This is a genomic window from Streptomyces sp. MB09-01 (assembly GCF_033794505.1).
GTDB lineage: Bacteria > Actinomycetota > Actinomycetes > Streptomycetales > Streptomycetaceae > Streptomyces.
Genome location: NZ_JARAYQ010000024.1, coordinates 1 through 56,449 on the forward strand (window position 1 = coordinate 1; position 56,449 = coordinate 56,449).

The 56,449-nt window shown below is 70.3% G+C and carries 55 protein-coding genes and 1 tRNA gene (1 of these 56 cut by a window edge); 20 read left to right on the forward strand and 36 right to left on the reverse strand.

Going from position 1 to position 56,449, the window contains the following annotated elements; translation table 11 throughout:
• On the reverse strand, positions 1-1,054 hold a 1,054-nt coding region (ssd, locus tag PV721_RS07865; RefSeq protein ID WP_319722114.1), incomplete at its 3' end, for a septum site-determining protein Ssd.
• A gap of 491 nt (positions 1,055-1,545) precedes the next feature.
• Between ssd and PV721_RS07870 the strand changes: the two genes are divergently transcribed.
• Positions 1,546-2,421 carry an HAD-IB family hydrolase gene (locus PV721_RS07870; RefSeq protein ID WP_319722115.1) on the forward strand — a complete coding sequence of 292 codons (876 nt, stop codon included), beginning with the start codon at positions 1,546-1,548 and terminating at the stop codon, positions 2,419-2,421.
• A gap of 404 nt (positions 2,422-2,825) precedes the next feature.
• Here the strand turns inward: PV721_RS07870 and PV721_RS07875 are convergent, their stop codons facing one another.
• Positions 2,826-3,647, reverse strand: coding sequence for an oxidoreductase (locus tag PV721_RS07875; protein WP_319722116.1), 822 nt, complete (start codon positions 3,645-3,647; stop codon positions 2,826-2,828).
• A 109-nt stretch (positions 3,648-3,756) separates the two neighbouring features.
• Here PV721_RS07875 and PV721_RS07880 point away from each other — a divergent pair, with 109 nt between their 5' ends.
• The gene (locus tag PV721_RS07880) at positions 3,757-4,797 is read left to right on the forward strand and encodes an ATP-binding protein (RefSeq protein ID WP_319722117.1); all 1,041 of its coding nucleotides are present in this window, start codon (positions 3,757-3,759) and stop codon (positions 4,795-4,797) included.
• On the opposite strand, the gene PV721_RS07885 is transcribed toward PV721_RS07880, so the two are convergent.
• Positions 4,751-6,055 (reverse strand): hypothetical protein, encoded by a 1,305-nt coding sequence (locus PV721_RS07885; protein ID WP_319722118.1) that lies wholly within the window; start codon positions 6,053-6,055, stop codon positions 4,751-4,753. The two genes, PV721_RS07880 and PV721_RS07885, sit on opposite strands and share 47 nt — an antisense overlap.
• 236 nt (positions 6,056-6,291) lie before the next feature.
• On the opposite strand from PV721_RS07885, the gene PV721_RS07890 reads away from it, so the two are divergent.
• From PV721_RS07890 to PV721_RS07915, 6 genes are all read left to right on the forward strand, one after another.
• Positions 6,292-8,748: a SulP family inorganic anion transporter gene (locus PV721_RS07890; RefSeq protein WP_319722119.1), complete on the forward strand. Its 2,457-nt coding sequence runs from the start codon at positions 6,292-6,294 to the stop codon at positions 8,746-8,748.
• A 266-nt stretch (positions 8,749-9,014) separates the two neighbouring features.
• The gene (acs, locus tag PV721_RS07895) at positions 9,015-11,012 is read left to right on the forward strand and encodes an acetate--CoA ligase (RefSeq protein WP_319722120.1); all 1,998 of its coding nucleotides are present in this window, start codon (positions 9,015-9,017) and stop codon (positions 11,010-11,012) included.
• Between the two features lie 165 nt (positions 11,013-11,177).
• On the forward strand, positions 11,178-12,656 hold the full coding sequence (gene nhaA, locus PV721_RS07900) for a Na+/H+ antiporter NhaA (protein WP_416371057.1): 1,479 nt from the start codon (positions 11,178-11,180) through the stop codon (positions 12,654-12,656).
• A 55-nt stretch (positions 12,657-12,711) separates the two neighbouring features.
• The gene (locus tag PV721_RS07905) at positions 12,712-13,170 is read left to right on the forward strand and encodes a phage holin family protein (protein WP_319722122.1); all 459 of its coding nucleotides are present in this window, start codon (positions 12,712-12,714) and stop codon (positions 13,168-13,170) included.
• Complete coding sequence (locus PV721_RS07910; RefSeq protein ID WP_319722123.1) at positions 13,167-14,126, forward strand: alpha/beta fold hydrolase; 960 nt, start codon at positions 13,167-13,169, stop codon at positions 14,124-14,126. Before PV721_RS07905 ends, PV721_RS07910 begins: the two co-directional genes overlap by 4 nt.
• A 162-nt stretch (positions 14,127-14,288) precedes the next feature.
• On the forward strand, positions 14,289-14,462 hold the full coding sequence (locus tag PV721_RS07915) for a hypothetical protein (RefSeq protein WP_319722124.1): 174 nt from the start codon (positions 14,289-14,291) through the stop codon (positions 14,460-14,462).
• A 21-nt stretch (positions 14,463-14,483) separates the two neighbouring features.
• Here PV721_RS07915 and PV721_RS07920 read toward each other — a convergent pair whose 3' ends face one another.
• The 3 genes from PV721_RS07920 to nth all read right to left on the reverse strand — a co-directional run bounded on the left by PV721_RS07920 (position 14,484) and on the right by nth (position 17,394).
• A complete protein-coding gene (locus tag PV721_RS07920) occupies positions 14,484-15,686 on the reverse strand; it encodes a MarP family serine protease (protein ID WP_319722125.1) in 1,203 nt (400 codons plus the stop codon).
• Between the two features lie 13 nt (positions 15,687-15,699).
• Entirely contained in the window at positions 15,700-16,428 is a 729-nt protein-coding gene (locus tag PV721_RS07925; RefSeq protein WP_319722126.1) for a CoA pyrophosphatase, read from the reverse strand.
• A gap of 99 nt (positions 16,429-16,527) precedes the next feature.
• Positions 16,528-17,394: an endonuclease III gene (gene nth, locus PV721_RS07930; protein WP_319722127.1), complete on the reverse strand. Its 867-nt coding sequence runs from the start codon at positions 17,392-17,394 to the stop codon at positions 16,528-16,530.
• 251 nt (positions 17,395-17,645) lie between these two features.
• Here nth and PV721_RS07935 point away from each other — a divergent pair, with 251 nt between their 5' ends.
• Both PV721_RS07935 and PV721_RS07940 read left to right on the forward strand, forming a co-directional pair.
• Positions 17,646-18,320, forward strand: a complete 675-nt coding sequence (locus PV721_RS07935) for a Crp/Fnr family transcriptional regulator (RefSeq protein WP_003981529.1) — start codon at positions 17,646-17,648, stop codon at positions 18,318-18,320.
• A 120-nt stretch (positions 18,321-18,440) separates the two neighbouring features.
• Complete coding sequence (locus PV721_RS07940) at positions 18,441-19,262, forward strand: nucleotidyltransferase domain-containing protein (RefSeq protein ID WP_319722128.1); 822 nt, start codon at positions 18,441-18,443, stop codon at positions 19,260-19,262.
• On the opposite strand, the gene PV721_RS07945 is transcribed toward PV721_RS07940, so the two are convergent.
• The 5 genes from PV721_RS07945 to PV721_RS07965 all read right to left on the reverse strand — a co-directional run bounded on the left by PV721_RS07945 (position 19,259) and on the right by PV721_RS07965 (position 22,101).
• Positions 19,259-19,558, reverse strand: coding sequence for a hypothetical protein (locus tag PV721_RS07945; protein WP_319722129.1), 300 nt, complete (start codon positions 19,556-19,558; stop codon positions 19,259-19,261). The two genes, PV721_RS07940 and PV721_RS07945, sit on opposite strands and share 4 nt — an antisense overlap.
• Positions 19,555-20,400: an MBL fold metallo-hydrolase gene (locus PV721_RS07950; protein ID WP_319722130.1), complete on the reverse strand. Its 846-nt coding sequence runs from the start codon at positions 20,398-20,400 to the stop codon at positions 19,555-19,557. The genes PV721_RS07945 and PV721_RS07950 overlap by 4 nt, the downstream gene beginning before the upstream one ends.
• Positions 20,397-21,305, reverse strand: coding sequence for an NUDIX hydrolase (locus PV721_RS07955; protein ID WP_319722131.1), 909 nt, complete (start codon positions 21,303-21,305; stop codon positions 20,397-20,399). Before PV721_RS07955 ends, PV721_RS07950 begins: the two co-directional genes overlap by 4 nt.
• 164 nt (positions 21,306-21,469) lie before the next feature.
• Positions 21,470-21,943, reverse strand: a complete 474-nt coding sequence (locus tag PV721_RS07960) for a RidA family protein (RefSeq protein ID WP_319722132.1) — start codon at positions 21,941-21,943, stop codon at positions 21,470-21,472.
• Positions 21,940-22,101: a DUF4177 domain-containing protein gene (locus tag PV721_RS07965; protein ID WP_007264966.1), complete on the reverse strand. Its 162-nt coding sequence runs from the start codon at positions 22,099-22,101 to the stop codon at positions 21,940-21,942. The genes PV721_RS07960 and PV721_RS07965 overlap by 4 nt, the downstream gene beginning before the upstream one ends.
• A gap of 102 nt (positions 22,102-22,203) precedes the next feature.
• On the opposite strand from PV721_RS07965, the gene PV721_RS07970 reads away from it, so the two are divergent.
• Entirely contained in the window at positions 22,204-23,187 is a 984-nt protein-coding gene (locus tag PV721_RS07970; RefSeq protein WP_319722133.1) for an ArsA family ATPase, read from the forward strand.
• Positions 23,184-24,545: an ArsA family ATPase gene (locus PV721_RS07975; protein WP_319722134.1), complete on the forward strand. Its 1,362-nt coding sequence runs from the start codon at positions 23,184-23,186 to the stop codon at positions 24,543-24,545. Before PV721_RS07970 ends, PV721_RS07975 begins: the two co-directional genes overlap by 4 nt.
• A gap of 29 nt (positions 24,546-24,574) precedes the next feature.
• Here PV721_RS07975 and PV721_RS07980 read toward each other — a convergent pair whose 3' ends face one another.
• Positions 24,575-24,925, reverse strand: coding sequence for a WhiB family transcriptional regulator (locus PV721_RS07980; protein ID WP_319722166.1), 351 nt, complete (start codon positions 24,923-24,925; stop codon positions 24,575-24,577).
• A 385-nt stretch (positions 24,926-25,310) separates the two neighbouring features.
• Here PV721_RS07980 and PV721_RS07985 point away from each other — a divergent pair, with 385 nt between their 5' ends.
• Complete coding sequence (locus tag PV721_RS07985) at positions 25,311-27,596, forward strand: transglycosylase domain-containing protein (RefSeq protein WP_319722135.1); 2,286 nt, start codon at positions 25,311-25,313, stop codon at positions 27,594-27,596.
• A gap of 71 nt (positions 27,597-27,667) precedes the next feature.
• Here the strand turns inward: PV721_RS07985 and PV721_RS07990 are convergent, their stop codons facing one another.
• On the reverse strand, positions 27,668-28,129 hold the full coding sequence (locus tag PV721_RS07990; RefSeq protein ID WP_319722136.1) for a GatB/YqeY domain-containing protein: 462 nt from the start codon (positions 28,127-28,129) through the stop codon (positions 27,668-27,670).
• A 68-nt stretch (positions 28,130-28,197) separates the two neighbouring features.
• Here PV721_RS07990 and PV721_RS07995 point away from each other — a divergent pair, with 68 nt between their 5' ends.
• Both PV721_RS07995 and PV721_RS08000 read left to right on the forward strand, forming a co-directional pair.
• Positions 28,198-29,136, forward strand: a complete 939-nt coding sequence (locus PV721_RS07995) for a metallophosphoesterase (RefSeq protein WP_319722137.1) — start codon at positions 28,198-28,200, stop codon at positions 29,134-29,136.
• 101 nt (positions 29,137-29,237) lie between these two features.
• Positions 29,238-29,311, forward strand: a tRNA-Pro gene (locus PV721_RS08000).
• Between the two features lie 77 nt (positions 29,312-29,388).
• On the opposite strand, the gene PV721_RS08005 is transcribed toward PV721_RS08000, so the two are convergent.
• From PV721_RS08005 to PV721_RS08050, 10 genes are all read right to left on the reverse strand, one after another.
• A complete protein-coding gene (locus tag PV721_RS08005; protein ID WP_319722138.1) occupies positions 29,389-30,555 on the reverse strand; it encodes a site-specific integrase in 1,167 nt (388 codons plus the stop codon).
• Positions 30,552-30,764 (reverse strand): helix-turn-helix domain-containing protein, encoded by a 213-nt coding sequence (locus PV721_RS08010; RefSeq protein WP_319722139.1) that lies wholly within the window; start codon positions 30,762-30,764, stop codon positions 30,552-30,554. Before PV721_RS08010 ends, PV721_RS08005 begins: the two co-directional genes overlap by 4 nt.
• 506 nt (positions 30,765-31,270) lie before the next feature.
• Positions 31,271-32,746 (reverse strand): ATP-binding protein, encoded by a 1,476-nt coding sequence (locus PV721_RS08015; protein ID WP_319722140.1) that lies wholly within the window; start codon positions 32,744-32,746, stop codon positions 31,271-31,273.
• A 2-nt stretch (positions 32,747-32,748) separates the two neighbouring features.
• Positions 32,749-33,633 (reverse strand): DNA primase, encoded by an 885-nt coding sequence (locus tag PV721_RS08020; protein WP_319722141.1) that lies wholly within the window; start codon positions 33,631-33,633, stop codon positions 32,749-32,751.
• 291 nt (positions 33,634-33,924) lie between these two features.
• On the reverse strand, positions 33,925-36,045 hold the full coding sequence (locus tag PV721_RS08025) for an FtsK/SpoIIIE domain-containing protein (RefSeq protein WP_319722142.1): 2,121 nt from the start codon (positions 36,043-36,045) through the stop codon (positions 33,925-33,927).
• A gap of 93 nt (positions 36,046-36,138) precedes the next feature.
• On the reverse strand, positions 36,139-36,372 hold the full coding sequence (locus PV721_RS08030) for a DUF6257 family protein (protein WP_319722143.1): 234 nt from the start codon (positions 36,370-36,372) through the stop codon (positions 36,139-36,141).
• Between the two features lie 43 nt (positions 36,373-36,415).
• A complete protein-coding gene (locus PV721_RS08035) occupies positions 36,416-36,796 on the reverse strand; it encodes a DUF6251 family protein (RefSeq protein WP_319722144.1) in 381 nt (126 codons plus the stop codon).
• A 23-nt stretch (positions 36,797-36,819) separates the two neighbouring features.
• Entirely contained in the window at positions 36,820-37,620 is an 801-nt protein-coding gene (locus PV721_RS08040; protein WP_319722145.1) for a phosphoadenosine phosphosulfate reductase, read from the reverse strand.
• A 20-nt stretch (positions 37,621-37,640) separates the two neighbouring features.
• Positions 37,641-38,492, reverse strand: a complete 852-nt coding sequence (locus tag PV721_RS08045; RefSeq protein ID WP_319722146.1) for a DUF2637 domain-containing protein — start codon at positions 38,490-38,492, stop codon at positions 37,641-37,643.
• The gene (locus PV721_RS08050; RefSeq protein WP_319722147.1) at positions 38,489-38,758 is read right to left on the reverse strand and encodes a DUF6284 family protein; all 270 of its coding nucleotides are present in this window, start codon (positions 38,756-38,758) and stop codon (positions 38,489-38,491) included. The genes PV721_RS08045 and PV721_RS08050 overlap by 4 nt, the downstream gene beginning before the upstream one ends.
• Positions 38,759-39,208: 450 nt before the next feature.
• Between PV721_RS08050 and PV721_RS08055 the strand changes: the two genes are divergently transcribed.
• Positions 39,209-40,000: a GntR family transcriptional regulator gene (locus tag PV721_RS08055; RefSeq protein WP_319722148.1), complete on the forward strand. Its 792-nt coding sequence runs from the start codon at positions 39,209-39,211 to the stop codon at positions 39,998-40,000.
• A complete protein-coding gene (locus tag PV721_RS08060) occupies positions 39,997-40,656 on the forward strand; it encodes a YdcF family protein (protein WP_319722149.1) in 660 nt (219 codons plus the stop codon). The genes PV721_RS08055 and PV721_RS08060 overlap by 4 nt, the downstream gene beginning before the upstream one ends.
• Before the next feature lie 184 nt (positions 40,657-40,840).
• On the opposite strand, the gene PV721_RS08065 is transcribed toward PV721_RS08060, so the two are convergent.
• Both PV721_RS08065 and PV721_RS08070 read right to left on the reverse strand, forming a co-directional pair.
• Complete coding sequence (locus PV721_RS08065) at positions 40,841-41,458, reverse strand: hypothetical protein (protein WP_319722150.1); 618 nt, start codon at positions 41,456-41,458, stop codon at positions 40,841-40,843.
• Between the two features lie 77 nt (positions 41,459-41,535).
• Complete coding sequence (locus PV721_RS08070) at positions 41,536-41,991, reverse strand: HEAT repeat domain-containing protein (RefSeq protein ID WP_319722151.1); 456 nt, start codon at positions 41,989-41,991, stop codon at positions 41,536-41,538.
• Between the two features lie 1,528 nt (positions 41,992-43,519).
• Here PV721_RS08070 and PV721_RS08075 point away from each other — a divergent pair.
• Positions 43,520-45,034 carry a SulP family inorganic anion transporter gene (locus PV721_RS08075; RefSeq protein WP_319722152.1) on the forward strand — a complete coding sequence of 505 codons (1,515 nt, stop codon included), beginning with the start codon at positions 43,520-43,522 and terminating at the stop codon, positions 45,032-45,034.
• A gap of 78 nt (positions 45,035-45,112) precedes the next feature.
• On the opposite strand, the gene PV721_RS08080 is transcribed toward PV721_RS08075, so the two are convergent.
• The 5 genes from PV721_RS08080 to PV721_RS08100 form a co-directional block, all read right to left on the reverse strand.
• A complete protein-coding gene (locus PV721_RS08080) occupies positions 45,113-45,388 on the reverse strand; it encodes a hypothetical protein (RefSeq protein ID WP_319722153.1) in 276 nt (91 codons plus the stop codon).
• An 82-nt stretch (positions 45,389-45,470) separates the two neighbouring features.
• A complete protein-coding gene (locus tag PV721_RS08085) occupies positions 45,471-45,986 on the reverse strand; it encodes a DUF5956 family protein (protein WP_319722154.1) in 516 nt (171 codons plus the stop codon).
• A gap of 75 nt (positions 45,987-46,061) precedes the next feature.
• Positions 46,062-46,646 carry an HD domain-containing protein gene (locus PV721_RS08090; protein ID WP_319722155.1) on the reverse strand — a complete coding sequence of 195 codons (585 nt, stop codon included), beginning with the start codon at positions 46,644-46,646 and terminating at the stop codon, positions 46,062-46,064.
• 6 nt (positions 46,647-46,652) lie between these two features.
• The gene (gene codA / locus PV721_RS08095; RefSeq protein WP_319722156.1) at positions 46,653-47,954 is read right to left on the reverse strand and encodes a cytosine deaminase; all 1,302 of its coding nucleotides are present in this window, start codon (positions 47,952-47,954) and stop codon (positions 46,653-46,655) included.
• A gap of 45 nt (positions 47,955-47,999) precedes the next feature.
• On the reverse strand, positions 48,000-48,167 hold the full coding sequence (locus tag PV721_RS08100; protein WP_319722157.1) for a hypothetical protein: 168 nt from the start codon (positions 48,165-48,167) through the stop codon (positions 48,000-48,002).
• Between the two features lie 88 nt (positions 48,168-48,255).
• Between PV721_RS08100 and PV721_RS08105 the strand changes: the two genes are divergently transcribed.
• Positions 48,256-50,061, forward strand: coding sequence for a prolyl oligopeptidase family serine peptidase (locus PV721_RS08105; RefSeq protein ID WP_319722158.1), 1,806 nt, complete (start codon positions 48,256-48,258; stop codon positions 50,059-50,061).
• 34 nt (positions 50,062-50,095) lie between these two features.
• The gene (locus PV721_RS08110; protein WP_319722159.1) at positions 50,096-50,857 is read left to right on the forward strand and encodes an SURF1 family protein; all 762 of its coding nucleotides are present in this window, start codon (positions 50,096-50,098) and stop codon (positions 50,855-50,857) included.
• A gap of 126 nt (positions 50,858-50,983) precedes the next feature.
• Here PV721_RS08110 and PV721_RS08115 read toward each other — a convergent pair whose 3' ends face one another.
• The 6 genes from PV721_RS08115 to recR all read right to left on the reverse strand — a co-directional run.
• Positions 50,984-52,072, reverse strand: coding sequence for a hypothetical protein (locus tag PV721_RS08115; RefSeq protein WP_319722160.1), 1,089 nt, complete (start codon positions 52,070-52,072; stop codon positions 50,984-50,986).
• On the reverse strand, positions 52,069-52,839 hold the full coding sequence (locus tag PV721_RS08120; protein WP_416371058.1) for a SigE family RNA polymerase sigma factor: 771 nt from the start codon (positions 52,837-52,839) through the stop codon (positions 52,069-52,071). Before PV721_RS08120 ends, PV721_RS08115 begins: the two co-directional genes overlap by 4 nt.
• 171 nt (positions 52,840-53,010) lie before the next feature.
• On the reverse strand, positions 53,011-54,084 hold the full coding sequence (locus PV721_RS08125; RefSeq protein ID WP_319722161.1) for an aspartate-semialdehyde dehydrogenase: 1,074 nt from the start codon (positions 54,082-54,084) through the stop codon (positions 53,011-53,013).
• Positions 54,081-55,355, reverse strand: a complete 1,275-nt coding sequence (locus PV721_RS08130) for an aspartate kinase (protein WP_319722162.1) — start codon at positions 55,353-55,355, stop codon at positions 54,081-54,083. The genes PV721_RS08125 and PV721_RS08130 overlap by 4 nt, the downstream gene beginning before the upstream one ends.
• Before the next feature lie 120 nt (positions 55,356-55,475).
• On the reverse strand, positions 55,476-56,123 hold the full coding sequence (locus PV721_RS08135) for a DUF5063 domain-containing protein (protein WP_319722163.1): 648 nt from the start codon (positions 56,121-56,123) through the stop codon (positions 55,476-55,478).
• Positions 56,116-56,449 carry the 3' portion of a recombination mediator RecR gene (recR, locus tag PV721_RS08140; protein ID WP_030709293.1) on the reverse strand. The gene runs 266 nt beyond the window's last position, so 334 of the gene's 600 nt are visible here — the last part of the coding sequence; its start codon lies off the right edge, out of view — the gene reads right to left on this strand; the stop codon is at positions 56,116-56,118. The genes PV721_RS08135 and recR overlap by 8 nt, the downstream gene beginning before the upstream one ends.

The following is a 56,449-nucleotide window of genomic DNA, read 5'->3' on the forward strand; positions in this document are numbered from 1 at the left end:
GCTCCCCCTCGGCCACCCGCCCCGGCAAGCCCACCTCGACCGGCACCTCGCCGGCCAGCGGAGCCCCCAGCAGCCCCGCCACGGCCTCCGGATCCAGCCCGACGGGGCAGCGGCCCCGTACGACGACGCGCACGTCCCGGGCCACCATCCGCACCCCGGCCGCCACTCGGCCAGCTGCGGCCACCGACCGCAGTTCGCCCGGCACCACCATCAGCACCAGGTCGAGCTGGGCCAGCACCTCGGCCACGGCTTCGTCCACCCGCCGAGGGAGGTCGACGACCACGACCCCGCCCCGGCGGCGCGCGGCGGCCACCACCGACCGCATCGCGGCGGGCGGCACCACCACCCGGTCCCCGCGGTCCCAGCTGAGCACCCGCAGGGCGTGCAGCTCGGGCAGGGACTCCTCCAGCGCTCCGGCGCCGACCCGCCCCCGCGACGCCGCGAAGTCGGGCCAGCGCAGCCCTTCGGCGCTCTCGCCGCCGAGCAGCACGTCCATGCCCCCGCCCAGCGGATCGCCGTCGATGAGGATGGTCCGCTCCCCGGCGCGGGCGGCCCGGACCGCGAGCGCGCATGCGAGGGTGGACGCTCCGGCCCCGCCGGCGCCTCCGATCACCCCGACGGCGAGGGCGGGCCGCCCGGCCCCTTCCACGACGTCGGCGATGCGGTCGACGAGCAGACTCTCGGCATCGGGAAGGCGCAGCACCTCCTCGGCGCCGATCTCCACGGCGCGCTGCCACACGAGGGGGTCGTCCAGGTCCCGGCCGACGAGGAACACCCCGGTCCTGCGCGGGGCGCCGCGCACCCGCCCCGCGGCGTCGTCCCCGACGAGCACGAGCGGCGCGGAATCCCAGCCGACGCCCCCGGCACTTGCGTCGCTTGCGCCGGGCACACCGCCCGCGCCGCTCTGCTCGGGCACCGCGTGGTGCACATGCGGCTCGGCCCCCGCGGCGGCGCACAACCTCAGCAGATCGTCGAGGAGCACGGGATCCTCGGTGACGATCAGCGGCCGGCCGCCGCCGGGCGCGGCCCCGGCCCCCGCTCCCGTGCCCGCCACCACGGACTCCGGCGTTTCACACGACTTCGATCGAGCCACGATCTCCGCCCCCTTCTCACTGCAAATCCAGCACCGCGGACTTCGCGGCTGGAATCACCGTGCAGCGATCAGGAAAAACAAGTGGATCTTGCTCGATAACTGTGGACAACCCGTCGATTGTGAATAACCCGGTCACCCTCGCAGGTGAGTTCCGGAGCGCGGCGGAACCACTACGCACCGTCACGAGTCTGATGTGGTGAGGGGCCTTCGCCGCGTCGGCCCCGCACAAGAGCAGGGCCGGAGGGATGGTCACTTGGGGCCGAAAGCCGGGACGCGAACCGCGTCCGGACATGCGACGACCCCCGCCGGGGGGGAGAGCGGGGGTCGTCCCCACGGTCCGACTCGGGGGGGGAGGAGCCAGACCGGGTTAGCACGGTCGCGAACGATCCGTGACTTCCATGGTGTACCCGAGAGCCCTCTCAGGCAAACCCACGCGCCACACCTTACGCCGAATGGTGGGCGCATATGCTCGGGGCGTGGAAAATCAGCCCTTGCCGCACTCCTCGCCTCGCACCGCAGCCTTCTTCGACCTGGACAAGACGGTCATTGCGAAGTCGAGCACCCTGACGTTCAGCAAGTCCTTCTACCAAGGCGGCCTGATCAACCGGCGAGCCGTGTTGCGCACCGCGTACACGCAGTTCATCTTCCTGGCCGGCGGCGCCGACCACGATCAGATGGAACGGATGCGCGAGTACTTGTCCGGCCTCTGCAAGGGGTGGAACGTGCAGCAGGTGCGGGAGATCGTCGCGGAGACCCTGCACGACCTCATCGACCCGATCATCTACGACGAGGCCGCCTCGCTGATCGAGGCCCACCACACGGCCGGTCGCGACGTGGTGATCGTGTCGACCTCCGGCGCGGAAGTCGTCGAGCCCATCGGGGAGATGCTCGGCGCGGACCGGGTCGTCGCCACGCGCATGGTCGTGGGCGAGGACGGCTGCTTCACCGGTGAGATCGAGTACTACGCGTACGGACCCACCAAGGCGGAAGCGGTGCGCGAGCTCGCGGAGTCCGAGGGGTACGACCTCGCCCGGTGCTACGCCTACAGCGACTCGGCCACCGACATCCCGATGCTGGAGGCCGTGGGACACCCGCACGCGGTCAATCCCGACCGGGCGCTGCGGCGGGAAGCCGTGGCCCGCGAGTGGCCGGTCCTGGTGTTCAACCGGCCCGTGCGGCTCAAGCAGCGGCTTCCCGGGCTGTCGATGCCGACGCGCCCGGCCCTGGTTGCAGCGGCCGCCGTGGGTGCTGCAGCGGCCACGGCCGGGCTGGTCTGGTACGCGAGCCGCCGCCGGGCCAATGCGCTGGCCGCCGCCACGTCTGCCTGATTGTCCTGACCTGCGCGGATACGAGCTGTCCGGTTCACCCGAACTCGCCCCGGAAAGTAAAAAGTGGAGACAGGGGTTTCGCATGGCACCGAAGCGGAGTACAAATAAAGCAACGGCCCGCGAGACCAAAGAACATCCGAGAGGATCATCTTTAAAACGCAGTAAGGCCCACGGACCGAAGCATGAACGCCGAGCACCCACGCGACGTCGACCCGTCGATTACGGGCCAGCCGCACCAGGTAACGGGCAAAGTCCCCGACCTGATGGGCAACTATCGAGGACGCTTGGTAACTGGGCGTGAATGCCAGCGGCGACACCAAAGCAGTACGGTGTCGCCGCAACCCATGTCCGGGGACGATCCGCCCCCCGGCCACAGGCTTCCTCCCCCGCCTTCCGGCCCCGGGTCAGGCCGCGCCGCGCTGGAGGGCCTCGCAGACCGCCGTCGACTCGCGCACCCCGAGCTCGATCGCCCGCCCGCAGTGGGCGATCCAGGCGGACATCCCCTCCGCAGTGCCGGAGACATAGCCCTCGAAAGCGGCCAGGTACGCCTCGCGCCCCTGCTCCGCATGGCCGACCTCCGCCGGACAGATCGCCTTCGGGTCCAGACCGCTGTTGATCAGGACGATGCGCTCGGCCGCCCGCGCGACCAGCCCGTTGTACGAGGCGAAGGGGCGCAGGGCCAGCAGTTCGCCGTGCACCACCGCCGCCGTGACCAGGGCCGGGGCGGATCCGCCCGCGATGATCAGGCGGGACAGTCCGTCCAGCCGGCCGGCGACTTCCTCGGCGCTCGGCAGCGGGAGGTCCACCAGGGGCTCCACCACCTGCTCGCCCGCCAGGCGGGGGCGGCCGACCACGTCCCCCTCCGCTGTCGACCCCGACGCCACCAGGTGCAGCCGCGCGAGGACCCGTAGCGGCGACTGACGCCAGATGCTCAACAGCTGCCCGGCCTCCGCGGTGAGCCGCAGGGCCGCGCCCACCGTCAGCGCCTCCGGCTCCGACCCGAAGTCGGTGCGGCGGCGCACCTCCTCCAGCGCCCAGTCCGCACCGGACAGCGCCGCGCTCCCGCGGGCACCGCGCAGGGCGGCCTCCGAGGTGATCTCACCGCTTCGGCGGCGCATCACCCGGTGCCCGTAGACCCGGTCCACGGCCTTGCGTACGGAATCCACGGACTCGGGGACACCCGGGAGCCCCGTCAGGGCGACCAACGGGTCAGCAGCGCTACTCATAAGTAGGGAGCCTACGCACTGCGCACCCATAGCACCGACCCCTCCTTGGAGTGGTCTTCTTCACTCACCTCGACAACACCGTGCTACTGACCCACTACGCTTGGTGAACATGAAGATCGCTTTCGTGGGAAAGGGCGGCAGCGGCAAGACGACGCTGTCCTCCCTCTTCATCCGCCACCTCGCCGCCAATGAAGCCCCCGTCGTCGCGGTGGACGCCGACATCAACCAGCACCTGGGCGCCGCGCTCGGCCTCGGCGAGGACGAGGCCGCCGAACTGCCCGCCCTGGGCGCACACCTGCCCCTGATCAAGGAGTACCTGCGGGGCTCCAACCCGCGCATCGCGTCCGCCGACACGATGATCAAGACCACGCCGCCCGGCCGGGGCTCGCGCCTGCTGCGGGTCATCGAGGACAACCCGGTGTACGAGGCCTGCGCGCGCACGCTGCTGCTGGACGGGGAGCCCGTACGGCTCATGGCCACCGGGCCCTTCACCGAGGCCGACCTCGGCGTGGCCTGCTACCACTCCAAGGTCGGGGCGGTCGAGCTGTGCCTCAACCACCTGGTCGACGGCCCGGACGAGTACGTGGTCGTCGACATGACGGCCGGCTCCGACTCCTTCGCCTCGGGCATGTTCACCCGCTTCGACATGACCTTCCTGGTGGCCGAACCGACCCGCAAGGGGGTCTCCGTCTACCGCCAGTACAAGGAGTACGCGCGGGACTTCGGGATCGCGCTGAAGGTCATCGGCAACAAGGTGCAGGGCCCCGAGGACATCGAGTTCCTCCAGGACGAGGTGGGCGGGGACCTGCTGGTCACCGTCGGGCACTCCGACTGGGTACGGGCGATGGAGAAGGGCCGTCCGGCCGCCTTCGAGCTGCTGGAGGCGACCAACCGGTTCGCCCTCCAGGCGCTCCAGGACGCCGCCGACGACTCGTACGCGCACCGCGACTGGGACCGGTACACCGAGCAGATGGTGCGGTTCCACCTCAAGAACGCGGAGAGCTGGGGCAACGCCAAGACCGGGGTCGACCTGGCGGACCAGATCGACCCCGGCTTCACCCTGCGCGAGGGGGTCGCGAGCACCGCCGGAGGCGAGTCCTTCGTCAGCCCTCGTCCGCACTCTCATCAGCCGGCTCCGCAGCCGGCTTGACGCCCGCGGGGGCGGCCGGCGCCGCCGGCGGCCCCGCGGTCAGGAACTTCGCCCAGCCCTGCTTCGGCGCCTCGCCGACGTCGAGGGTGCGCATCCACTCCAGGGCCTTCGGATCCTGGGCGTCCAGCCAGTCCACCAGCTCGCGGAACGGCACGCAGCGGACCTCCGGCTTCGTGCACATGGTCTTGATGGACTCCTCGACGGCGCGCATGTAGGTGCCGCCGTTCCAGGACTCGAAGTGGTTGCCGATGATCAGCGGCGCACGGTTGCCCTGGTAGACGCGGTCGAACGCCTCCCGCAGGCCGTCGCGCATCTGGTCGCCCCAGTACGCGTGCTGCGAGGGATCTCCCTGCGAGGTCGTCCCGGACTGGTTGACCATGTAGTTGTAGTCCATGCTCAGGGTGTCGAAGGCGCGGCCCGGCATGGGCACCAGCTGGAGCGGGACGTCCCAGAGTCCGTCCGTCTTCTTGGGCCAGATCTGCTTGCTGATGCCGCTGGAGTCGTAGCGGAAGCCCATGTCCTTCGCCGCCAGCATGAAGTTCTTCTGGCCTTCGAGGCAGGGGGTGCGGGCGCCGATGAGCTCCTTGTCGTAGTCGAAGGGGAGCGCCTCCATGGTCTTCAGGCCGGCATTGGTCTTCCAGTTCTTGACGAAGGACTTCGCCTGGTTGATCTCGCTCTTCCACTCGTCCACGGACCAGGTGCCGACGCCGCCGTCCGGCCCGCAGAAGTGCCCGTTGAAGTGGGTGCCGATCTCGTTCCCCTCGAGCCAGGCGGCGCGGACCTGGGTGGCGGTGTCCTTGATGCCCTGGAGGTCGCCGAAGCCGATGTCGGAGCGGCCGGGCGCGTGCTGCGGCGCGGTGTAGAGGGAACGTTTCTCCTCGGGGAGCATGTAGACGCCGCTGAGGAAATAGGTCATGCGGGCGTTGTACTGCTTGCCGACCTCGCGGAAGTGCGAGAAGAGTTTCTGGCTGTCCTCGCCGGCCCCGTCCCAGGAGAACACCACGAACTGCGGCGGCTTTTCGCCGGGCTTGAGCTTCTGCGCCTTCTGCACGTTCGGCTGGGGGCCGGTGTACGCCGTCGAACCGTCGCCGATGGGCCGGTTGACGCTGCCGGGGGCCTCGGGGGCGTTGCCCTTCCGCGCGTTCGGGGCCCCCGGCCTCGGGGACTTGGCGGATTCCGAGGCACTGCACCCGGCAACTCCCAGGACCAGCGCCGTGGCGACCAGGCCGCCGGCGATCTTCTTCGTGGCGGCGATCATCCGCCCCACCTCTCCCTCGCAGTTCCATCGCAGGTCTTCCGTGCCGCAACGTCCCACGCGGGCAACTTTGAGGAAGGTATGACAAGCCGGACAAAATGCTTAATCACTCTTGAGTGCTAATTCATGCGCCATTTGCCCGTATTATCCACCACTTGCCTTTACTCTCCATTACCATCCATTTACCGAGTGTTGAGACTCCCGCCGCTTCATCCCTCCCCCAGAGGAGACGGGAACCTATGACAGCCAGCTCCCCCACACGCACGACCGACCAGATCCGCAAAGACCTACCCGCGGACCTCTCCGCCTCAATCGCCGTCTTCCTGATCGCCCTGCCCCTCTCGCTCGGCATCGCCCTGGCCACCGGCGCCCCCCTCCAGGCGGGGCTGGTCGCCGCGGCGGCCGGCGGGATCGTCGCCGGGCGGCTCGGCGGCGCACCGCTCCAGGTCAGCGGCCCCGCAGCCGGACTCACCGTGGTCACCGCCGAGTTGATCCAGCACTACGGGTGGCGCACCACATGTGCCATCACCGTGCTCGCAGGCCTCTGCCAGCTCGGCCTCGCCGCACTCCGCACCGCCCGCTCGGCGCTCATGGTCAGCCCGGCCATCGTGCACGGCATGCTCGCCGGCATCGGCGTGACCATCGCCCTGGCCCAGCTGCACATCGTGCTCGGCGGCACACCGCAGAGCTCCGCCGTGGCCAACGTCATGGGCCTGCCCGGCCAGTTGGCCGACCTGCACCCGGTCGCGCTCGGGGTCAGCGTGCTGACCCTGATCGTCCTGCTCGGCTGGCCGCGGCTGCCCGGGCGGGCGGGCGGTGCCCTGCGCAAGGTGCCGGCAGCGCTCGCCGCCGTCGCCACGGCCACCGTCTTCGCCACCCTGGCCGGGCTCAGCCTGCCCCGGGTGGACCTGCCGTCCTGGAGCAGCCACGCCCTGCCCGAGCTGCCCGAGGGGCCGGTCCTCGGAATCATCGCCGCCGTACTGACCATCACCCTGGTCGGCAGCGTCGAGTCCCTGCTCTCCGCGGTCGCGACCGACAAGCTGATCGCCTCCGAGCGACGTACGGGCAACCGGCCGCCGCGCGCCGACCTCAACCGGGAACTGCGGGGGCAGGGCGCGGCGAACATCGTCTCCGGAGCCCTGGGCGGACTGCCCATCACGGGCGTGGCCGTCCGCAGCGTGGCGAACGTCAAGTCCGGTGCGGTCAGCCGGAAATCGGCCATGATGCACGGACTCTGGGTGCTCCTCGCGGCCGGACTCCTGGTCCCGGTCCTCGACCTGATCCCGCTGGCCACACTGGCCGCGCTGGTGATGGCCGTGGGCGTGCAGATGGTCAGCATCACCCACCTGCGCAGTGTCACCCGTCACCGGGAGATCCTCGTCTACGGCACGACCATCGTGGCCGTGGTGCTCGGCGGGGTCCTGGAGGGCGTGGCCATCGGCATCGCGGTGGCCGTCGCCCTTGCCCTGCACCGGCTCGCCCGGACCCGGATCACCATGGAACGGCTGGACAGCGGGATCCACCGGGTACAGGCGCGCGGACAGTTGACCTTCCTCGCGGTACCGCGGCTGAGCCGGGTGCTGAACCAGATTCCGCACGACGCGCACGCGGTGATCGAGCTGGACGGCTCCTTCATGGACCACGCGGCCTACGAGACGCTGCACGACTGGCAGGAGTCCCACCTGGCGCACGGGGGCTCGCTGGAGGTCACCGGCCGCTCCGGCTCGGCGACGCTGACCTCGGGCGACGCCGACCCGGCCGAGGGCGCCGACGACACCGACGACGCAGGCGGCTCCGACGGGACCCCCGGGGCGACCGCGGACGGGATGCACGCGGCCCACGGCGCCGACCGCTCCCGGCGCGCGGCCCAGCGCGGGGTGCACCAGTGCTGCCGGCCCTGGACCCCTTGGCAGAACCACTGCGACCACCGCCCCACGGGGACCCGTACGCCGACGGCCGCGGCCATGGCAGCAGCTGCCGCCGGGGCCTCCGCGGCCGAAGCCCCCACGCCGGAGCCCCGGCGGCGGGGCGCCGGCCAACTGGCCAGCGGGATCAGCGCCTTCCAGCGGGACACCGCCCCCCACGTGCGGGACGAACTGGCCCGGCTCGCCCGCGAGGGGCAGCGACCCTCCCAGCTCTTCCTCACCTGCGCGGACTCCCGCCTGGTGACCAGCATGATCACGGCCAGCGGCCCGGGCGATCTGTTCACCGTCCGCAATGTCGGCAATCTGGTTCCGCTGCCCGGCGCGGAGTCCACGGACGACTCCGTGGCGGCGGCGATCGAGTACGCCGTGGACGTGCTGAAGGTGGACAGCATCACCGTGTGCGGGCACTCGGGCTGCGGGGCCATGCAGGCCCTGCTCAGCTCCGCGCCCGGCGTTCCGATGACCCCGCTGCGCCGCTGGCTGCGGCACGGGCTGCCCAGCCTGGAGCGGATGGCCAGCCGCCACCACGCCTGGGCCCGGATCTCGGGCCGGCTCCCGGCGGACGCGGTGGAGCAGCTGTGCCTGACCAACGTGGTCCAGCAGCTGGAGCACCTGCGGGCGCACGAATCCGTGGCCAGGCGGCTCGCCGAGGGCACCCTGGAGCTGCACGGGATGTACTTCCACGTGGGCGAGGCGCAGGCCTACCTGCTGTCCGAGGGCGAGGACTTCTTCGACTGCCGCGTCTTCGACACCGTGGGCCAGCACGCCTGAACCGCGCCACGCCTGCACCACGACGCCTGCACCACGACACCTGAATCACGACACCTGAACCACGGCACGCCTGCACCACGACACCCCTGAAGCCCAGCGCCCGTGAACCGATAGCCTCCCGTATCCGTGCAACCGTGCGGCCTCTTCCCGCCCCCCTGCAGCGAGAAGAGGCCTTCGCGCGTCGTTCTCGTGCGGGGCCGATCGTGATATAGGTCTAAACCAATTCTCGGCTACCCCTTGTCACCTGGGCCGCTGACTGATGAGCTATGCCCGGGGACACAACGGACACCCTGGGAAAGGGAGATGTCGTGAGCAATGAGAGCCTGGCCAATCTGCTCAAGGAGGAGCGGCGGTTCGCACCGCCTGCCGATCTGGCCGCCGCCGCCAATGTGACAGAGGCTGCGTACGCACAGGCCGACGCGGACCGGCTGGGCTTCTGGGCCGAGCAGGCCCGGCGGCTGACCTGGGCCACCGAGCCGACCGAGACGCTCGACTGGACGAATCCGCCCTTCGCGAAGTGGTTCGCGGACGGCAAGCTGAACGTTGCCTACAACTGCGTGGACCGCCACGTCGAGGCCGGCAACGGCGACCGCGTCGCCATCCACTTCGAGGGCGAGCCCGGCGACAGCCGCGCGATCACCTACGCCGAGCTCAAGGACGAGGTCTCCAAGGCCGCCAACGCCCTGACCGAGCTCGGTGTCGAGGCGGGCGACCGCGTCGCCGTCTACCTGCCGATGATCCCCGAGGCGGTCGTCGCGATGCTCGCGTGCGCCCGCGTCGGCGCCGCGCACTCCGTCGTCTTCGGCGGCTTCTCCGCCGACGCCGTCGCCTCCCGCATCCAGGACGCCGACGCCAAGCTGGTCATCACCGCCGACGGCGGCTACCGACGCGGCAAGCCCAGTGCCCTGAAGCCCGCCATCGACGAGGCCGTCGCCAAGTGCCCGCAGGTCGAGCACGTGCTCGTCGTGCGCCGCACCGGCCAGGACACCGCCTTCTCCGAGGGCCGTGACGTGTGGTGGCACGACGTGGTCGGCCGCCAGTCCGCCGAGCACACCCCGCAGCCCTTCGACGCCGAGCACCCGCTCTTCATCCTCTACACCTCGGGTACCACGGGTAAGCCGAAGGGCATCCTGCACACCTCCGGCGGCTACCTCACGCAGGCGGCGTACACCCACCACGCGGTCTTCGACCTGAAGCCGGAGACCGACGTCTACTGGTGCACCGCCGACATCGGCTGGGTGACCGGGCACTCCTACATCGTCTACGGGCCGCTCTCGAACGGCGCCACCCAGGTGATGTACGAGGGCACGCCGGACACCCCGCACCAGGGCCGCTTCTGGGAGGTCGTGCAGAAGTACGGCGTCACCATCCTCTACACGGCGCCCACGGCCATCCGTACGTTCATGAAGTGGGGCGACGACATCCCCGCGAAGTTCGACCTGTCGAGCCTGCGCGTGCTGGGTTCGGTCGGCGAGCCGATCAACCCCGAGGCCTGGATCTGGTACCGCAAGCACATCGGCGGCGACCGCTGCCCGATCGTGGACACCTGGTGGCAGACCGAGACCGGCGCGATGATGATCTCCCCGCTGCCGGGCGTCACGGCCACCAAGCCGGGCTCCGCACAGCGCGCCCTGCCCGGAATCTCCGCCACCGTCGTGGACGACGAGGCGCACGAGGTCCCGAACGGCGGAGGCGGCTACCTGGTCCTCACCGAGCCGTGGCCTTCGATGCTGCGCACCATCTGGGGCGACGACCAGCGGTTCATCGACACCTACTGGTCGCGCTTCGAGGGCAAGTACTTCGCCGGCGACGGTGCCAAGAAGGACGACGACGGGGACATCTGGCTGCTCGGCCGGGTGGACGACGTGATGCTGGTGTCCGGCCACAACATCTCGACCACCGAGGTCGAGTCGGCGCTCGTCTCGCACCCCTCGGTAGCCGAGGCGGCCGTGGTCGGCGCCAACGACGAGACCACCGGCCAGGCCATCGTGGCCTTCGTCATCCTGCGCGGCAGCGCGTCCGAGACCGAGAGCCTGGTCGCGGACCTGCGCAACCACGTGGGCACCACGCTCGGCCCGATCGCCAAGCCGAAGCGGATCCTGCCCGTCCAGGAGCTGCCGAAGACCCGCTCAGGCAAGATCATGCGCCGTCTGCTGCGGGACGTGGCGGAGAACCGTGCGGTCGGTGACGTCACCACGCTCGCCGATTCCTCGGTCATGGACCTGATCCAGAGCAAGCTCCCGGCCGCCGGCAGCGAGGACTGACGCCAAGGCACCGAGGCATACGGAAAGGGGCATCCGGCACGCGACGCGCCGGGTGTCCCTTTCGCGCATAAAGTGAAGATCACCGGATGCACCCTCGCGTACACCCTGTAAAATATTGAAAGCGTAAAGAAAGACCACAGGGTGCGCCGGGAAGTCTGGTCGGCAATGAGCTTCGCCATGCCGTCCAACCGACCCCGGAGGTGCCCCCTCGTGGCAGCGCACAACCCCACCGACCGCCAGAGCCGCAAACTGCTCGGCCGGCTCTCGCTGCCCGAGCGCCGCTTCATCGCCGATGCCCTGCGCACCGAGACGGTCGGCGGCGTACTCCTGCTCGCGGCCGCGGTCGCCGCCCTGATCTGGGCGAACACCCCACCCCTGACGGACAGCTACCAGGCGGTCCGGGACTTCCACCTCGGCCCGAGCTCCCTAGGCCTGGACCTCTCGATCCAGCACTGGGCGGCCGACGGGCTCCTCGCGATCTTCTTCTTCGTCGCCGGCATCGAGCTCAAGCGCGAGCTGGTCGCGGGCGATCTGCGCGATGCCAAGGCGGCCGCCCTCCCGGTGATCGCCGCCGTCTGCGGCATGGCCGTGCCCGCGCTGGTCTACGTACTGGTCAACGCGCTCGGCAACGGCGCGATGGACGGCTGGGCGGTCCCGACCGCCACCGACATCGCCTTCGCGCTCGCCGTCCTCGCCGTCCTCGGCACCTCCCTGCCGTCGGCCCTGCGGGCCTTCCTTCTGACGCTCGCGGTCGTCGACGACCTCTTCGCCATCATGATCATCGCGGTGTTCTTCACCAGCGAGATCGACTTCCTGGCGCTCGGCGGCGCACTCGTGGGCCTGGCCCTCTTCTGGTTCCTGCTGCGCCGGGGCGTCCGCGGCTGGTACGTCTACGTCCCGCTCGCGCTGGTCATCTGGGGCCTGATGTACAACAGCGGCGTCCACTCCACCATCGCCGGCGTCGCCATGGGCCTGATGCTTCGCTGCACCCGCAGGGAGGGCGAGGAGCATTCCCCCGGCGAGCACATCGAGCACCTGGTCCGGCCCATCTCGGCCGGTCTCGCCGTGCCCCTCTTCGCGCTGTTCTCCGCCGGGGTCTCGCTCTCCGACGAGGCCATCGCGCAGGTGTTCACCCGGCCCGAGACCCTCGGCGTGGTCCTCGGCCTCGTCGTCGGCAAGGCCGTGGGCATCTTCGGCGGCACCTGGCTGGCCGCCCGGTTCACCAAGGCCGAACTGAACGAGGACCTCGCCTGGCCCGACGTGCTCGCCGTGGCCTCGCTCGCCGGCATCGGCTTCACCGTCTCCCTCCTGATCGGCGAGCTCGCCTTCGCCGGTGACCCGGTCCTCACCGACGAGATCAAGGCCGCCGTGCTGATCGGCTCGCTCATCGCCGCCGTGATCGCGGGCATCATGCTCAAGCTCCGCAACCGCACCTACAGGGCGCTCACCGACGCCGAGGAACGGGACGAGGACCACGACGGCATCCCGGACATCTACGAGGAGCACAACCCCGAGTACCACCTGAGGATGGCCCGGATCTACGAGGACCGGGCCGCGGAACACCGCCGCAAGGCCGAGAGCGCGGCTGCCGCGGCGCTCCAAAGCGCGGCCGGGTCCACCACCGAGGGCGACCGTCCGGCATGATCTGACTGACGATGCAGGACAGCCGCACGGCAGCAGACGACAGAGGGAGAGAGCGATGAGCGCAGTGGACCAAGAGGCGCAGGGAGCCGAGCGCACACTCGGCCAACTGGTCGCCTCGGCCACCGCCGAGATGTCCGCCCTGGTGCACGACGAGATCGCCCTCGCCAAGGCGGAGATCCGCGAGGACGTCAAGCGCGTGGGCAGCGGCTCCGCCTCCCTCGGCGTCGCAGGTGTGTTCGCGGTCTTCTCGCTTCCGGTGCTGACCTTCGCCGCGGCGTACGGGATCCACAACCTCGGGCTCGGGCTCGCCTGGTCCTTCCTCATCGTCGGCGGTGCGTTCCTGCTCATCGCCGGCGTGCTCTCGCTGATCGCGGTGCGGAAGTTCAAGAAGATCAAGCCGCCGGAGAAGTCCATCGCCTCCGTCAAGCAGACCGCCGCACTGGTCGGGACCGTCAAGCCTCACCCGCGGCCGGTGAGTGACCAGGCTGTGGGTGTGGCACGCTCGTCCTCATGACAGCGCCCACGCCGGATTCCAGCATTCCCCCCACAGCTGCCACGGCGGTAAGGCTCGACCTCCCCGGCGGGCAGGCGGTGACGCACCGGGACGTCGCCGCGAACGGCGCCCGTTTCCACGTCGCCGAACTCGGCGACGGGCCGCTGGTGCTGCTGCTCCACGGCTTCCCGCAGTTCTGGTGGACCTGGCGGCACCAGCTGACCGCGCTCGCCGACGCCGGGTACCGGGCGGTCGCGATGGACCTGCGCGGGGTGGGCGGCAGCGACCGCACCCCGCGCGGCTACGACCCGGCCAATCTGGCCCTCGACATCACCGGGGTCGTACGGTCCCTCGGCGAGCCGGACGCCGCCCTCGTCGGGCACGACCTCGGCGGGTACCTCGCCTGGACGGCGGCCGTGATGCGGCCCAAGCTGGTGCGCCGGCTCGTCGTCTCCTCCATGCCGCACCCGCGCCGCTGGCGCTCGGCGATGCTGTCGGACTTCGGGCAGACGCGGGCCAGTTCGCACATCTGGGGCTTCCAGCGGCCGTTCGTCCCCGAGCGTCAACTCGTCGCAGACGGCGGGGCCCTCGTAGGGGACCTGATCCGGGACTGGTCGGGGCCGCGGCCGCCCGAGGAGGAGGACCTCGCCGTGTACCGGCGGGCCATGTGCATCCCGTCCACCGCGCACTGCTCGATCGAGCCGTACCGCTGGATGATGCGGTCGATGGCGCGGCCCGACGGGCTGCAGTTCAACCGGCGGATGAAGCGGCCGGTGCGGGTTCCGACGCTGCACCTGCACGGCTCGCTCGACCCGGTGATGCGGACGCGCAGTGCGGCCGGGTCCGGGGAGTACGTCGAAGCCCCTTACCGGTGGCGGCTGTTCGACGGGCTCGGGCACTTCCCGCACGAGGAGGACCCCGTGGCCTTCTCGACGGAGCTGGTGAACTGGCTGAAGGATCCCGAGCCGGACCGCTGAGCCGGACCGCCGCCCCGCCCTCCGGTCAAACCCGATCGTCCTGTGAAAGTCGGACAGTTCGCTCGTACGCTCGTCTTACGAGCATTCAATTGCCTGGCGCATAGGCCAATTGGCCGCCCCTGACGGGGTTACCGACCTTGGGGCACGGGCACAGCTCGGAGTATGAGCTGGACGCACGACTACGGTGACACCGCGCACGAACACCGCTCGGCGGCTACGCCGGGCACCCACGAGAGGGCCGGCCGCCACGGCCACGACCTCCGCCTCGGGATTCCGCGCATCCTGCGCCGCCGGGCCCGCTGGGTCTCGGCGCGCCTGCGCCATCCACGGACGTAGGGGCCCGGCGGGCGCGGTGCCTCAGAGGGCGCAGCCCTGGCTGTTGACCCGGCGGTCGGCGACCTTGCCGGTCTGGATGTCGTCGCGGATCTCGTCCACCGTCAGCGCGTAGCCGGTGTTCGGGTCGTCGAGGGACTTCGCGAAGACGACCCCGTACACCTTGCCGTCGGGGGTCAGCAGCGGGCCGCCGGAGTTGCCCTGGCGGACGGTCGCGTACAGCGAGTAGACGTCCCGTCGGACAGTACCGCGGTGGTAGATGTCCGGTCCGTTGGCATTGATCCGGCCGCGGACGCGGGCGGCGCGGACGTCGTACGCGCCGTTCTCCGGGAAGCCGGCGACGATCGCGTCGCTGCCGCTCGTCGCGTCCTTCTCGGTGAACTCCAGCGCCGGCGCCTTCAGCTTGGGCACGTCCAGTACGGCGATGTCGCGCTCCCAGTCGTAGAGCACGACCTTGCCGTCGTAGAGCTTGCCCTCGCCGCCGATCTGGACGGTCGGCTCGCCGACCCCGCCGACGACGTGCGCGTTGGTCATCACCTTGCCGGGCGCGAAGACGAAGCCCGTGCCCTCCAGCACCTTGCTGCAGCTGGGCGCGGTGCCGACGACCTTCACGATCGAGCGCTTGGCCTGCTCGGCCACGGGGCTGATCGCGAGCGCCGGATCGGGCGCCCTGACCTCGGTGATCGGCTCGTTGGAGAACGGGGTGAACACCTGCGGGAAGCCGTTGCGCGCGAGGGTGGAGCTGAAGTCCAGGAACCAGGAGTTCGCCTGGTCGGGCAGCACCCGCGACACGCCGAGGAGCACCTTGGAGTTGCGGACCTCCTTGCCCAGGGTGGGCAGTGAGGTCCCGGCGAGCAGCAGTCCGATGAGCCAGGCCACCAGCAGCATGGCGACCACGTTGACCAGGGCGCCGCCGGTCGCGTCGAGGGCGCGCGCCGGTGACCAGGTGATCTGGCGGCGCACCCGGTTGCCGAGGTGGGTGGTCAGGGCCTGGCCGATCGAGGCACAGACGATGATCACGACGACGGCGATGACGACGACGGTGGTGGACACCTGGGTGCCGTTGTCCGTCACCCGGTCCCAGACCAGAGGGATCAAGGACACGGCGATGAGGCCACCGCCGAGGAATCCGATCACCGACAGGATGCCGACGACGAACCCCTGGCGGTAGCCGACGATCGCGAACCACACGGCGGCGAGCAGCAACAGGATGTCCAGCACGTTCACGTGGGCCACCGTCTCATGCGCGCCAGTCGAGCGGGACCTGGCGCGTGCGGTCCCAGGGGCGCTCCCAGCCCGCGAAGTGCAGGATCCGGTCGATCACTCCGGCGGTGAAACCCCAGACCAGAGCCGATTCGACGGTGAATCCCGGCCCCTGGTGGCCGGCCGGGTGGACGGCCATGACCCGGTGTTCGGGATCCGTGAGATCGGCCACGGGAACCGTGAAGACCCGCGCCGTCTCGGCCGGGTCCACGACGCCGACCGGGCTGGGGGTGCGCCACCAGCCGAGGACCGGGGTCACGACGAACTCGCTGACCGGGATGTAGAGCCTGGGCAGCACACCGAAGAGCTGGACACCGGAAGGGTCGAGTCCGGTCTCTTCCTCGGCCTCGCGCAGCGCGGCGCGCAGCGGGCCGGTGGTGTGCGGATCGCCGTCTTCCGGATCCAGCGCGCCACCGGGGAAGGACGGCTGCCCCGCGTGCGAGCGCAGGGTGCCGGCGCGCTCCATGAGGAGCAGCTCGGGACCGCGGCGGCCCTCCCCGAAGAGGACGAGCACGGCGGACTGCCGCCCGCGGCCGTCCTCGGGCGGCAGGAACCGGCTCAGCTGCCGCGGCTGCACGCTCCGGGCGGCCTCGACGACGGGATCGAGCCAGGCGGGCAGGCCGTGCGTGCTGAGCGCGATGCCGTCGCCCTCGCGGGCTGCCGTCGCAGCCTCGTCCCGTGTACCGCTACCGCTACCGCGCGTCATAGGCATCCCCGTCCGTGATCTCCCACACCGCCAAACGCAGTGCGGGTACCGATTGGTTCCTCAGGTGCAGCGCCACTGCAGGGGTCCGCCCGGGACCGCTCAGGACGGCGCCGGAGCGCCCCCCAGCGGCGGCGCGGGGAGGCCCGGGTAGTCCGGGGGCGGGGTCAGCCGCTGGCCCGGCTGGCCGCCCTTCTCGTACCTGAGCAGCTTGGCCGCCTTCTCCGGGTCCGTCTCGCCCTCCCCGTACGCCGGGCAGAGCGGGGCGATCGGGCAGGCCCCGCAGGCCGGCCGCTGCGAGTGGCAGATCCGGCGGCCGTGGAAGACGACACGGTGCGAGAGCATCGTCCACTCGCTCTTCGGGAAGATCGCGCAGATCTCCGCCTCGACCTTCTCCGGGTCCAACTGCTCGGTCCACTTCCAGCGGCGCACCAGTCGGCCGAAGTGGGTGTCGACGGTGATCCCGGGCACGCCGAACGCGTTGCCGAGGACCACGTTCGCGGTCTTGCGGCCCACTCCGGGCAGGGTCACCAGGTCTTCGAGGCGGCCCGGGACCTCCCCGCCGAAGTCGTCCCGCAGGGCCTGCGAGAGGCCGAGCAGGGACTTGGCCTTCATCCGGAAGAACCCGGTCGGCCGGATCAGCTCCTCCAGGTGCTCGGGAGCGGCCGCGGCCATGTCCTCGGGCGTCGGGTAGGCGGCGAAGAGGGCCGGGGTCGTCTGGTTCACCCGCAGGTCGGTCGTCTGCGCGGAGAGCACCGTCGCGACGAGCAGTTCGAAGGGATTGCGGAAGTCGAGTTCCGGATGGGCGTACGGATAGATCTCGGCCAGCTCGCGGTTGATGCGCCGCGCCCTGCGCACCATGGCCAGGCGCGATTCCGGCTTGGCCGCCTTCGGTTTCTTGGCCGAAACTTTGCCCTGGGGGGTGGCCGCAGCCCTCGCGGACGCGTTGACTGGGGCTTGTTCGCCCACGGCTGAATTTTGGGGCGCCGTCACTCCTGCGGACCCCTTGGCCTGTGCTCTCACCGGCTTATTGGACACCCGGCCAGCCTAAGGCCGGCCGCTGACACCCGCCCGGACCTCAGGTAACACCACTCCGATTGGCCTCTCGCCGCACAGCACGCCCGTCCGTCCGGCATCCTTGTGATTGATCGCACTGTTTGAGCCGTCCGGCAAAATGGGGAGCACGGTCCCCTGAGCTGGTCGACATAGGAGAGAGACTCGTGGACGACGTTCTGCGGCGCGCCCCGCTCTTCGCGGCGCTCGATGACGAGCAGGCCGCGGAGCTCCGCGCCTCCATGGGCGAGGTGACCCTCGCACGCGGTGACGCCCTGTTCCACGAGGGCGACCCCGGCGACCGGCTGTATGTCGTGACCGAGGGCAAGGTGAAGCTGCACCGCACCTCCCCCGACGGCCGCGAGAACATGCTGGCCGTCCTCGGCCCCGGCGAGCTGATCGGCGAGCTGTCGCTCTTCGACCCGGGCCCGCGCACCGCCACCGCCACCGCCCTGACCGAGGTCAAGCTGCTCGGCCTCGGCCACGGCGACCTCCAGCCCTGGCTCAACGCCCGGCCCGAGGTCGCGACCGCGCTGCTGCGCGCCGTCGCCCGGCGCCTGCGCAAGACCAACGACCAGATGTCCGACCTGGTCTTCTCCGACGTTCCCGGCCGTGTGGCGCGGGCGCTCCTCGACCTGTCGCGCCGCTTCGGCGTGCAGTCGGAGGAGGGCATCCACGTGGTGCACGACCTCACGCAGGAGGAGCTCGCACAGCTCGTCGGCGCCTCCCGCGAGACCGTGAACAAGGCCCTGGCCGACTTCGCGGGCCGCGGCTGGCTCCGCCTGGAGGCGCGTGCGGTCATCCTGCTGGACGTGGAGCGCCTGGCGAAGCGCTCGCGCTGACGCCCGGTCCCGGCTGTTCGAGGGGGGTCCTGCCCGAGGGGGCGGGGCCCCTTTCGCATGTCCAGGACAAGCCCCCCGCGCCTCGAACGCCTCGGGGGCCGCTCCGTGCACAGTGGAGGCATGGAGCACAGGGGTCTGGACACGTACGGGTACTTCGAGCGCGAGGGCTCCCTCGGGCAGGTCCAGGGGGAGTTCGCGGGCGTCGTGGCGGCCGCCCGCGGGCGGATCCGCGACGCGTACGGGCGGCGGCTGCACAGCGCGTACCTGTACGGGTCCGTGCCGCGCGGGACGGCCCGGCCCGGGCGGTCCGACCTCGACCTCCTGCTGGCCCTGCACCACGAGCCCGCCGACGAGGACCGTGACGCCGCAGAGGTGCTGGCGCGCGGGCTCGACGAGGACTTCCCCGAGATCGACGGCGCCGGCATCCTGCTGTACGGCAAGGACACCCTGCTGAGCGAGGCGGAACGATTCGACCTGGGCTGGTTCCTCGCCTGCCTGTGCACGCCACTGCTCGGCGCGGACCTGGCCGAGCACCTGCCGCGCTACCGTCCGGACAGCCTGCTCGCCCGCGAGACCAACGGCGACCTGGCCGGCCTACTGCCAGGGTGGCGCAAGCGGGTGCGGGAGGCGTCGACCGAGGGCGAACACCGGAGGCTGTGCCGGTTCTTCTCACGGCACCTGGTGCGCACCGGGTTCACGCTGGTGATGCCGCGGTGGGGCGGCTGGACCAGCGACCTCACCGAGTCCGCGGAGATCTTCGGCGGCTACTACCCGGAGCGCGCGGACCAGATGCGCGCCGCCGCCGTCACGGCCCTGGATCCGGTCGCCGACCCGGCCGTGCTGCGCGCGTACGTCGAGGACCTCGGGCCGTGGCTCGCGGACGAGTACACGGCCCGGCACGGCACGAAGACCCCGCGGGACGCGGGCCGGGACAGCGCCTAGGACTTCCTGGTGTCGGCGAGGTCCTCGACGGCCAGCTTGGCCTCGGCCAAGCCCGCGCCGGTGATCTGGCGGTAGGCCTTGATCGCCGAGATCTGCCGGTCGGCCGCGATCAGGGCGCGTACCTCGTCCATGCCCGCCGGCTCCGGCTCCTCTATGCCGAAGTGGTCCAGCACGAGGGCCAGGCGGCGCTCCGTCCGGTCCGCCTTGAGCTGGAGGTTCTTCACGCGCAGCGACACCGTCGAGGTGATCCAGCCGGCGGTTGCGACCAGCATGACGAGCAGGAACACGGTGTTCATTCGGGCCCTCCAGGGATCAATCCGTGATCTTGAAGGTACTCGAGCTGCGCCCGGACGGACCATTCCGCCGCCGGCCACAGGGAGCGGTCCACGTCCGCGTAGACCTGGGCCACGACCGCCTCGGGGGTGACGAACCCGTTCTCGACGGCGGTCTCGACCTGGGCGAGCCGGTGCGCGCGGTGGGCCAGGTAGTACTCGACGGCTCCCTGTGCGTCCTCCAGGACCGGCCCGTGGCCCGGAAGGACGGTGTGCACCCCGTCGTCCACGGTGAGCGAGCGCAGGCGGCGCAGGGAGTCCAGGTAGTCGCCGAGGCGGCCGTCCGGGTGGGCGACGACCGTGGTGCCGCGCCCGAGGATGGTGTCGCCGGTCAGCACGGCCCGGTCGGCGGGCAGGTGGAAGCAGAGCGAGTCGCTGGTGTGGCCCGGCGTCGGGACCACGCGCAGCTCCAGCCCGCCGGTCCGGATCACGTCCCCGGCGGCCAGGCCCTCGTCGCCGAGGCGCAGCGCCGGGTCCAGGGCGCGGACCTTGGTACCGGTGAGCTCGGCGAAGCGGCCCGCGCCCTCGGCGTGGTCGGGGTGGCCGTGGGTGAGCAGGGTGAGGGCGATCCGCTTGCCGGCCTGCTCCGCGGTGGCGATGACCGCCCGCAGGTGTGCGTCGTCCAGCGGGCCGGGGTCGATCACGACGGCGAGGTCGGAGCCGGGCTCGGAGAGGAGCCAGGTGTTGGTGCCGTCCAGGGTCATCGCGGAGGCGTTGGGGGCCAGGACGTTCACCGCGCGGGCGGTCGCCGGCCCGGAGGTGACCACTCCGCGGGGCTGTCCGGGCAGTGCGGCGGCGTCGCTCATGCGGTGCCTCCCGGGCGGCCGAGGCGGACCCGCTTGGTGAACTCGTCGTGGCCCGGCCAGCTGAGCACCACCTCGCCGTCCTCCAGCACGGCCTCGGCCAGCACCGGCGTGAGGTCCTGGGCGGCGGCCGCGGTGAGGGCGTCGACGGCGCTCCCGTACGGCTCCAGGGAGCGCAGCGTGGAGATGGTCGGCGGCATCATCAGCAGCTCGCCCTCGTCGTAGCCGGCAGCCGCGTCGGCCGGGCGGATCCAGACGGTCCGGTCGGCCTCGGTGGAGGCGTTGCGGGTGCGCTGGCCCTCGGGGAGGGCGGCGACGAAGAACCAGGTGTCGTAGCGGCGCGGCTCGAACTCCGGGGTGATCCAGCGGGCCCACGCCCCGAGCAGGTCGGAGCGCAGCCGCAGGCCGCGGCGGTCGAGGAACTCCGCGAAGGACAGCTCGCGGGCGACCAGGGCCTGCCGGTCGGCCTCCCAGTCGTCACCCGTGGTGTCCCCTACGACGGTGTCCGGGGTCTCCCCGGCGAGCAGGACGCCCGCCTCCTCGAAGGTCTCCCGCACGGCCCCGCAGACGATGGCCTGGGCGGTCCCGGCGTCCGTACCGAGCCGGACGGCCCAGTCCTGCTGCGAGGGCCCCGCCCAGCCCACCTGGTGCTCCTCGTCGCGGGGGTCGACCCCGCCGCCCGGATAGGCGTACGCGCCCCCGGCGAACGCCATGGAGGCCCGTCTGCGCAGCATGTGCACGACGGGACCGGCGGGGGTGTCGCGCAGGAGCATCACGGTGGCGGCGCGCCGCGGTGGCACCGGGACGAGGGAGCCGTCCGCGAGCGCGCGGATGCGGTCGGGCCACTCCGGCGGGTACCACTGGCCTCCGGCGGGGGGCTGCTGCTGACCGTGCTGACCATTCGGCATGGCCGGATGCTACGGCCATCCGGCCCGATGTTCGAGGGTCACCTGTCGCGGCGTGCGGCGCGGGCGGGCCGCGCCGTGCTCCCCGGGGCTTCGCCCCGGACCCCGCGCCTCAAACGCCGGAGGGGCTGCATCGCCCTGCAGGCGATCCAGCCCCACCGAAAGGGTCAGGCTCCGGGTACCAGTTCGACCTGGATCTCGATCTCGACCGGGGCGTCCAGCGGCAGGACCGCCACGCCGACCGCGCTGCGGGCGTGGACGCCCTTGTCGCCGAGGACGGCGCCCAGGAGCTCGCTCGCGCCGTTGAGCACGCCCGGCTGGGCCGTGAAGTCGGGGGCCGAGGCGATGAAGCCGACGACCTTCACGACACGCGCGATCTTGTCGAGGTCGCCGACGACCGACTTGACGGCGGCCAGGGCGTTCAGCGCGCACGTGGCGGCCAGCTCCTTGGCCTGCTCCGGCGAGACCTCCGCGCCGACCTTGCCGGTGACCGGCAGGTTGCCCTTCACCATCGGGAGCTGGCCCGCGGTGTACACGTACGCGCCCGAGCGGACGGCCGGCTGGTACGTGGCCAGCGGCGGTACGACCTCGGGCAGGGTCAGGCCGAGCTCGGCCAGCTTCGCGTCGACAGCCCCGCTCATGCCTTCTCCCGCTTCAGGTAGGCCACGAGCTGCTCGGGGTTGTTCGGGCCGGGCACGACCTGGACGAGCTCCCAGCCGTCCTCGCCCCAGGTGTCCAGGATCTGCTTGGTGGCGTGAACCAGCAGCGGGACCGTCGCGTATTCGAACTTCTTGGTCATGGGAGCGAGGGTAGTGCCTGTGGTGCCGAGCCTCCCCCCGGACCGAGTCCAGGGGGGAGGCTCATGCGTGTTCCGGGACGCGAGTGGTTAGGCTCGGACGCTGTGAGCAGGCTCCAGGTGGTCAGCGGCAAGGGCGGCACCGGCAAGACCACGGTCGCCGCGGCACTCGCGCTTGCCCTCGCACGCGAGGGCAAGCGGACTCTTCTGGTGGAGGTCGAGGGCAGGCAGGGACTCGCGCAGCTCTTCGGTGCCGAGGCGCTCCCGTACGAGGAGCGGAAGATCGCCGTCGCGCCCGGCGGGGGCGGCGAGGTCTTCGCGCTCGCCATCGACGCCGAACGGGCGCTGCTGGACTACCTCCAGATGTTCTACAAGCTCGGCTCGGCCGGCCGCGCGCTCAAGAAGCTCGGCGCCATCGACTTCGCGACGACCATCGCCCCCGGACTGCGTGACGTCCTGCTGACCGGCAAGGCGTGCGAGGCGGTGCGGCGCAAGGACAAGGCCGGCCGGTACGTCTACGACCACGTGATCATGGACGCGCCGCCGACCGGGCGGATCACCCGGTTCCTGAACGTCAACGACGAGGTGGCGGGCCTGGCCCGGTTCGGGCCGATCCACAACCAGGCGCAGGCCGTCATGAAGGTGCTCAAGTCCCCCGAGACGGCCGTCCACCTGGTCACCCTCCTGGAGGAGATGCCAGTCCAGGAGACCGCCGACGGCATCGGGGAACTGCGCGAGGCCGGGCTGCCCGTCGGCCGGGTCGTCGTCAACATGGTGCGGCCGCACCACCTGGACGAGGACACCCTGCGCACCGCGGCCGGCGACCACCGCGCCGAGGTGGCCAGGGCGTTGTCCCGGGCGGGCCTCGGCGGTGCGCGCCGCGGCGGGCTGGCCGAGCGGCTGGTGGACCCGCTGCTCACGCAGGCCGCCGAGCACGCGAGCCGGGTGGAGCTGGAGCGCGCGCAGCGCACCGTACTGGCGGGGCTGGACCTGCCGACGTACGAACTGCCCCTGCTCGGCGCGGGGGTGGATCTGGCCGGGTTGTACGAGCTGGCCAAGGACCTGCGGAAGCAGACGGTGGCCGAATGAGCGAGGGGGTGGACATCGTGGGGCTGGACACTCCGCCGCGGCTGGCGGTCGACCGGCTGCTGGACGACCCGGAGACCCGGATCGTCGTGTGCTGCGGGGCGGGCGGGGTCGGCAAGACCACCACGGCCGCGGCGCTGGGCGTACGGGCGGCCGGGCGTGGGCGGAAGGCGGTCGTGCTCACCATCGACCCGGCGCGCCGGCTCGCGCAGTCGATGGGCATCGACTCGCTGGACAACACCCCGCGCAAAGTGGCGGGCGTGGGCGCCGACGGCGGTGAACTGCACGCGATGATGCTGGACATGAAGCGGACCTTCGACGAGATCGTCGAGGCGCACGCGGACGGCGAGCGGGCCCGGGCCATCCTCGCCAACCCCTTCTACCAGTCGCTGTCGGCCGGCTTCGCGGGCACGCAGGAGTACATGGCGATGGAGAAGCTGGGACAGCTGCGGGCCCGGGACGACTGGGACCTGATCATCGTGGACACCCCGCCGAGTCGGTCCGCGCTGGACTTCCTGGACGCGCCGAAGCGCCTCGGGTCCTTCCTGGACGGGAAGTTCATCCGAGTGCTGATGGCTCCGGCGAAGGTGGGCGGCCGGGCGGGAATGAAGTTCCTCAATGTCGGCATGTCGATGATGACCGGCACCCTCAGCAAGCTGATGGGGGCCTCGCTGCTGAAGGACGTGCAGACCTTCGTGGCTGCGATGGACACGATGTTCGGCGGCTTCCGCACGCGTGCCGACGCGACCTTCCGGCTGCTCCAGGCTCCCGGCACGGCCTTCCTCGTGGTGGCGGCGCCCGAGGCGGACGCCCTGCGCGAGGCGGCGTACTTCGTGGAGCGGCTGGCCGCGGAGAGCATGCCGCTGGCCGGGCTGGTACTGAACCGGGTGCACGGCAGCGGCGCCGACCAGCTGTCCGCCGAACGGGCGTTGGCCGCCGCAGAGAATCTTGAAGAAGGCGGCATTGTCGATCAGGAGTCCGGGAAAGCTGGACTTCGTGACACGGCCGCGGGACCGACCGAGGCGGCCGGAACCACACGGACGGCGATCACACGGACGCCAACCGCACCGACGGCAGAGACGGCACGGACCGCAAAGACCGCGAACCCTCCCGAGACAGGCTCCCCCGGCACCGAAGGCGATACCGCGGTCGTCGACCGGATCACGGCAGGACTGCTGCGCCTGCATGCCGAACGGATGCAGGTGATCGCGCGTGAACAGCGCACACGCGATCGCTTCACCTCACTGCACCCCGAGGTGGCGGTGGCCGAAGTGGCCGCCCTGCCCGGCGATGTGCACGACCTCGCCGGGCTGCGGGCCATCGGAGAGCGACTCGCGGCCGGGGTTCCGGCCGGAGCGTAGGCGTTCGTACGTCGTGGCGTCCGCGTGGTCTACCCGGCTGCCGCGTATGTCTCGTACGGAACGTCGATCTCCGTGTCTGCATCCATGGTGAGGATGCCCGTACTGCGCTCGTACTCCGTACGGGCGGTTTCGAGCAGCCGTCGCCACGAGGTGACGGTGGGACGCCGGCGCAGCAGCGCGCGTCGTTCCCGCTCGGTCATTCCGCCCCACACGCCGAACTCGACGCGATTGTCGAGCGCATCGGCCAGGCATTCGGTCCGCACCGGACATCCGGTGCACACCGCCTTGGCCCTGTTCTGTGCCGCTCCTTGAACGAACAGTTCATCCGGATCGGTAGTGCGGCAGGCTGCCTGCGCACTCCAGTCGGTAACCCAGCCCATCCCGGCGCCGTCCTCTCCCGAATCGAGGCTCCCCCACGGCGGCAGCGGCATATTCACCGCTACCAGTTGAGGACGTTACGGAAGGCGGGCACAGTGCAACACCCCCGACGGGCCCAATCTTGAATGGTCCGAACGGACTATGGGTAAGCGGCAGATCACCCGACGGAGTGATCCGGCGACATGCCCGACCATTCCGGCAATTCGGGTGGAATCGGCGGATCAACTTCAACAGGGGGGCGGGATTCGGACATGCGTCCACCCCATTCGGGAAGGGTGAAAATCAAGCCGAGGGGTTGATGTCGCACCGCACTGCTGTGACAGTTGGGGACAGCTTAGGCCAAGGCATTCGCGCGTGTCCGGCGAATCAGAACGTAGGCTGCCCTCCATGGGAAAGAAGCGCTCGGGCGGCGGGCTCACGGGGAGCCAGCAGGCCGCCAAGTTCCTCGGGGTGTCCGTTCTCTCCGGAGTTGTGCTGGCCGGCATGGCGATTCCGGCTGCAGGCGCCCTGGGGCTGGCGGCCAAGGGCACGGTCGAGGGATTCGATGAGATCCCGGCCAATCTCAAGACTCCGCCGCTGAGCCAGCGGACCACGATTCTGGACTCCGAGGGTGGCTTGATCGCCACCGTCTATTCACGCGACCGGCAAGTGGTCCCGCTCACGGCGATCTCCCCGTACATGCAGAAGGCGATCGTCGCCATCGAGGACTCCCGTTTCTACGAACACGGAGCCGTCGACCTCAAGGGCATCCTGCGCGCGGTCAACCGCAACGCGCAGGAGGGCGGCGCCGCTCAGGGCGCCTCCACGCTCACCCAGCAGTACGTGAAGAACGTGTTCGTCGAAGAGGCCGGCGACGACGAGACCAAGGTGCGCGAGGCCCAGGAGAAGAGCCTCGGCCGCAAGATCCGCGAGCTGAAGTACGCGATCCAGGTCGAGGAGGAACTCGGGAAGAAGAAGATCCTCGAGAACTACCTCAACATCACGTACTTCGGCCAGCAGGCGTACGGAATCGAATCCGCGGCCCAGCGCTACTTCAGCAAGCCGGCCAAGGACCTGACCCTGGAGGAGTCCGCGCTGCTGGCGGGCGTCGTGCAGTCGCCGAGCCGGTACGACCCGGTGAACGACACCCAGGAGGCCACGAAGCGCCGCAACATCGTCCTGCAGCGGATGGCCGACACCAAGGACGTCTCACAGGCGGAGGCGGACGCGGCGAAGGCGAAGCCGGTCACCCTGAAGGTGACCAAGCCGAAGAACGGCTGCATCACCGCGGTCAAGGGCGCGGGCTTCTTCTGCGACTACGTGCGCAACACCTTCCTGACCGACGCCGTCTTCGGCAAGACGCGCGAGGAGCGGGCCAAGGTCTGGAACCAGGGCGGTCTGACCGTCCGCACGACCCTGGACCCGCAGTCGCAGGACGCCGCCAACGAGTCGATCAAGGACCACGTCTACCAGGACGACGCGATCGCGACGGCCGTGACCATGGTCCAGCCGGGCACCGGCCGGGTGCTGGCGATGGGTCAGTCCAAGCCGTACGGCTTCGGGAAGAACGAGACGCAGATCAACTACTCCGTGGACAAGCGGATGGGCGGCTCGAACTTCGGCTTCCAGGTCGGCTCGACCTTCAAGCCGTTCATCGCGGCCGCCGCGCTCGAGCGGGGCCTCCCGCCGACGAAGGTCTACCCGGCGCCGAACAAGATGGACTACCCGAGCGGGATCTCCCGCTGCGACGGGTCCCAGTACGTCAACGTCAACAAGGAATCGGCGGAGAACGAGACCGAGGACGAGATCGGCCCCTACGCGCTGCGGACGGCGATGGAGAAGTCGATCAACACCTACTTCGTCGAGATGATCTCCGAGATCGGCCTGTGCCCGGTCTCGGAGATGGCGCAGAAGCTCGGTGTGGTCCCGGCGAGCGGGGCGAAGCTGGCCGACGGCCCCGCCATCGCGCTCGGCTCGGAGGAGATGTCCCCGCTGACGATGGCCAACGCGTACGCGGCCTTCGCCAACCGCGGCGTCTACTGCACCCCCGTCGCCATCGAGTCGATCACCGACGCGCACAACAAGGCCCTCTCGGTGCCGAAGAGCAAGTGCGAGCGGGCGATGTCGGAGACGACCGCCGACACCATCAACACCCTGCTGGGCGGAGTGATCGACTCCGGCACCGGTGAGCGGGCCGGCCTGACCGACCGCGACAGCGCGGGCAAGACGGGTACGACGGACAACCGCTACAACGCCTGGTTCGTGGGCTACACCCCGAACATCTCCGGCGCGGTGTGGGTCGGCTCGGGCGGGGCGAAGAAGATCACGATGGAGAACATCGTGATCGGCGGCAAGCCCTACCTGAAGGTCTTCGGCGGCGGTCTGCCCGGCCCGATCTGGAAGGACGCGGTCACCGGCGCGCTGGACGGCCGTGAGGCCCTGCGCTTCGTCACGGTCAGCATCCCGGAATCGAACGTTCCGTCCGGCGGCTCCCGCGGCAACAAGCCGCCCACCACCCCGACCAGGCCCAAGCCGGGCGGTGACGGAAAGCCCGGCGGGCGGCCCGGCGGTCAGACCGCCGGAGCCACCGGGGGCGCCACCGGCGGGGCCACGGGTGGCGGCGATACGCAGCCCCCCTTCCCCGGGATCACGATCGACCCGGGCGGCGTGATCGGCGGCCGCGACGACCGGTAGCGGTCGGCACGCAACACGAGGGAGGGCCCCAGCCGGTTCCGGCTGGGGCCCTCCCTCGTCAGTTCCTGCTTCTAGGAGAGCTGCTGCTTGACGACGGCGGCGACACGCCCGCCCTCCGCCAGCCCGGCGACCTTCGGGTTCACGATCTTCATGACGGCGCCCATGGCCCGCGGCCCCTCGGCACCCGCGGCCTTGGCCTCCTCGACCGCCTGCGCCACGATCGCGACGAGCTCGTCGTCGGTGAGCTGCTTGGGCAGGTACGTGTCGAGGAACTCGCCCTCCGCGGTCTCCCGCGCGGCCTGCTCGGCACGGCCGCCCTGGGCGAAGGCCTCCGCCGCCTCGCGGCGCTTCTTCGCCTCCTTGGCGATCACCTTGAGGACTTCCTCGTCGGAGAGCACACGTGCCTCCTTGCCGGCGACCTCCTCCTTGGTGATGGCGGAGAGGGTCAGGCGCAGCGTGGACGAGTGCAGCTCGTCACGCGCCTTGATGGCGGTCGTGAGGTCTTCCTGGAGCTTGGCCTTGAGCGTGGTCATGGATGTGAGTCTGCCAGGTGCGGGGGCAGTGGCGCTCACTGGTTTTCCGCGTCTGAGACGATGGGTCCATGCGTGCGCGTTACGGAGTACCCCTGAAAGCGGCTGCCGGAATCGCTGCGGTGGGGGCCGCGGGTGTGGCCTATGCCGCCGGTTTCGAGGCGAGGTCCTTCCGCCTGCGCCGGGTCACGGTGCCGGTCCTTCCCCGGGGGATGCGCCCGCTGCGCGTACTCCAGGTGTCCGACATCCACATGGTGGGCGGGCAGCGCAAGAAGCGCGCCTGGCTGCAGTCCCTGGCCGGCCTGCGCCCCGACTTCGTCGTCAACACGGGCGACAACCTCTCCGACACCGAGGGCATCCCCGAGGTGCTCGACGCGCTGGGCCCCCTGATGTCCTTCCCGGGCGTGTACGTCTTCGGGTCGAACGACTACTACGGGCCGCGGCTGCGCAACCCCGGGCGCTACCTGCTGGAGAAGGCCCAGGGCCGGCACGGGCTGAACGGCAACAAGCCGGTCGTCGGCGCCGTCCACAACCCGTGGGAGGAGATGCGGGACGCCTTCGACGCGGCGGGCTGGCTGAACCTCACCAACACCCGGGGGCGGCTGAAGCTGGAAGGCCTGGAGCTGGCCTTCACCGGGCTGGACGACCCGCACATCAAGCGGGACCGCTACGAGATGGTCGCCGGCGGACCGGAGGCGGACGCGGACTTCTCGATGGCCGTGGTGCACGCCCCGTACCTGCGCGTCCTGGAGTCCTTCACCGCCGACCGGTACCCGCTGATCCTCGCGGGGCACACCCACGGCGGGCAGCTGTGCATCCCCTTCTACGGGGCGCTCGTCACCAACTGCGACCTCGACACCGAGCGGGTGAAGGGCCTGTCCACGCACGAGGCGGCGGGGCAGCGGGCGTACCTCCACGTGTCGGCGGGCTGCGGCACCAACCGCTTCACCCCGGTCCGCTTCGCGTGTCCCCCGGAGGCGACCCTCCTGACGCTGACCCCGCGGGCGTAGCGCCTGCGCGACCGCTCCGCGAAAACCGGATTTCGTCTCCGGCGAGAGGTCCGCTAAAGTAATCGATGTCGCCAGGACAGCAAGTGCTGCAAGGCGGCGATCGGGGTGTAGCGCAGCTTGGCAGCGCGCTTCGTTCGGGACGAAGAGGTCGTGGGTTCAAATCCCGCCACCCCGACAGAGTAAGACCAGGTCAGGCACCTACCAGTACTGGTAGGTGCCTGACCTGTTTCTGTTGAGTGACTAACTGAGTGACTACGGCTTCCGAGCGTCCTTGAAGATCTCGTCCATGGCCGTCGCCCCGGTCTGGATCACGGGCCTGATCTGCTTCCGGTAGACCGCCTCGGTCACAGCCGTCCCGGAGTGCCCGACGAGTCGGGAGATCTCTTCGAGCGGGACCCCCTTGTCGGAGAGCAGCGAGACGAAGCTGTGCCGCAGCTCCCGCGGGGTCCACTCCTTCGCGTCGACCCCCTCGGCGCCGGTGATCGCCTGCCGGAAGGCGCGCCGGACGTTCGTGGAATCCAGCTCCGTCCCAGTGGCGGACGAGAAGACCAGCCCGTTCTCCTGCCACTGATCACCAGCGGCCAGCCGGTCCCACCCCTGCTCCTCGAACTGCTGCCAGAGGGCATCCACGCACCTGGCCGGCAGGGCGATAGTCCGGCGTGACTTCTTGGTCTTGGTGTCCCCGGTGGAGCGGACCGACCGCCACACCGCGATATGCGGCGGGACGGGTGGCGACGCGTTCGGGTCCCCCTTCAGGAAGACGTGGTCCCAGGTGAGGGCCCGCATCTCTTCCGTCCGGGCGCCGGTGAGCAGGGCCACCACGATGTACGCGTACGCCGAGGTCCCCGCGGCGGCCTTCAGCACCGCCTCGGCCTCGGCCAGCCGGAGCGCTTTCGACGGCCGGCCGGGCTGTCCGGTCGGGATGGAGCACAGCTCCACGATGTTCCGCTTCACCTTGTCCCGGACCATGGCCCGCTTCACAGACCGGTTCAGGCAGGAGTGGATCGCCTGCAGCGTGCGGGTGCTGAGCGTCTTGGCCTTCTCTGCCAGCCACCGGTCGACGTCCTCGCCGCTCAACTCCCGCAGCTTCCGGGCGCCGAGCGCGGGGATCACGTGGATCCGGCTGAGGGACGTGCACGTGGCCACGGTCCGCGCGTCACGGCCGGCCAGCCCGTACATGAGCCAGTCCTCCACCGCGTTGGCCACGGTGTAGTTGGTCGGGGCGACCGCCAGCCCGTCCTCGTGATCGCGGAGCACCTCTTTGAGCTTGTTCTTGGCCTCGGTCTTGGTCTTGCCGCTCCCCTTCCGCACGACGCGCTTCCCGCGTGCGTCAAAGCCAAGGGTGGCGGTGGCGATCCACCGCTGCCGCGTCTCGTCCCAGTGGAGACCGCCGTCTCCCCTGCTGCGGCGCTTGGTCACTTGCTCTCTCCTGCCTCGCGCTCCAGGAGCGCGACGTACTCGTTGATGGCGGAACGGGGGATCAGCCGGGCCCGGCCCTCGTTGACGGTGCGGAGGCGGCCGGCACGGATCAGTTCGTAGATGACGGAACGGCTCAGGCTCAGGGCGGTCATGGCTGCTGCGACCTTGAGCAGGACGGGTTCCACGGGCGGCGTGATCGTGGCGCTCACTGGTTCTCCTCCGAGGCGTGCGGGCGGCGGTGTCCTGCTGGCCGCAGGCGTCGCGGTGCTGGGGCAGGTGTCGTATGTGTCCGAGGCGCGGATTTCTGCGTCATCGCGTCGTCTGTGTCATTTGCCGGTCTGACCTGCGGTTTTCGGTGACGTAGCGGGTGGTGGTGTGTCACCCGCCTGTGTCACCCGCGTCCCCGGGTGACGTGGGTAGGTGACGTGGATGACGCGCGGTGACGCAGCCGTGGGCCGTCTGCGTCACCGCTGTATCCGCAGCTCAGGGGCGGTTTGTAGCTCGTGGTGACACGGGTGACGCAGGGTCTCTTCTCTTAGGAAAAAAGAGGGGTGGTTTCTGTTGTGGTGGGATGCGTCATCGAGCGAAGAGCGGGGCCGCTGCGCGGCACGTCCCTTGCAGCGGCGGCAAGCCGCCGGAACAGCAAGAGGAGCACGCACCCCCGGGTGGCGGGTGCTCTTCTTGCTTGTGCCGGTACCGGTAGCGGTGGCGCCGGTTAAAACGCGGCCTGCTGCTCGCCGGGCGTAGGGCCGGCGGCCCGGATCATCTCGATGTAGCGAGCCGTCCGGGTGCGGCCCCAGTCGACAAGGACACCCCGCGCGGCAAGGGTCGGCTGGAGCCGCTTGAGGCGGTCGGAGAAGACTTTCCCGGTGGTGGGCCACCCCTTGGGCAGGGCACGGAACTCCTCGCCGCTGTAGAGCTGGGTGAGGGCATGCAGCCACTCGGTGGAGGTCATCCGCACTTCCTCGCCGGGTTCGAGGCCCGCGGCGTGCTTGAGGACGGTTTGGGCCAGCAGGTCGCCTTCGATGACGTCGTCGTTAAGGTCGTCGAGGCTGGCCCGGTAGGCGTCCAGCGCGCCGAGCCCGTCCGCCGCGTCGAACTGGGCGCAGAGGTGGGCGAAGTCTGCCATCCGCAGGTCCGTGGGAATCTCGGCCTCGGTGGCCCGCACCTTTACCGTGAGGTCCAGCAGCGAGCCGAGGATGACCGGCAGCACCTGAGCGAACTCCGCCCACAACTCCGCCTCCGTCCGCCGGACCCGGGGCCGCACCAGCCGCAGTGGCAGGAGTCGTTCGGCGAGGTCGGGGCGGATCACCCCGACGTCGATGCCGGTCAGCAGGAGCGGCCGGCGGTAGCGGGAGCGGACGACGTCGCCGTCGGTGAACAGGGCCCGCTTGATGCTCTCGGCGCCGGTGACGATGCAGCACATCAGGTCGGACAGGTCCGGCGGCAAGTGCGACAGGTTGTCCAGCGCGGTGACCCACCCGGCCGCAACGGCCGTGATCAGGTTCTCCTCGTCCTTCGGAGCCCGGCGCAGGTCGCCTGTCATGCCTTCAATGATCCTCACGAGCATCCGGCCGGCCGTGGACTTGCCGGCGCCCTGCGGGCCGGTCAGGAACGGTGCGGGGACGGGGACGGACGGTTCCAGGCAGCCGATCAGCCACGCCACGGCGAGGCATTCGCTTTCGGCGTTGGCGAAGTTGCACAGCCGCAGCAGAGCGTCGATGCCCTTGCCGTCGGTGTCCTTCTCGGGGAGGGGGAGTTCGCCGGTGAGCTGGGTGCGGCGCCAGCACACCTCGCGCGGGTCGGGGGTGAGGATGTCCCACCCGGTGGGGTGGATACGGATCGACTGTCCGTCGTTGCGGCCCAGGTCGAGCCAGGTCGCGCCGTCGAATCCGGGGGCCACGCGGATGTGGGTGGCCTGCACGTCCTGGCTGAGCGCGAGTGCCTCGATCAAGTCCAACGCCTCCTTGAGCGCACTGCCGTTGAATACGCCGAGCCCGTCGTTGAAGAGCCCGACCATGAGTTCCTGCCGGTGGCTGCCTGTCGTGCCCTGGGAGCGGATCGGGCGGGCGACGGGGTGGCCGTTCTTCTGCGCGTACACGGTGCCTTCGGTGGTGCGGAAGTACCGGAAGTGCTGCTGCGCGTAGTCGGTGATGATCTGCCGGGCCGGGTTCTTCTCGTCCTCGGGCATCGCTACATCCCCAGCTTCATGCGGGCGTTGGTCCAGGCGATCTCGCAGTGCCGCATGGACTCGCCCTTGGCCTGAGCGGCGGTGAACAGCCGGATGATGTGCGTCTCGGTGAGGCAGCCGCACCAGCCGTGCGCGGACAGCACCGCGAGGAACGCCCGGTACACGGTGGCGTGGACCGCGCTGGCGGCCTCGGTGATGCGCTGCTCGGCCATAGCAATGCCGCGTTCCAGGTAGGCGGGCGAGCGGTGGCGGCACACCGCATCCCCGGGCCGAGCGGGCACCACAACGGCGGACGGTGCCGGCGCGGCTGCGGCGACCTCCTTCACGGCAAGAGCACGCACGACATCGGGCAGCAGCGCCATGCGTCCTGTGCCGGGGCCGAGCCAGCGGGCATAGGACCAAGCGGACTTGATGTCCACGCCGGGCCGGACGCCGTTGTGGGAGGTCATGGTGCCGAGGTAGATCCAGTGCTCCCCCCGGGTCGTGGCCACGGTCTTGGTGGCGGGGAGGTTCTCGCGGGCCCACCCGATGGCGTCCGCGTCGTCGAGATCCACAACGGTGAGCGCGCCGCCGCCGGGGTGGTAGGCGACGGCCGCAGCCTGCCGCCAGGCTCCGGCCCACGCGGGCGAGGTGAGGATGTCCGGGTCGGTAGTGGCGGCGGCCCAGCCGTGGCAGGGGGCGGGGCACTCGCACGGGCCGGCGGCCTTCATGTGGGGGCGGTCGCCGCATGCCGAGCGGGTGCAGGTGCGGCAGTTCCCGAAGGGTCGCTTGCCCTCCCGTAGCGGCAGGGCGGGCAGGCCCAGTTCGGCGAGCTGGAGCGCGGTACGCAGGTGGGCGGGTAAGGCCTGGCGCTGGGGGTCTCGCGGGATGTCGGTCGTGTGGGTCATGCTGGTCTCTCCAGTTCTTGGCGTTCTGGACGAGAGCGGCCCTGTTCATTGGCGTGAGGGGGTCGCTCTTGGCATGTCGGGCGGGTGAAGCGGAATCCCTGCCGCTGGCTTGTCAGGGAGGTGAGGACACCCCTGGCAGGGTGCGAGTGGAGGGGGTTTCGGGGGTCTGACCTGCGGCGCCTCCCTGCCTCCCTGGCTGGTCATTTCCGCAGCTCAGACCCAGGGAGACGGGTCAGGGAGGCGGTCAGGGACTTCTCCCTGCCTCCCTGACCGTGCGGGGGTCGGCTCCCTCTACTCGACGGCGGAAGCGGAACCTTGGTCCGGGCGGCCGGCGAGGACGCGGGCGATGCGGTCGCGGGCGATGACCATGCGGCCGTCGGACTTGTACGGCTCGGCGCCGGTGCCGTCGAGCACGCGCTTGAGGTCGATGAACGACCAGCCGCCGTAGGCTTTCTCGTTCAGTGAGGCGAGCCGCTTGAGGACGTCCTGGGTGAGCACGCGCGGCGCGTCGCCGAGGACGGTCAGGATGTCCGCGAGTGGGTCGACCGCCGGACCGTGGGCGATGGTGTGGGCGGTGGTGACGCCGTCGCGCAAGGCCTTCGCCCGCTCGGCGACCTCGGCGGCCTGCTCGGTGTCGATGTAGTGCGTGCGCACGGTGATGGAGGCCTGCCCGGCCGGGATGGCGATGCCGTCGGAGGCGACGACGACGGTTCCCTTGTCGAGGCCCTGCCGCAGCTGGTGCGGGGCCGCGCCGCCGTCGACGGCCTTGTCGCCCAGCGCCATGCGGGCTTGCGACTCGGTGCCGAGGACGAGGGAGGCCCGGGTGTGGGCGCCTTCCCGTACGAGCTTGGGAAGGTTCTGGTCGGTCGGGTCCTGCGTGCCCTCCCACAGGACGACGTCCACGGCCCGGCCCTGGTTGTGAATCTTGCGGACGGCCATGAAGTACCGGGAGGTGGCCTTCGAGCCGCCGTAGGGCCGCTTGTCGTCGCCGACGGCCGGGCACATGAACGCGACCTGCGCTTCGTCCACGATCCCGATGAGCGGCGGGAACTCACTGCCGGCAGGCGCCTGGATCCGACGCTCCATCTCGGCGACCAGCCCTTCGACCATCTCGGTCGCCTGGATCACGTGCTCATCCGTCGGCCCCTGGATCAGGGTGGTGGCGAGGCCGTCGAACATGCCCCAGTCGCCCACGCCCTTGAGGTCGGCGATCCGAAACTCCACCGTGCGGTCGAGGGCCAGCCACAGGGCGAGCGCGCGCAGGGCGGCGGTCTTGCCCTGGTTCGACAGGCCGGTGACGAGGACGTGGCGCTGATAGAGGCTGATCCGTGCTGTGTCGCCGCGCAGGTCCTGGCCCCACGGGGCCTTGCCGGTCTTGTAGTTCGCGGTCGCGGTCTCGTCGGTGACCAGCGGGGACGGGCCAATCGGCTCGTCGAGCGCGCCGGAGTCGGCGATCCACAGCCGCACCGTGCGGGCGGCGGCCGGGAGGGTGATGAACACTTCGTGCTCGTGCCGGGCGAGGTTCTCGGCGAGCTTGCGCCGGCGCCCCTGGACCTCTTCCGTCGAGACCCCGGACGGGAGCGTGACGTCGACCTCGACTCCGCATCCGGCGATGCGGATCGGCCCGAGCATCGCGGCTCCGGCGTCGCCCATCTCCTTGATGGCCTTGCGAAGCGGCGCGATCCCCAGGTCGCGCAGGGCCGTCACGACGATCGACGGGGTGATCGGGGCTCCGACGTCGTCACGCTGCTGGGCAGGGAGCGCCCACCGCGGTGCGGTCTGCTGGTGACGGCCGACTCCCCACAGGGCCAGTAAGGCCAGCCACGGGCCGACCGTGACGGCCGGTCCCCATACAACGGTGGCGACGTAGACGATCGCTCCGACCGCGTCGATGACGGCGGCGAGAGGGGCGAGGATCCAGGAGGCGTCCTTGTTGGCTATGGCCAGCACGACTCCCAGCAGGAGCAGGCCACCGGCGGTGAGGCCGGTGCCGTAGGCGGCGCTCTTCACCGCGTCCTGCGGGGCCTTCAACAGGTCCATACGGCGGTGGTGGCGGGCCGCGCGGAAGCGGGTGAGGCGGTCCTCCCACTCCTTGGCCTCCTCGAAGTTCCCCGCGGCTTCAGCGGCCCTGATCATCCGCTCGTAGCGGGATCCGGTCCGCCCGTCCCACGCCCGCTTGGCCGTGATCCGGGTCCCGCCGAGCACGTACATGCCGTGGCGGGCCACCAGCCGCACGGCCGTACGGGTCTGCTCGCTGGTGACGGCCGTGCGCAGGCCGCGTGCGGTGCGCTTCCAGACCCGCACCGGCCGGACCGCTTCCGGGGCAGCGGCGGCCGGGGCAGTCGTGTCGCCCGCCAGGGTGTAAGTGCCGGTGGTGGGGTCCTTGAAGAGGGGGACGACGTTGTCGGTCATGCTGAGAACTCCTGCTCTCGCTGACAAGCGGGTGGGTAGGGCCCGGGGCGGCCGGCGTTCTTTGGCGAGAGGGACGGCCGCCCTGGGGCACAGCTACTTGGTCTTGAGGTTCTTGGCCCTGGCCTTGCGGGCGGCCTTCTCGGCCTCCGCCGCGTCGGCGGTCTGCTGGGCTTCGCGCTCGCGGGCGCCGTCGATGATCCGGTCGACCTTCTTCTGCAGGTCGCCGAGGTGGACGTTCTCCCCGGCGATACCGCGCTTGGCCATCCGGGCCGTGTACCAGCCGATCTGCGTGATCTCGCGAGCGGTGAACTTCGGGTCCTTCGCCATCACAGAACTCCTTGAATAGCTGGGGATATTCGGGTGTTGAGGGTCAGCCGCGCTTACGGCGTGCCCTGCGTACGTTCTTCACGGCCGCCGCACCTTCCGGGCTACCGATCGACTTCACGACGGTGTGGACGCCCCATCCCAGAACCAGGGCGAGGAACGCCAGGAACACGAAGCTCGCGGCGATGGAAGTCAGAGCGGCCACCAGCAACGGCCCGAAGTACACGCCGGCCGCGACCGCGCCGGCCCCCACCCCGGAACCCAGCGCGATGCGCTGCACGGTCTTGTCCGGGGCTGCCTGGTGGATGTGCTGGTGCACGACCTGCGGCCCGGCGTACGTGGCGGGCAGGTTCTCGGCGTAGACGTAGGTGCCATCCGGGAGCTGCACGACGCCGGACGATCGGATGGGCTCGGGCAGGTGGTTCACGGGTGTCTCCCTTCGGAGCACGGTCAGGTCATGCACCAGCCGGAGTCACATCCGGGGTCGGTGTCGTCAAAGGGCAAGGTGTCGACGCCGTCGGGGATCGCGGCCCGCAAGGGCCGGCCGAACCGGGTCAGGTAGACGTGGTCCTTACCGAGGCTGTCGCGGCGCTGGTTGAGGAGGTCTTCGAGCTGGCAGGCCTTCTCGAAGAGTTCGGGCTGGTCACGGCGCATGTCGTGCCAGGCCTCAGGCCGGTGGAACGGACAAAACCAGCACGATGACTTCGGCGGGACGGGCAGGCCGGCGGAGCGAATGATGCGGGCGCAGTCGATGCGGCGGATCCCTCGTTCCAGCAGCGGATATTCGATCTGCTCGGATGGCTCGCAGCGGCGCTTGTTGGCGCGGCCGATCTCATCGAGGCTGATGCCGATCCCGACCGTGGCCGGCAGGCCCTTGGTGGCGCCGCGGCGCTTCAGCTCGCGGCCGATGACCTTGATCTTGTAGTCGGCGGTGCAGGAGCGGGTGCCGGGGGCCCCGTTACTCATTCGCACCGGGATCTCCAAGGACTTCGAACCTTCGCGCGTGAGCTCCCCGTACAAGGTGCGGGTCTCCTTGGAGCGGACCATGACCCGGTCCAGAAGGACCAGCTCAAGGCCGTGCTTCTCGGCGTAGGGGCGGGCGTACTGGTCGAGGTAGGCCATGGTGGCCGGGTTCTCGGAGTCGTCTCCGACGTTGGCCATCAGGAACGTCCGGTAGTCGATCTCACCGGTTGCGGCGAGGACCATGGCGGCCATGGACTGCCAGCCGCCCCCGAAACTGAACGCCCTCACTTGGGGTGCGCAGGCGGTGATCAAGAGACCACCGCCTGCGCCGTAGCGTTGGCGGTCCGCTCGGCTTTCAACGTCTCGCGCAGCACCCGAGCTTTGGCCGGGGAGGTGCGCAGGGCCTTGCGGATCGCCTCACCGGTCAGATCCTCGATCGGCCACGACTCGGTGATGCTCCGGGCCTCGCAGAGCAGTTCCTCCGGCGTGCGGACCGGGCGGGCCGATCGGGCGGCCACGGGAACTCGACCAGTGGCCCGACGAGGACGTGTCGTCTCTGCCGCCGCGATCGGTACCCGCACCTCGACCACGTCGATCGGATCGGCCGACACTGGCGCCAGTGCGGGCACCGAGACGGGGGGTTCGATGGCTTCTTCGACCATCGGTTCGCGCAGCTCAGCACTCGACTGATTTGCCTCGGTCTGCGTTGACTTGCGTTCGTTCGAGTCGACTGCCGGGCGGTGATGGAGGACCTTGGCGACGAGGTCGGAGCCGAAGTAGATCGACCCGACTGGAAGGGATGTCGCCAGCAGCACGAGCGCCCAGTTCGCCGGATCCCAGTCAGCCAGTCGGGTCCAGTCGACCGACTCGCTGTGCAGCTCGGGCAGCAGTCCGTGTACGTAGTTCAGGACCAGCGACGCGAGCGTGTACGCGGCCAGAACCCGCAGGGCGAACCGGCGGGCGTCGCCGGTCAGCGTGAGCGCCGCGACCAGGGCCAGAGCCATCAGGCCGTCGACCACAAACGGGTACAGCGTCGCCGCCGCCCCGTCCGCGCCGATCGCCTTGGCTACGTCCCGCAGGGCGTTCCACGAGACCCGGAACGCCATGGCGACCACAATTACCAAGGCCAGGACGAGCGCGGCTTTCGCCCTGCGGTTCACGCCGCGCCACCGGAGGACGGGAGGTGAGCGGCCCGGTTCTCCAGCGCGGTCCGGGCCGCGAGCACCTGCCGGCGGGCCCGCCGGAGACGCTGCCCGTCCACCTCGGTGGGCGTCCGGTCCAGCGTCATGACCTGAGCGTCGAGCAGGTCGCGTTCCGCCAGGATCAGCGGCAACTCGATCTCGATCGCTTCCAGCTCCGCGTCCGTCGGCTCCAGGCCGTCGGACCACGGGGTAACGAGGTTCTGAAGTGCAGCGATGGACTTCACGGGTCTTGCTCCTTCGGTAGAGGAACGGGACCCAACAGCAGCCCCGGCGTTCGAGCGCCGGGGCTGCACTGGCGTTGGGGGTGAAGCGGAAGACCTCCGGCTCCCCTCAACCCCACCCGTACGAGACGGACGGAGGAGGCAACCGGCCGCGCCGAGAACGGCACGGAAGGTTGAGCAGTACGCATGTCTCCTTCAGGTCCGGGACCTGGCGTAGGCGTATGGAGACGTGACCTTTCGGTCTAAGCCCTCCGGTGAATGACCAGGACCCGGGTGCCCTCGGCCCGCTCTATCCCGGGCCCCTTGTGGATCGTTCGGGCAAGCCAAATACGCCTCCCGAGGAGCGCTTCTGTCCTAGGACTGGCTGCGCCCAGGAAGACCATGGCACTTCAGTCCTAGGACTGTCAATGTCCTAGGACTGTGGGAAACTGGCTCTGTCGAGAGGAGTGCCCAGTGGCACCGAAGTGGCGAGAGCTGGCCGACAGGCTGGCCGAGCAGATCAAGAACGGCGACTACACCCCCGGCCAACTGCTGCCGCAGATTCGCGACCTGGTCGAGGCAGGTGAAGGCTCCAAGGCAACCGTCAACGCTGCTTACAAGGCCCTAGAGGCCGAGGGGCTCGTCACGTCGTCGCGCGGTGTGGGGACGATGGTTCGCGCACAGACGCCGCTGAAGCGCATCGGCATCAGCCGCTACGACAAAGCGAAGTGGCGCGACGGGGACGAGGTCGCGTTCATCGCGGACCGCGTCGCCTCCGGTCGTACCTACCGGCGCGGCGAGCAGACCCAGTCCGTCAGCCTCATCGACGCACCCGCTCCTGCGGCTGAGGCGCACGGGCTACCCGCCGGCGCCCAGGTGTACGCGCGCGCTCGCCTCGTGAAGGAGGGTGAGCAGCCGACGCACACGCTCACCAGCTACTACCGACCCGAGCACGTAGAGGGCACGCGCATCGTCGACCCCACCCCAGGGCCGGCAGGCCGCGGTGGAGGCTTTCGGGTCCTCTACGACGCTGGCTACGAGATCGACCACATGAAGGAACGCATCTTCGCGCGCGTCCCCACGGCCGACGAGGTCAAGCTGCTCAAGCTGCCGACGGGCGAGCCCGTGGTGGAGCTGCACCGCACGACGTACACCGCAGACGGAACGGTCGTTGAGTTCGCCATAGGGGTACACGCCGCGTCGCGCTTCGCCTGGGAGTATGAGTTCAAAGTCCCGGACTCGGCCGAGGGTGGCGAACAGCAGTGATCTCTGAGCAGGCGTGGGCGGACGCGGAACTCATCTGGGACTTCCACCAGATGCACCACGAGCCGCGCCCCTGCTCCGTCGCGGTCGGCCTCGGCAGCCACGACCTCGGCGTGGCTGACACGACGGTCGACCTGTACCAGCGCGGCATGGCGCCCCTCATCGTGTTCACGGGAGCCACCAGCCCAACGACCCGTGCCCGGATGCCGCGCGGGGAGGCGGTGCACTACCGCGAGCGGGCGTTGGAGCTGGGCGTCCCGCCTGAGTACGTCCTCGTGGAGCCCAACGCCCGCAACACCGGGGAGAACATCCGGCTCACCCGGGCCCTGCTGGAGGGCGCCCGCCGCCCCATCGAATCCGTACTGCTGATCAGCAAGCCGTACGAAGAGCGGCGCGCGTACGCCACAGCGCGGAAGCTCTGGCCGGAGGTGGAGGTCGTCTGCGCATCCACCCCGATGACGTTCACGTCGTACATCGACTCCATCGGCGATCCGAAGCTCGTCATCGACATGCTCGTCGGCGCCCTCCAGCGGCTCCAGCTCTACCCGGATCAGGGCTTCATGGTTCACATGCCGGTGCCGGACCCTGTGCTCGCTGCCTATCAGCGCCTGCGCGACGAAGGCTTCACCAGCAGGCTGGTCGCTGCTCCTGCGCCATAAGCGGCTGGGCCGAAAGCTGCCCTACTTGATCAAGGCCCGCTGCGCGAGTTGGGTCCCAGGAAGCCTGACTACCACGGCTGGGGGGCGAAAACCACCGGGATGAGACGGTGGAAGCTTCGGGAGTGCACCATTCTTGACGCATCGAGTATCTGCGTTTCCAGCCTCCTGAACGAGAAAACATTACTTACTGCAATGCGACCAGAATCGGAACCAGATCTTTCCCGCCCTGCAGCGGCCGCAATGCTTTTCCGATAACTGCTCCAAATGCGCGTGATGAGTCGTCAGCCTTCATCGCGTGACCCGGGGTGGGAGACGTGGTGAGAAGATCACCCACTTCCACGGCGCTACGAGTAGCATCGACCTGGCACGAAACCTTGCCCATCAGTGCGACAGCGATCCTGCCGGACTCCGCACCCTTCCTGTCGAGAACGAGGCCAGGCTTGTAGTCCCCAGCCCCCGACACGACGCCGACAACGCGCTTGTCGTATGCGCATGTACTGAGTTGCAGGCATCCCTCATCACCTAGGGCGACCACGCTCCCGGGGAGAATGAGTTGAGAGGTGCTTGTATCGGCCTCAAATTCCTCAGCACAGTCGGCATTAGCTAGTGTAATATCCCCGCCGGCCTCAATCCTGATAAACCTGCACTGAACATCACTTACATTCACAAGGAACCCCATAAAGGTTCCGAAACCTGCAGGCGCCTCAAAGGTAGACGCTTTCACACGGCCAGGGCGGCTTCCTTGATTCTTGACATCAAGCAAACCCTTCACTGCGACCGGACCTTCAAACTCTTGAGCCATCCCCGTTCACTCCTTCACTCTCTCAACCCTGCCTTGGATCCTGATCACGTCAGAGCTTCCGAGACGAAATCGCGAAACTAAGGCGGAAGCTGCCGAAGGACCTCACGAGCGAGTTCCTGTAGGAACGGCACCTGCTCCGTGGCTGCCAGCGCTTTAACCTGATTTCGCCACCCGGCCAGTCTCACGGCCTGCAGCGACCGTAGGGTCCACTTCCGGACACCAGCGTCCGGGTCGGCCAACAGCTGGCCTGCCAGTTCTTCCGCTAGCTCTGGCTGACGCTCAAGGGATGCTGCGGCTGCCACTCGTACCACCGGATCGTGATGGGCGGCCGCGCGCTGCAGTATGGCTCGCGCCGAATCAGCGGGGAGGAATCTGGCCATCGAGGCAGCCTTGGAGGCGAGGCCGACATTGTCGGATTCAGCAAGGTCTGCCAGAACCGGGGCCTCCTCTGGTCCCAAGTACTGGGCGGCCGCCTCATAGTTCGGTTCGTCGGGCAGCAACGCGCTGATGATGTCGTCGCGTGCGATCGGCATGACATCGCCTCTAGGGAGTGAGCGGGCTTGAGCGCATTCGGTTGATCTCACTGGCAATGAGGTCAGGTGGCGGATTTGTAATCCTGTCGGTCCCGCGTCCGGTCATCAGTCGATCCAGCAATGCTGGGGGGGCGCTCGGGTTTGGAGGCGCTGGGTCATCGACGTGATTGAGGCCCAGCACGTGCCCAATCTCGTGTGCCAAAGTCCAGCGGGGGGCGATCCTTGCGATGACGGCACCGGGTCGGCCGGGCGGATGCTGAGAACAGCCGAAGTTCGCCATAGTCGTGGACCGAATGAAATAGGCCACAACGTCACCTGTGCCGACGTTGCGGCGGTTATTGAATAGCTGTGTCTGCTCAGCGGTAGGGGTGCCTGTGTCCCTCACACGGCAGGTGCCGATGTCAAGGTCGACCAATGACGCGAATGCTGAGCCTATAAGGCTTTCACGGCTTCCGACTCTCACCCCTATGCCCGCTGCATTGTATACGGTGCGCATGGAGATGAGCATGGTCGGGATGGGGATGGTGGGATTTTCGAGAATCTTCAAGTGGACGGTCACGCAGCCGCCGATGAATGGGCAGGGCGCGTTGAGGAACGTTCGTAGCGAAAGTGGAAATTGCATACCCGATCTAGCGGCGACTTGGCGCAGGCTGAGCGGAAGGTGGTCAATCAGGCAAGAATCAGAAAGATCTGGCATGGGAGGCCCCATCCCTGGACATTTCGTAAACCGCGGATCGGCGAGTGCGAGAAACTCATAGCCGACGGGGATGCGCCTTCAGGCACCACATTCAACGTAAGTCGATCTGCTCATGATCGCATTTTGAACCCCGCTTTCGCGCCCGCTAGGAGCCATGGGCCTCGTCATCCTGCCCTCAGCGCTGGAAGTCGAGCTCACAACTGGTGGTGAGGAGCGCCCATCGCAGCTCTGCGGCTAGGCCGACATCGAGTACTCGGAAGTCGCCCTGAACTCCGCACAGCCCACACCATCCTCACTTGAGGCAGCAGCCATCAGAAACGACGTTAAAGACGGTGGTCAGCGCGCTGTGTTGTACGGGAGCGAAGTACAGCAACCACCGCGACCGTAGCCGACCTCCACCGGCCCCAAGCGCACGACTGACCAGGCCAGCGGACCTTTAGCGTCCGCCGTGCCGATAGTTCGCATCGAGGGGCAGGGTGAGTGTCTAACTGGGTGACAACCGAGGGGCACGTGCGCAGACGTCCACGGACGATCACGGAACTCCGCCGCAGGTCAGCCCGGTAGAATGGGCAGTTCGCCCGTCGACCCGGAATGCTTCGGGACGAAGAGGTCGTGGGTTCAAATCCCGCCACCCCGACTTCGTAAGACCAGGTCAGGGGCCTGATCCACTCAGTGGATCAGGCCCTTCCTGCGTCTCCGGAGATCGTTCGGGAGAACCTGGGAGAAGGGCTTGGCCGGTTTCTCCCGGAGCCCCGAGCACCTCGCCCTTCGTGTCTTCTCCGCGCGCCCGCCTGCCGGTTCGGGTGTGCCCGAGCCCGAGGTCCGTGCCCCGTGTCTGCTTCCCCCGTATCCATATCCGCGCGGCTGCGTGACGTCCTTCGTCCGACGCGGCCGGCCTGGCTCTCGCCGAAGGTGTTCCGGACCGAGGTCCTCGCCGGTCTGGTCGTCGCGCTGGCGCTGGTCCCCGAGGCGATCTCGTTCTCGATCATCGCCGGAGTGGATCCGGCGATCGGGCTGTTCGCCTCGTTCACGATGGCGGTGGTCATCTCCGTGGTCGGCGGCCGACCCGCGATGATCTCCGCCGCGACGGGCGCCGTGGCCCTCGTGATCGCCCCCCTGAACCGGGAGCACGGGCTGGGCCACTTGGTGGCCGCGGTGATCCTGGCCGGCTTCTTCCAGATCCTGCTCGGCGCGCTCGGCGTGGCGAAGCTGATGCGGTTCATCCCGCGCTCGGTGATGGTCGGCTTCGTCAACTCGCTGGCCATCCTGGTCTTCATGGCCCAGGTCCCCGAGCTGCTCGGCGTTCCCTGGGCCGTCTACCCGTTGATGGCAGCCGGGCTGGCACTGATGGTGTTCTTCCCGAAGGTCACGAAGACGGTCCCGGCACCGCTCGTGTCCATCGTCATCCTCACCGCGATCACCGTGGCCGCCGGCATCGCCGTCCCGACCGTCGGCGACAAGGGCGCCCTGCCGTCCGCGCTGCCGGTGCCCGGCCTGCCGGACGTACCGTTCACCCTGGAGACGCTGACCCTCATCGCGCCGTACGCGCTGGCCATGGCGCTCGTCGGGCTGATGGAGTCGCTGATGACCGCGAAGCTGGTCGACGAGATCACCGACACCCGGTCCTCCAAGACCCGGGAGTCCGTCGGCCAGGGCGTCGCGAACATCGTCACCGGATTCTTCGGCGGCATGGGCGGCTGCGCCATGATCGGCCAGACGATGATCAACGTGAAGGTGTCGGGCGCCCGGACGAGGCTGTCGACCTTCCTCGCCGGCGCCTTCCTCATGGTGCTGTGCATCGTCTTCGGGCCGGTCGTCTCCGACATCCCGATGGCCGCCCTCGTAGCCGTCATGGTCATGGTCTGCTTCGCGACCTTCGACTGGCACTCCGTCACGCCGAAGACGCTCAAGCGGATGCCCGCCGGTGAGATCACCGTCATGGTCGTCACCGTGGTCTGCGTGGTCGTCAGCCACAACCTCGCCGTGGGCGTCGTCGTGGGCTCCGTCTGCGCGATGGTCATCTTCGCGAAGCGCGTCGCGCACCGGGCGAACGTCACCTCCGTGCTCGACCCGGACGGCGGACAGGTCGTCCACTGCGTGACCGGCGAGCTGTTCTTCGCCTCCTCCAACGACCTGGTCGAGCAGTTCGACTACGCCGGCGACCCGGACAGGGTGGTCATCGACCTTTCCGCCGCCCACATCTGGGACGCCTCCTCCGTGGCCGCACTCGACGCGATCGAGCACCGGTACGCCCAGCGCGGCAAGAGCGTGGAGATCACCGGCCTGAACGGCCCCAGCGGCCGCCTGCACGGAACGCTCAGCGGCAAACTCTCCGCGGGGCAGTGACCGCAGGGCCGACGGCGGGGAGGGAGAGGGCCATCACGTAGGCCCGGCGTGCGCGGGGGTCGTCGCCGCGGCCGGTTGTCAGAAGGGGCGGGGCTTCATGGGCTGCGGGGCGGCGGTCGGGCTCTCGAAGACGCACGCGGGCACGGGGCCGGCGGTCGCGCGCACCGACACGGGCGTGGGCGGCTCCGTCGGCAGCTCGACGTGGACGGTCACGGGGTGGTCGGCGCGCGTCGTGGCGTAGCCCGTCTCCTTGCCGTCGACGAGCACCTCGACGACGGCGGTGTGGCCCGTCTGCACCGTGGCGCTGACCGAGTGCCCGGCGTGGTCGATGTGGAAGTGATGGCGCCGCCTCATGAGACCGCCTCCCGCCGTGACCCCCTCACGACAAGCGTATCCAGCAGAGCCGGACACGGCCCGGGCAGGACGGCGGCGCCCCCTAGCGGGGGTCCGGTGCGGAGAGTGCGGAGAGTTCGGTGTGCGCCAGGGCGAGGAAGGCCGCGGACGGGCGGGCCTCCAGGGAGTGCTGCGCGGCCAGTGCGTCGAGGTGGTCCAGGACCGCGCCGACGGTGGTGAAGGGGCCGACCGGCCGGAGCAGCCAGAGGCGGCCCCGGGGGCGGGGCGGGAGTCCGAGGCCGGCGAGGGCCGCGTCGGCCTCCTGGTCGAGGTCGTGCAGGTCGGGCTCGGCGAGCGGGGCGCACTCCACGCCGGTGATGTGGCCGTGGCCGTCGAGCGAGGTGTCCACCGCCCAGTGGGTGGAGCGGTCGGGGATCCACGTACGGGCCGCCGGTGGCCAGACGTACGGGAGGAACACCCAGCGCAGGTCCTCGGGCGCGGGCTTCCAGCCGAGCACCTCCAGCTCCCGGATCTCGGGCAGCCGGTCCGGCTCCAGTTCGCTGCGGCCGGTGCGGCGCAGTGCGAGCGGGTGCGGCGTTCCGTCCTCGTCCCACGACATGCGGGCACGCTATCCGACGCGGTCGCGGATGTGCGTGACCCCGACCCCTCCGGAAGGGCGGACCGGCGCCGGTCTTCACGCCCCCAGAGGGTTGGCCGCGATGCGGGCCGCCGCGCCGCCCGCGACGTAGGCGGCCGCCGCGCAGTCGGGCTTGCGCTTCGCCTGGTCCTCGACCAGGGCGGTGAAGGCGGCTCCGAAGCCGGCTCGGGGGTGGGCGGCGAGGAGCGCGGCCGTGAAGGCCGGGTCGAACTCGGTGAGGCGCAGGCCGGAGACGTCGGCGCTCGTGCCGACCTGCAGGAGGTGGCTCTCGACGTCCTCGGCCGCCGTCACGTCGTCCCGCATGTGCAGGACGATCACCTCCTCGGCGCGGGCCCGGCGGGCCGCCGGCCAGCCCAGTCCCGCCGTCAGGACCCGCGCGACGTGGCCGCCGGCCTCCTCGAAGGGGAGGGTGTGGCTGTCGAAGGGCGCGGTCAGGCCCAGATCGTGGAGGAGGGCCGCCACGTAGAAGAGCTCCTCGTCGTACGCAAGGCCGTGCTGGTCGGCGTACTGCGCGCCGAAGGCGTAGGAGCGTACGGAGTGGTTCAGCAGCGCCGGGTCCGCGTACTCCGACGCGATCTGCAGGGCGGTACGGGCCGAGTTGGTGCCAAGGGTCCACGTCATGGGGCGTCAGCGTAGGCGGCGGCTGAAGTCCACGTCGGACGGGGGCTCCCCCGGCCAGTTGAGCCGGGCCGGGGCGGGCGGGGTCTCGGCGAGGACGGAGCCGTGCGAGACGACGTACCGGGGCCGGACCTGACGGCGGATCGCCTCCTCGGGCGAGGACGCCGGGAGCAGGACGAACGAGGCGGGAGCGCCCTCCGTGATGCCGTACTCCGCGTCCGACAGACCCAGGACGCGCGCCGCACGGTCCGTCACCATCGAGAAGGCCACCGGGATCTCGTCCGCGCCGGTGAGCTGGGCGGCGTACAGCCCGACGAGGGCGGTCTGGAGCGGGTTGGCGGTGCCGAGCGCGTTCCAGGGGTCCATCACGTCGTCGTGGCCGAAGGCCACGTTGACCCCGGCCGCCAGCATCTCCTTGACCTGGGTGAGGCCGCGCCGCTTCGGGTAGGCGTCGAAGCGGCCCTGGAGGTTGAGGTTGGCGAAGGGGTTGGCGACCAGGTTGATGCCGGAACGGGACAGCAGCCGCTGGAGTTTGAAGCTGTAGGCGCCGTTGTAGGAGCCCATGGCCGTCGTGTGCGAGGCGGTGGCGCGTTCGCGCAGGCCCGAGCGCAGGGCCAGGGTGGCCAGCACCTCCACGAAACGGGACTGCTCGTCGTCGATCTCGTCGCAGTGCGCGTCCACCCGGAGCCCGTGCACCTCGGCGAGCGCGAAGGCCGTCTTCAAGGAAGCCACCCCGTCCTCACGGGTGTCCTCGAAGTGCGGGATCGCTCCGACGACGTCCGCGCCGCGGGCCACCGCCTCCCGCAGCAGCGCCTCGCCGTCCGGGAAGGAGGCGATGCCCTCCTGCGGGAAGGCCACGATCTGGAGGGTCATGACCTCCCGCACCCGGTCGCGCACTTCGAGCAGCGCGTCGAGGGCGGTGAGGTCCGGGTCGGTGATGTCGCAGTGGGTGCGCACGTGCAGCACCCCCTGGGCCGCCTGCCAGCGCAGCACCTCGGTCGCCCGCGCGATCACGTCCTCGCGGGTCAGGGTCCGCTTGCGCTCGCTCCAGCAGGCGATGCCCTCCCAGAGGGTGCCGGAGGCGTTGGGGCGAGGCTCCCCGGCGGTCAGCGCCGTGTCGAGGTGGATGTGCGGCTCGACGAAGGGCGGGCTGAGCAGGGCGCCGTGCGCCTCGAGGAGGATGCCGGTGGCCGGCGGCTCCTTCTGGTCGTCGTGCGGGATCACGCGCGCGATCCGGCCGTCCTCCGCGACCTCGACGTCGGACAGGCCTGAGGTGTGCAGCAGCCGGGCGCCCCGGACGATCATCCGCATGGCGCCAGCCTACGGACCTGCGCAGACCTGCGCAGGCCTGCCGACTCAGCCGCGCTTGGCCTGGGCCTTCTGCTGCATGCCGCGCGTCTTCGCGGCGGACGACTGGATGTCCCTGGCCGCGGCCTTCGCGCGGGCCTCGGCAGCCGTGTTCTTCGCCAGCGCGCGCTCGGAGTCCTGGTGGATGTGGTGGCCGGTGTGCGCCTTCTTGGCCATGATCGTTCCTCCTTGGGCTACGGGTTCCACTCTGCGCCCGTTCGGAGCAGTCGGCATCCCGGGGACCGCTGCGGCCACAATGGGGCGCATGACCAGCGACAGCGAGATCACCCCCGAGACGCCCGACTGGGAGAAGCGGTTCCGGGCACCGCGCGTCGGGCTGCCCGACTGGGCCGAGGACGCCCCGGACCGTTCGCTCTTCGTCTCCAACGCGACCGGAACCTTCGAGCTCTACGCCTGGGACCGCGCCACCGGCGTCCAGCGGCAGGCCACCGACCGCCCGAACGGCACCACCGACGGCGCCCTCTCCCCCGACGGCGCATGGATCTGGTGGTTCTCCGACACGGACGGCGACGAGTTCGGCACCTGGGTGCGCCAGCCCTTCGGGGGCGGCCCGGACGAGCCGGCCACCCCCGGCCTGGAGCCCTCGTACCCCGCCGGTCTGGCGATCGGCCGCGACGGCACCGCGGTCGTCGGGCGCTCCACGGACGAGGAGGGAACCACGGTCCACGTGGTCCGCCCGGACGGATCCGCGCCCACCGTGATCTACCGCCACCGGGAGTCGGCCGGCGTGGGCGACCTGTCCCACGACGGGAGGGTCGTGGCCGTCGAGCACACCGAGCACGGTGACGCGATGCACTCCTCCCTGCGCGTGCTGACCCTCGACGGGGCCACCGTCGCCGAGCTGGACGACTCCCGCGGCGGCACGCAGGAGCTCGGCCTCGAGGTCCTCGGCTTCGCCCCGGTCGCGGGCGACACCCGCCTCCTCGTCGGCCACCAGCGGCGCGGCCGCTGGGAGCCCATGGTGTGGGACGTGGCCACCGGCGCCGAGGAGGAGCTCGCGATCGACCTGCCGGGCGACGTCAGCGCCGAGTGGTATCCCGACGGCTCCGCGCTCCTGGTCGCGCACGAGTTCGAGGCGCGCAGCGAGCTGTGGCGCTACGACCTGGCCGCGCGGGACCTCGTACGCGTGGACACGCCCCCGGGGACGGTCTCGGGTGCGACGGCGCGGCCCGACGGGACGGTGGAGTACCTGTGGTCCTCGGCCGCCGAGCCCTCGACGGTACGGTCCACGGCCGGCGGGGTCGTCCTGGACGCGCCCGGCTTCCGGCCGCCCGGCTCGCTGCCGGTGGAGGACGCGTGGGTGGACGGCCCGGGAGGGCGGATCCACGCGCTGGTGCAGCGGCCGGCCGGCCAGGGCGACGGACCCTTCCCGACGATCTTCGAGATCCACGGCGGTCCGACCTGGCACGACAGCGACGCCTTCGCGGCGGCCCCGGCGGCATGGCTGGACCACGGCTTCGCGGTCGTGCGGGTCAACTACCGCGGCTCGACGGGCTACGGCCGCGAGTGGACGGACGCCCTCAAGCACCGGGTCGGCCTGATCGAGCTGGAGGACATCGCGGCGGTCCGGGAGTGGGCCGTGGCCTCCGGCCTCGCGGACCCGGCGCGCCTCGTGCTGTCGGGCGGTTCCTGGGGCGGGTACCTGACGCTGCTGGGCCTGGGCACGCAGCCCGACGCCTGGGCGGTGGGCCTGGCCGCCGTACCGGTCGCGGACTACGTGACGGCCTACCACGACGAGATGGAGGCGCTGAAGGCCCTGGACCGCACCCTCTTCGGCGGTACCCCGGAGGAGGTCCCGGACCGCTTCGAGGTCTCCTCGCCGCTCACCTACGTCGACGCGGTGAAGGCTCCCGTCCACATCGCGGCGGGCGTCAACGACCCGCGCTGCCCGATCCGGCAGATCGACAACTACGTGGAGCGGCTCGTGGCGCGCGGCGCGGAGCACGAGGTGTACCGGTACGACGCCGGGCACGGTTCGCTGGTCGTGGAGGAGCGGATCAAGCAGGTACGGATGGAGCTGGAGTTCGCGCTGAAGCACCTGCCCCGCTAGTCCCGCTCCGGTGCACCCCCCGTACGGTGGTGGGGTGCACCGGTTTCTCCTGACCCCGCGCTGGTGGGGGATCAACGTCTTCGTCGCGCTCGCCGTCCCCTTCTGCCTGTTCATGGGGTCCTGGCAGCTCGGCCGGTTCGAGGACCGCGTCGACAGCCACCGGGAGGCGACGGCCGAGCGGCCCGCCGACCAGGTGGCCGCGCCCCTGGACTCGCTGCTTCCGGTGGACACGAAGACCTCCGGACGGCTGGCTTCCACAGCCGGGGAGTACGCCGATCAGATGCTGGTGCCGGAGCGGCGGCTCGACGGCCAGTCCGGTTTCTACGTGCTGACCCTGCTGAAGACCGACTCGGGCAAGGCCGTCCCGGTGGTCCGGGGCTGGCTGCCGGGGGCCGCGGACCCGGCGAAGGCCCCGGCCCCGCCGACCGGCCGGGTCGAGGTCACCGGCGCCCTGCAGTCCTCGGAGAACTCCGGCACGAAGGGGGTCCACTCCCAGGGCGGCCTGCCGGCCGGGCAGCTCGGGGTGATCGGGGCGGCCTCGCTGGTCAACATCGTCCCGTACGACCTGTACGACGCCTGGCTGACCGTGCAGACCCCGGCGGACGGGATGGTTCCGGTGCCTGCGCAGGCGCCCACCAACACCGGGCTCGACCTGAAGGCCTTCCAGAACCTCGGCTACACCGGCGAGTGGTTCGTCTTCGTCGCCTTCGTGCTCTTCATGTGGTTCCGGCTCTACCGCCGCGAGGTGGAGACCATCCGCGACACCGAGGCGGGTCTGCTCGAACCCGCCGCGTAGGGCGGGCCCACGGGCCCCCTGCTCGGCGGGCCGCTCACCGGGCGGCTGGCCGGGCTGCTCACCGGGCCGCTCACCGCGCTGCTCACCGGGCGGCTGGCCGGGCTGCTCACGGGGCAGCTGGTCGGGCTACTTTTCGACCGGGATCGCACCCGTCCGGTAGACCGTTCCGCCGCAGGCCTCGGGAAGCGTCGTCCGCGTGGTCGAGGACCCCGGCTGCGGGGTGTGCGAGACCGAGACGCCCGACGTCACCGGGGGCGCTCCCGTCTGCGGCTCGGTGGCCGCCCCCTGCGCCGGGGCGCCCGAGCTGCCCGCGGAGTCGGTCTGCGGCGGCTTCCCTCCCGCGTCCGGGTTCGTCGGCGTACAGGCCTCGCCCGACGGCACCCACGCGAAGCGGACCTCGTACGCCGTGTTCGGCGGCAGCACCAGAACCTGGGCCTCCGCCGACGGATCGGGCAGCAGCCCGCTCGCCGGGTCCCCCGCCGTGTGGCCCACCACCGCGACCGAGGAGCCCTGGCCGGCCGACGCACCGGCCGCAGGGGCCGCCGAGACGGCGTCCTGGCCGGTGACGGCGCAGCCCTGCGCCGAGACGTTGGTGACCCGGAAGCTGCCGTACACCTTGCCGTCGGTCTCCGGGGCGCGGGCCGAGCCCACCACCCCGAGCTGGTCCACGCCGCAGCCGGGCACGCCCGGCGCGGCCACCGGGGGCAACGGGCCCGTGCCCGCCACCGAACCGGTCGTGCCGGCCGAAGCACCCGCGCTGCCGGTGCCCGAGGGGCCCGCCGTGAGGCCGCCCACGGGGGAACCGCCCAGCGTGGCGTCCGGCTGCCCGGTGGCGCCGCCCACGGCCGGGGCGCTGCCGGAGGAGCGGTTGGACCTCGGCTGGTTCCCGGAGCCGTTCTGGTGCGGGTCGGACCCGACCGCGCCCGGCTTGTCGCCGGTGTGCTCGCCGTGCCCGGCCATGGCCGCGTGGTCCGTGGCCGTGCCCTCGCGGCCCGCCAGGTGCATGAGGGCCGGGATCGCCGTTCCGGCGAGCAGGGCCACCGCGGCGGCGCCGACCAGGGCCTGGCGTTTGCGGGCCCGGCGTGCGGGGACGGCGTGCCGCAGCCGCTCCAGGGCGCCCGCGGAGGGCTGGAGGCCCTCGACGGCGCCGTGCAGCAGGCCCCGCAGCGCCTCTTCCTCGCTCGCTCCGCCCGGCTGGGTGTGGTCGTCCATCATGACTGCGCAGCCTCCATCGCCACCCGCAGCGCGGCAATGCCCCGCGATCCGTACGCCTTGACCGAGCCGAGCGATATCCCGAGCGTCTCGGCGACCTGGGCCTCCGTCATGTCCGCGAAGTAGCGCAGCACCAGGACCTCGCGCTGACGGCGCTGGAGTCCGCGCATCGCCTTGATCAGATCGTCCCGCTCCAGCTGGTCGTACGCGCCCTCTTCGGCGCTCGCCATGTCCGGCATCGGCTTCGACAGCAGCTTGAGGCCGAGGATGCGCCGGCGCAGGGCGGAGCGCGAGAGGTTCACGACGGTCTGGCGCAGGTACGCCAGGGTCTTCTCCCGGTCGCGCACCCGGTTCCGCGCCGAGTGCACGCGGATGAACGCCTCCTGGACCACGTCCTCGCAGGAGGCGGTGTCGTCGAGGAGCAGGGCTGCCAGGCCGAGCAGGGAGCGGTAGTGCGCCTGGTAGGTCGCCGTGAGGTGGTCGACGGTGGTCCCGGCCACCACTTCGACGGTCACCTCGGCCGTCGTCTCCGACGTCGCCTCGGCCGGCTCGCTCCGGCTGCTCCCCGCCGCCTCAGCGCTGTCGCGCGGCGGGGGCACGAGACCGCCCGGGATCGGTGCGGCAGTCAGTACGGGCGCCTCGGAGGGCCCCATCGGCGGGACGGGCACGATCACGGGAAGACCGCCGCCGGGCGCACGGAGACCCCGGCGCGCCGGGATGATCCCGAGGGGCGCCGGGAGGAGTTTCGATTCGAGCAGTGCCTCTGCCACGCCTGTAGGACACGCGTCCCCCCGTCAGGGTTGTACGCGCGAGGCAGCCTCACCAGCCATATCCCCGTTGTCCTCATGCGTACCCGCTCTTCCCGAATTGCCCCGTCTTATCGAGACGGCAGTCGGGCCATCACCTTGATCAAGGGATCAGCACCGATCCTACAAAGCGAATTACGCAAATTCACCTGCGATCAGTTCCGCGATCAGCGTGGCGTTCAGAGCGGCGCCCCTGCGGAGGTTGTCGGCGCACACGAAGAACTCCAGGGCGTGGGGGTCGTCGAGCGAGGCCCGCACCCGCCCCACCCAGGCCGGATCCGTCCCGGCGGCGTCCGCGGGGGTGGGGAACTCCCCCGCCGCGGGATCGTCCACGAGCACCAGGCCGGGCGCGGCCTTCAGGATCTCCCGGGCGTGCGGGGCCTCCACCTCGTTCTCGAACCGGGCCCGCACGGTCAGCGAATGCCCCGTGAGCACCGGCACCTGGACGCAGGTCACCGACACCGGGAGCCGTTCCAGCTGCAGGATCCGGCGCGTCTCCGCCCGTACCGCCAGCTCGTGCGAGGACCAGCCGTCCTCGCGCAGCTCGCCGGACCAGGGCACGACGTTGAGGGCGAGGGGCCCGGCGAAGGGGCCGGTGTCCTCGCCCACGGCACGGCGGACGTCCCCGGTCTGCTCTCCGAGGGAGGTCCCGGCGACCAGCGACAGCTGGCGGCGCAGCGCCTCGGAGCCGGGCCGGCCCGCGGCGCTCGCGGCCTGGTACGAGGAGACCACCAGCCCGGTGAGGGCGTACTCGGCGTGCAGCGCGCCCAGGGCGGCGATCATGGCGGCGGTCACGCAGTCCGGGCCGGCGACGATCCCGCGCGGGCGGATCCGTACGGCGTGCCCGTTGACCTCGGGCGCCACGAGCGGGACCTCGGGGTCCGCCCGGAAGGCGGCGGACTGGTCGACGACGACCGTGCCGCGCGCGGTGACGACGGGTGCCCACCGGGCCGAGACCTCGGCCGGGGTCAGGAAGAGTGCGACGTCGCCCGGACCGAAGCCGTCGAAGGCGTCCTCGGTGAGGGCGAGCACCTCGGTCTCCTCCGCGCGGACGGCCAGCGTGCGGCCGGCCGAGCGCGCGGAGGCGATCAGGCGGATGTCGCCCCAGACGTCCGCCCGCTGGGACAGGATCTGGAGCAGGATCGAACCGACTGCTCCGGTCGCCCCGACCACGGCGAGTGCCGGGGCGGAGGACCGGGTCGCGGTCATCGTCCGGTGCCTCCGTAGACGACTGCTTCGTCACTGTCGGAGTCGAGGCCGAAGGCCGTGTGCACGGCGCGGACGGCCTCGTTGACGTCGTCCTGGCGGGTGACGACCGAGATGCGGATCTCGGAGGTGGAGATCAGCTCGATGTTGACGCCCGCGTCGGACAGCGCCTGGAAGAAGGAGGCGGTGACGCCCGGGTTCGTCTTCATGCCGGCGCCGACCAGGGAGATCTTGCCGATCTGGTCGTCGTAGCGCAGGGAGTCGAAGCCGATCGCGCCCTTCGCCTTCTCCAGGGCGTCGATGGCCTTGTGGCCCTCGGTCTTGGGGAGCGTGAAGGAGATGTCCGTGAGGCCCGTCGAGGCCGCCGAGACGTTCTGCACGATCATGTCGATGTTGATCTCGGCGTCCGCGATGGCGCGGAAGATCGCCGCGGCCTCGCCCGGCTTGTCCGGAACGCCGACGACCGTGATCTTGGCTTCGGAGACGTCGTGAGCGACTCCGGAGATGATGGCGTGCTCCACCTGCTCGTCCCCTTGCGGATTCTCGTTGCTGACCCAGGTGCCCGGCAGTCCCGAGAAGGACGACCGGACGTGGATCGGGATGTTGTATCGGCGTGCGTACTCGACACAGCGGTGCAGCAGCACCTTGGAACCGGAAGCGGCGAGCTCCAGCATGTCCTCGGAAGAGATCCAGTCGATCTTCTTCGCCTTCTTCACGACGCGGGGGTCCGCGGTGAAGACGCCGTCGACGTCGGTGTAGATCTCGCAGACCTCGGCGTCCAGCGCCGCCGCGAGCGCCACGGCCGTGGTGTCCGAGCCGCCGCGGCCCAGGGTGGTGATGTCCTTGGAGTCCGCGGACACGCCCTGGAAACCGGCGACGATGGCGATGTTGCCCTCGTCCAGCGCGGTGCGGATACGGCCCGGCGTGACATCGATGATGCGCGCTTTGTTGTGGACCGAGTCGGTGATCACACCTGCCTGGCTACCGGTGAACGACTGGGCCTCGTGGCCCAGGTTTTTGATCGCCATGGCCAGCAGGGCCATGGAGATCCGCTCTCCGGCGGTCAGCAGCATGTCGAATTCGCGCCCGGCAGGCATGGGAGAAACCTGCTCGGCGAGATCGATCAGCTCGTCCGTCGTGTCGCCCATCGCGGAAACCACGACGACCACCTGGTGGCCGTTCTTCTTGGCATCCACGATCCGCTTGGCGACACGCTTGATGCCCTCGGCATCGGCTACGGAGGAGCCTCCGTACTTCTGCACGACAAGGCCCACGTGCGCTCCTCGCTCAGTCCGTCTCATTGCTGGTGCAGTCTAACGAGCGACCGGGATCCGACCGCTTCGTACCACATCATGAGACGAAAAGATCAAAGAATGGGTTCCCGCGCCGGGCTCTCATTTACGGCCGAAGCCGCCGAGCTCCTCCGCCATCACCCGTCCGGCCTGCTCCGCGAGGTCGTCCTCGGTCATGTCCTCGTCCGTGTCCAGGCCGTCCAGGGCCTCCAGCGGCTGGTTCAGGCGTACGTGCGAGATCAGCGACTGGAGGGCACGCAGGGTGGCCGAGGCCGTCGGGCCCCAGTTGGTGAAGTACGAGAACTGCCACCACCACAGCGCCTCCGTGATGCGGCCCGACTGGTGGTGGATGAGCCCGTGCCGCAGGTCGGCGACCACGTCGGCCAGGTCGTCGGAGATCCGGTGGGCCACCGGGGCCTTGCGCGGCTCGTACGGGTCGAAGACCTCGGAGTAGACGTCGACCGGCTCCAGCATGACCGCGAACCGCTCGCGCAGGTCGTCCACGTCCGGTTCCGGGCCGAGATCGGGCTCGTAGCGCTCGTCCGGCAGCACGTCCTGGTACGCGCCCAGTCGGCCGCCCGCCAGCAGCAGCTGGGACACCTCCAGGAGGAGGAAGGGCACGGCGCTGTCGGGGTCCTCGCCCTTGGCGACCTCGGTGACCGCAACGATGAACGACTCGATCTGGTCCGCGATCGAGGCGGCGAAGTCGTCCGGATCCTGGCCGAGAGCGTGCAGCATTGCGTCAGACATCGAGAAGTCGCCTTCCTTCAAAGGCCCGCCCGAGCGTGACCTCGTCCGCGTACTCCAGATCTCCCCCGACGGGGAGCCCGCTGGCCAGGCGGGTGACCTTGAGGCCCATGGGCTTGATCATGCGGGCGAGGTAGGTGGCGGTCGCCTCGCCCTCCAGGTTCGGGTCGGTGGCGAGGATCAGCTCGGTCACCTCTCCGTCCGCGAGGCGCGCCAGCAGCTCGCGGATGCGCAGGTCGTCCGGGCCGACGCCCTCGATCGGGCTGATCGCGCCGCCGAGGACGTGGTACTTGCCCCGGAACTCACGCGTCCGCTCGATCGCGACGACG

Coding starts and splice junctions, on each gene's coding strand:
- PV721_RS07870 (WP_319722115.1), top strand. CDS start 1,546: ATGGTGGGCGCATATGCTCGGGGCGTGGAAAATCAGCCCTTGCCGCAC.
- PV721_RS07875 (WP_319722116.1), bottom strand. CDS start 3,647: ATGAGTAGCGCTGCTGACCCGTTGGTCGCCCTGACGGGGCTCCCGGGT.
- PV721_RS07880 (WP_319722117.1), top strand. CDS start 3,757: ATGAAGATCGCTTTCGTGGGAAAGGGCGGCAGCGGCAAGACGACGCTG.
- PV721_RS07885 (WP_319722118.1), bottom strand. CDS start 6,055: ATGATCGCCGCCACGAAGAAGATCGCCGGCGGCCTGGTCGCCACGGCG.
- PV721_RS07890 (WP_319722119.1), top strand. CDS start 6,292: ATGACAGCCAGCTCCCCCACACGCACGACCGACCAGATCCGCAAAGAC.
- acs (WP_319722120.1), top strand. CDS start 9,015: ATGCCCGGGGACACAACGGACACCCTGGGAAAGGGAGATGTCGTGAGC.
- nhaA (WP_416371057.1), top strand. CDS start 11,178: ATGAGCTTCGCCATGCCGTCCAACCGACCCCGGAGGTGCCCCCTCGTG.
- PV721_RS07905 (WP_319722122.1), top strand. CDS start 12,712: ATGAGCGCAGTGGACCAAGAGGCGCAGGGAGCCGAGCGCACACTCGGC.
- PV721_RS07910 (WP_319722123.1), top strand. CDS start 13,167: ATGACAGCGCCCACGCCGGATTCCAGCATTCCCCCCACAGCTGCCACG.
- PV721_RS07915 (WP_319722124.1), top strand. CDS start 14,289: ATGAGCTGGACGCACGACTACGGTGACACCGCGCACGAACACCGCTCG.
- PV721_RS07925 (WP_319722126.1), bottom strand. CDS start 16,428: ATGACGCGCGGTAGCGGTAGCGGTACACGGGACGAGGCTGCGACGGCA.
- PV721_RS07940 (WP_319722128.1), top strand. CDS start 18,441: ATGGAGCACAGGGGTCTGGACACGTACGGGTACTTCGAGCGCGAGGGC.
- PV721_RS07945 (WP_319722129.1), bottom strand. CDS start 19,558: ATGAACACCGTGTTCCTGCTCGTCATGCTGGTCGCAACCGCCGGCTGG.
- PV721_RS07950 (WP_319722130.1), bottom strand. CDS start 20,400: ATGAGCGACGCCGCCGCACTGCCCGGACAGCCCCGCGGAGTGGTCACC.
- PV721_RS07955 (WP_319722131.1), bottom strand. CDS start 21,305: ATGCCGAATGGTCAGCACGGTCAGCAGCAGCCCCCCGCCGGAGGCCAG.
- PV721_RS07960 (WP_319722132.1), bottom strand. CDS start 21,943: ATGAGCGGGGCTGTCGACGCGAAGCTGGCCGAGCTCGGCCTGACCCTG.
- PV721_RS07965 (WP_007264966.1), bottom strand. CDS start 22,101: ATGACCAAGAAGTTCGAATACGCGACGGTCCCGCTGCTGGTTCACGCC.
- PV721_RS07975 (WP_319722134.1), top strand. CDS start 23,184: ATGAGCGAGGGGGTGGACATCGTGGGGCTGGACACTCCGCCGCGGCTG.
- PV721_RS07980 (WP_319722166.1), bottom strand. CDS start 24,925: ATGGGCTGGGTTACCGACTGGAGTGCGCAGGCAGCCTGCCGCACTACC.
- PV721_RS07985 (WP_319722135.1), top strand. CDS start 25,311: ATGGGAAAGAAGCGCTCGGGCGGCGGGCTCACGGGGAGCCAGCAGGCC.
- PV721_RS07990 (WP_319722136.1), bottom strand. CDS start 28,129: ATGACCACGCTCAAGGCCAAGCTCCAGGAAGACCTCACGACCGCCATC.
- PV721_RS07995 (WP_319722137.1), top strand. CDS start 28,198: ATGCGTGCGCGTTACGGAGTACCCCTGAAAGCGGCTGCCGGAATCGCT.
- PV721_RS08015 (WP_319722140.1), bottom strand. CDS start 32,746: ATGCCCGAGGACGAGAAGAACCCGGCCCGGCAGATCATCACCGACTAC.
- PV721_RS08020 (WP_319722141.1), bottom strand. CDS start 33,633: ATGACCCACACGACCGACATCCCGCGAGACCCCCAGCGCCAGGCCTTA.
- PV721_RS08025 (WP_319722142.1), bottom strand. CDS start 36,045: ATGACCGACAACGTCGTCCCCCTCTTCAAGGACCCCACCACCGGCACT.
- PV721_RS08030 (WP_319722143.1), bottom strand. CDS start 36,372: ATGGCGAAGGACCCGAAGTTCACCGCTCGCGAGATCACGCAGATCGGC.
- PV721_RS08065 (WP_319722150.1), bottom strand. CDS start 41,458: ATGGCTCAAGAGTTTGAAGGTCCGGTCGCAGTGAAGGGTTTGCTTGAT.
- PV721_RS08070 (WP_319722151.1), bottom strand. CDS start 41,991: ATGCCGATCGCACGCGACGACATCATCAGCGCGTTGCTGCCCGACGAA.
- PV721_RS08080 (WP_319722153.1), bottom strand. CDS start 45,388: ATGAGGCGGCGCCATCACTTCCACATCGACCACGCCGGGCACTCGGTC.
- PV721_RS08085 (WP_319722154.1), bottom strand. CDS start 45,986: ATGTCGTGGGACGAGGACGGAACGCCGCACCCGCTCGCACTGCGCCGC.
- PV721_RS08090 (WP_319722155.1), bottom strand. CDS start 46,646: ATGACGTGGACCCTTGGCACCAACTCGGCCCGTACCGCCCTGCAGATC.
- codA (WP_319722156.1), bottom strand. CDS start 47,954: ATGCGGATGATCGTCCGGGGCGCCCGGCTGCTGCACACCTCAGGCCTG.
- PV721_RS08100 (WP_319722157.1), bottom strand. CDS start 48,167: ATGGCCAAGAAGGCGCACACCGGCCACCACATCCACCAGGACTCCGAG.
- PV721_RS08105 (WP_319722158.1), top strand. CDS start 48,256: ATGACCAGCGACAGCGAGATCACCCCCGAGACGCCCGACTGGGAGAAG.
- PV721_RS08115 (WP_319722160.1), bottom strand. CDS start 52,072: ATGATGGACGACCACACCCAGCCGGGCGGAGCGAGCGAGGAAGAGGCG.
- PV721_RS08125 (WP_319722161.1), bottom strand. CDS start 54,084: ATGACCGCGACCCGGTCCTCCGCCCCGGCACTCGCCGTGGTCGGGGCG.
- PV721_RS08135 (WP_319722163.1), bottom strand. CDS start 56,123: ATGTCTGACGCAATGCTGCACGCTCTCGGCCAGGATCCGGACGACTTC.